This window comes from Streptomyces sp. NPDC048590 (assembly GCF_043199535.1).
Classification (GTDB): Bacteria; Actinomycetota; Actinomycetes; order Streptomycetales; family Streptomycetaceae; genus Streptomyces.
The window spans coordinates 54,722-111,332 of record NZ_JBICWC010000009.1; the positions used below are offsets into that span (position 1 = coordinate 54,722).

Sequence of the window (56,611 nt, forward strand, 5' to 3'; positions counted from 1 at the left end):
GGCGCTGGTGGGTCTCTTCACGCTGGGCATCACCGGCCTCGCCAGGCTGGTCCCGTCGGCGCAGGGCGGCGGTGGCGGCGCCCTGGCGCGCACCGGCGCGTACGCCTGCTTCGCGCTGTGCGCGGGGGCGGTCGCCTACGGGATCTATCTCATCGTGGCCTGACGGCCTCGCTCCACGCACCGGGCCGGGACACTTCGGGTGTCCCGGCCCGGTGTGCGTCTCGGCACACGGAACCCTCGCAGGTCAATGGCAGGTTGACGGGTATTCGCGGCGCGTGGTGGACTGCCGGAGCCATTTACGGCGACAGCAGAGGAAGCCGGTGCGAATCCGGCGCGGTCCCGCCACTGTCACCGGGGAGCAGCCTCCACACGGAAGTCACGGCCCGCACGCGGACTGGAAGGCCGGAGGAACTGCGGATCCGGGAGCCAGGAGACTCTCGTCGCCGGTCACGTCGAACCAGGGCGCGGACCCTGAGTGAGGACATACGCCATGCCTGGCTGCCCTGCGTCGGTCGCCGTACCAGCTGTCCCCCGGCCCCTTCGAGGCACGAGCGCGGGCTGAGCGGTGAGAGCCGACCGCGTCTTCGCGTACGGCGCCGCCGCCGGTCTGATCGGGGACCTGCTGCTGGGTGACCCCCGGCGGGGGCATCCGGTCGCCGGCTTCGGGCGCGCCGCGGCGCGCGCCGAGGGCCTGCTGTGGCGTGACCACCGGGGCTGGGGCGCCCTCCACACGCTCGTCTGCGCCGGGGGCGCCGCGGGCGCGGCCGCGCTGACGGCGCGCGCCGTGCGCGGCCGCCCCGCGCTCGCCGTGGCGCTGACCGCCGCCGTCACCTGGTCCGTCGTCGGGGGGACCTCGCTGGCCCGTGAGGCCCGTGCCGTCGGCGGCGCGCTGGCCGCGGGTGACGTCGAGGCCGCCCGGGAGCGGCTGCCCCATCTGTGCGGCCGTGATCCGCAGGCGCTCGACGGTCCGGGGATCGCCCGCGCCGTGGTGGAGTCGGTCGCCGAGAACACCTCCGACGCCGTGGTGGGGGCGCTGGTGTGGGGCGCGATCGGCGGGGTGCCCGGACTCGTCGGTTTCCGGGCAGTGAACACCCTGGACGCGATGGTGGGGCACAGGTCGCCCCGTTACCTGCGCTACGGCTGGGCGTCGGCCCGGCTGGACGACCTCGCCGGCTGGCCGGGCGCCCGGCTGACCGCCGCCCTGGCGGTGGCGGCCGGCGGGCGCCCGCGCGAGGCGGCGCGGGTCTGGCGCTCGGACGCGGGGCGGCATCCCAGCCCCAACGCGGGCCCGGTGGAGGCCTCGTTCGCGGGGGCGCTCGGTGTACGGCTCGGCGGGACCCTCGCGTACGGCGGACGGGTGGAGCACCGGCCGGTGCTGGGCGGGGAGAACGGCCGCGAGGTGCGGGTCACCGACATCGAACGTGCGGTGCGGCTGTCGCGCCGCGTCAGTGTGCTGGCCCTCGCGGTGTGCGCGGCGGGCCGGATCGCCATGGGACGGAGAGCTGGATGAGCGGCGGGCTGCTGGTCGCCGGGACCACGTCGGACGCGGGCAAGAGCGTCGTCACCGCGGGGATCTGCCGGTGGCTGGTGCGCCGGGGGGTGAAGGTCGCGCCGTTCAAGGCGCAGAACATGTCGCTGAACTCGTTCGTCACCCGGGAGGGGGCGGAGATCGGCCGCGCCCAGGCGATGCAGGCGCAGGCGGCCCGCGTCGAGCCGAGCGCCCTGATGAACCCGGTGCTGCTCAAGCCGGGCGGTGACCGCTCCAGCCAGGTCGTCCTGATGGGGAAGCCGGTCGGTGAGATGAGCGCGCGCGGCTACCACGGAGGCCGGCAGGAGTCGCTGCTGGGCACGGTCGTGGACTGCCTCGAGCAGCTGCGGAGCACGTACGACGCGGTGATCTGCGAGGGCGCCGGCAGTCCGGCGGAGATCAATCTGCGGCGCACGGACATCGTGAACATGGGCATCGCCAGGGCCGCGGGCTTCCCCGCGCTGGTGGTCGGGGACATCGACCGGGGCGGGGTGTTCGCCTCGTTCTTCGGTACGACGGCGCTGCTGGACCCGGAGGACCAGGCGCTGATCGCGGGGTACCTCGTCAACAAGTTCCGCGGTGACGTCTCCCTGCTGGAACCCGGCCTCGACATGCTGCTCGGACTGACCGGACGGCCCACGTACGGGGTCCTGCCGTACGCCCACGGGCTGGGCATCGACGAGGAGGACGGGCTTCGGGTCTCGATGCGCGGCACGGTGCGGGAGTCCGTCGTGGCTCCCCCGCACGGCGAGGACGTGCTGCGGGTCGCCGTGTGCGCCGTCCCCCTGATGTCGAACTTCACCGACGTCGACGCCCTGGCGGCCGAGCCGGGCGTGGTGGTGCGGTTCGTCGACCGGCCGGAGGAACTGGCCGACGCGGACCTGGTGGTCGTGCCCGGTACCCGGGGCACCGTGAAGGCGCTGGCCTGGCTGCGGGAACGCGGCCTGGCCGACGCGCTGCGGCGGCGGGCGGCCGAGGGCCGGCCGGTGCTGGGGATCTGCGGCGGGTTCCAGGTGCTGGGCGAGCGGATCGAGGACGACGTGGAGTCGCGGGCCGGCGTGGTGGAGGGGCTCGGGCTGCTCCCGGTACGGGTCCGCTTCGGCCGGGAGAAGGTCCTGGAGCGCCCGGCCGGTACGGCGCTCGGGGAACCGGTGGAGGGGTACGAGATCCATCACGGGGTCGCCGAGGTGAGCGGCGGCGAACCGTTCCTCGACGGCTGCCGGGTGGGCGAGGTCTGGGGGACCCACTGGCACGGGTCGCTGGAGAGCGACGGGTTCCGGCGGGCGTTCCTGCGGGAGGTCGCCCGGGCCGCGGGACGGCGCTTCGTCCCCGCGCCGGACACCAGCTTCGGGGAGCTGCGGGAGGAACAGCTGGACCGGTTGGGGGATCTGATCGAGGAGCACGCGGACACCGACGCGCTGTGGCGGCTGATCGAGCACGGTGCCCCCGAGGGGCTGCCGTTCATCGCCCCGGGTGCCCCGCCCGCGCCCGGGAGACCCGCCGGGCCGGACCGTACAGCTGTGACCGCCATCGAGGAGGCTTCGTGAGTACGCCCTATCCGTTCACCGCGATCGTCGGGCAGGACGACCTGCGGCTGGGACTCCTGCTGAACGCCGTCAGTCCCGCGGTCGGCGGGGTGCTGGTCCGGGGCGAGAAGGGGACTGCCAAGTCCACCGCCGTCCGGGCGCTCGCCGCGCTGATGCCGGAGGTCACGGTCGTGGCCGGGTGCCGCTTCTCGTGCGATCCCCAGGCACCGGATCCCGCGTGCCCGGACGGCCCGCACGAGGCGGCACCGGGCGTCCCGCGTCCCGCGCGGACCGTGGAGCTCCCGGTCGGCGCGTCGGAGGACCGCCTGGTGGGGGCGCTCGACATCGAACGCGCGCTCTCCGAGGGGGTGAAGGCCTTCGAACCGGGCCTGCTCGCCGACGCGCACCGGGGCGTCCTCTACGTCGACGAGGTCAACCTGCTCCACGACCATCTGGTGGACCTGCTGCTCGACGCGGCGGCCATGGGCGCCTCGTACGTGGAGCGGGAGGGCGTCTCCGTACGGCACGCGGCCCGCTTCCTGCTCGTCGGGACCATGAATCCCGAGGAGGGCGAACTCCGGCCGCAGCTGCTGGACCGCTTCGGGCTGACCGTGGAGGTGACCGCCTCGCGGGAGACGGACGAGCGGGTCGAGGTGGTGCGCCGCAGGCTGGCGTACGACGACGATCCGGCGGCCTTCGCCGCGCTCTGGGCCGACGAGGAGGCGGCGCTGCGGGAGCGCATCACCGCGGCACGGGCCCTGCTGCCACGGGTGGTGCTGGGTGACGGTGTGCTGCGTCAGATCGCCGCGACCTGCGCGGCGTTCGAGGTCGACGGGATGCGCGCGGACATCGTCATGGCCCGTACGGCGACGGCGCTGGCCGCGTGGGCGGGCCGCGACGAGGTCGTCGCGGACGACGTCCGGCAGGCCGCGCTGCTGGCCCTCCCCCACCGGCGCCGGCGGAACCCGTTCGACGCCCCGGGGCTGGACGAGGACAAGCTGGACGACACGCTGAGGGACGCGGCTGACGAGCAGGGCGGGGGCGACGACGACCCCGACCCGGGTCCCGACGGTCCCGGCGGCGGAGTTCCTCCGCAGGGCACCGGCCCCGACGGCGACGACGGCGGCGGCTCGGAGCCTGCGGGTGCCGACGACGGTGTCTCCGGCGGTCAGGGCCCCGGCGAGGGGGACGCTCCCCCGGCGGGCGGCGGAGCGGGTGAGCGGCGGCCCGTGGGGGCCGGCGAGCCGTTCCGTACGAAGATGCTCAGCGTGCCCGGTCTCGGTGAGGGCGCGGCCGGGCGGCGTTCCCGGGCGCGTACCGAGCACGGCCGGACCACCGGGTCCCGGCGGCCCGAGGGGGCGCTGACGAAGCTGCACCTGGCGGCGACCGTGCAGGCGGCGGCGCCGCACCAGCGGGCACGCGGCCGTTCGGGGCGGGGTCTGGTCGTACGGCGTGACGATCTGCGGCAGGCGACGCGGGAAGGCCGCGAGGGCAATCTCGTGCTGTTCGTCGTGGACGCCTCCGGGTCGATGGCGGCCCGGCAGCGGATGAGCGCCGTGAAGGGCGCCGTGCTGTCGCTGCTGCTGGACGCCTACCAACGCCGGGACAAGGTCGGTCTGGTCACCTTCCGGGGCAAGGAGGCCGAGGTGGCGCTGCCGCCGACCTCGTCGGTGGACGCGGCCGCCGCGCGGCTGGAGTCGCTGCCCACCGGCGGGCGCACCCCGCTGGCGGCCGGGCTGCTGAAGGCGCACGACGTACTGCGCGTCGAGCGGCTGCGCGATCCGTCGCGGCGTGCCCTGCTCGTCGTGGTGACGGACGGACGGGCGACCGGGGGCGTCGATCCGGTGGCGCTGGCGGCCCGGGCGGCGCGGCTGCACGCGTCGGAAGGGACGGCTTCGGTCGTCGTGGACTGTGAGTCGGGGTATGTGCGCCTCGGTCTCGCCGCAGAGCTCGCCCGGGATCTGGGAGGCTCCGCCGTCACGCTCGACGAGCTGCGCGCCGACTCGATCGCCGGGCTGGTCAAGGACATCACCGCTACGCGAAGGGCCGCTTGATGCCACAGGGACAGCCGGTATCCGTACCGGACGACGGACTCACGACCCGTCAGCGACGTAACAGGCCACTGCTGTTCGTCCACACGGGCATAGGCAAGGGGAAGTCGACGGCGGCCTTCGGGCTGGCGCTGCGCGCCTGGAACCAGGGTTGGCCGATCGGGGTGTTCCAGTTCGTGAAGTCGGCGAAGTGGAAGGTCGGCGAGGAGAACGCGCTGAAGGTCCTCGGCGCGAGCGGCGAAGGCGGCACCGTCGACTGGCACAAGATGGGCGAGGGCTGGTCGTGGGTCCAGCGGGACAATCAGCTGGACAACGAGGAGAAGGCCCGCGAGGGCTGGGAGCAGGTCAAGCGTGACCTGGCGGCCGAGACGTACAAGCTGTACGTGCTCGACGAGTTCGCGTATCCGATGCACTGGGGCTGGATCGACACCGACGAGGTCGTCGAGGTGATGCGGAACCGCCCCGGCACCCAGCACGTGGTGATCACGGGCCGCAACGCGCCGGCCGGGCTGATCGAGGCCGCGGACCTGGTGACCGACATGTCGAAGGTGAAGCACCCGATGGACGCCGGCCAGAAGGGCCAGAGAGGCATCGAGTGGTGAGCGTTCCCCGACTGGTCGTCGCCGCGCCGTCCTCGGGCAGCGGCAAGACCACGGTCGCCACGGGTCTCATGGCCGCTTTCGCCGCGCGCGGCCTCGCGGTGTCGCCGCACAAGGTGGGCCCCGACTACATCGACCCGGGCTACCACGCGCTCGCGACGGGCCGCCCGGGGCGCAATCTCGACGCGTACATGTGCGGACCGGAGCTGGTCGCCCCGCTCTTCGCCCATGGTGCGCGGGGCTGCGACCTGGCGGTCGTGGAAGGGGTGATGGGGCTGTACGACGGCGCCTCGGGCCAGGGCGAACTCGCCTCCACCGCCCAGGTGTCCAAGCTGCTGCGCGCACCCGTGGTGCTGGTCGTCGACGCGTCGTCGCAGTCCCGCTCGGTGGCCGCCCTCGTCCACGGCTTCGCCTCCTGGGATCCGCGGGTGCGGATCGGCGGGGTGATCCTGAACAAGGTGGCCTCCGACCGCCACGAGGCGCTGCTCAGGGAGGCCCTCGACGAGTCGGGGCTGCCGGTGCTCGGGGTGCTGCGGCGGGCGCCGCAGGTGGCGACGCCCTCGCGCCATCTGGGGCTGGTTCCGGTGGCCGAGCGGCAGGCGGAGGCCGTCGACGCCGTACGGGCGATGGGCGACCGGGTACGGGAGGGCTGCGACCTCGACGCCCTGATGGCGCTGGCGCGTTCGGCTCCGGACCTTCCCGACGAGGCGTGGGAGCCGGAGCTCCACCCGGCGCCGTCCACCCGTCCGGTCATCGCGGTGGCGGGCGGCCCGGCGTTCACCTTCGCCTACGCGGAGCACGCCGAACTGCTGACCGCCGCGGGGGCGGAGGTGGCCGTCTTCGACCCGCTGCACGACGAGAAGCTGCCTGCGGGCACGGCGGGGCTGGTCATAGGCGGCGGGTTCCCCGAGGTGTACGGGCCCGAACTGTCGGCCAACGAGCCGCTGCGCCGTGCTGTGGCCGAGCTGGCCCTGTCGGGCGCGCCGGTGGCGGCGGAGTGCGCGGGGCTGCTCTACCTGGCCCGCGAGCTGGACGGGCGCCCGATGTGCGGGGTTCTGGAGGCGTCCGCGCGGATGTCGGAGCGGCTGACGCTCGGTTACCGGCAGGCGGTCGCGGTCGCGGACAGCTCGCTGGCGGTGGCGGGGACCCGGATGCGGGGGCACGAGTTCCACCGGACCGTGCTGGAGCCCGGCGCCGGCGCCACACCCGCCTGGGGTATGCACCAGCCGGAGCGGCGGGTCGAGGGCTTCGTCCAGCGGGGTGTGCACGCGAGCTATCTGCACACGCACTGGGCGGCGGCGCCGGGGGTCGCCAGGCGTCTCGTGGAGCGGTGCGGGGCGTGAGGTCACTCGGCGACGCCGACGACCAGCCAGATGAAGCCCACTCCGGCGACGGTGCACAGCAGCGTGGAGCGGGCCGGGTGGTCGTGGTGCGCCTCGGGGAGGATCTCGGCGGCGGCGAGGTAGAGGAGCGCCCCGCCGAAGAATCCGAGATAGCAGCCGAGGAGTTCCTCCGGAAGAGTGAACAGCAGTGTGGTGCCGGCGCCCACGATCGGCGCCAGGGCGTCCGCGTACAGCATCAGGAGCGCCTTGCGGCGGGCGTTCCCGTAGAGGCTGGTGATCGTGTAGGTGTTGAAGCCGTCGGCGAAGTCGTGGGTGATGACGGCGAGTGCGACGGCGGCGCCCATGCCGCCGCCGATCTGGAAGGCGGCGCCGAGCGCGATGCCGTCCATCAGGCTGTGTCCCACCATCGCGGCCGCCGCCGTCAGGCCCACCTGCGGTACCCGTTCCTCCCCCGCACCGTGTGCCGCCTGGCGTACGGCGAGGGAGCGTTCCACGAGATGGGCCGTCAGGAAGCCGCCCACGAACAGCAGCAGGGCGGCCGGGACCCCGAAGACGATGCCGCCGGCGGCCTCCATCGCCTCGGGCAGCAGGTCGAGGCCGACGACACCGAGCATCAGTCCGCCGGCGAAGCCGAGGACGAGGTGCCGGCGGTCGGTGACGCGCTGCGCGACCCAGCCGCCCGCCAGTGTCATCAGGAACGCGCCGAGCGCGACGAATACCGCCATGGCCCCTTGCTAGCGGATCGACCCCCCTGTGCGCACCTCAGGTACGCCTTGCCCGCAGCCCTTCGTCCGAGCACCCCGGAAGGATCTCTCCCATGACCCGGGACGCCCTCGTCGTCGGTGTCGGCGCCCGTCGCGGTGTCCCGGCCGACGAGGTACTCGGGCTGATCCGGGCGACTCTGGAGGCGGCCGGACTCGCGGCCGGGGACGTGGCCGAGCTGGCGACCCTCGACACCAGGGCGGACGAGCCGGGGATCGCCGGGGCCGCCGCGGCGCTCGGGGTGCCGGTGCGGGCGTACCCGGCGAGGACCCTCGCGGCCACACCCGTACCGCACTCCTCGGCGGCGACGAGGACGGCCGTGGGCACGGGGTCGGTCGCGGAGGCCGCGGCGCTCGTCTCGGGCGCTGAACTGCTCGTTCCCAAGCGGAAGTCGGCGTCGGCGACCTGCGCGGTGGCCCGGCTGGACCGGTTGGCCGGCGACCGGGCATCGACGAATGGCTCCGAGCCGTCCACCATGGCTGCCATGCTCCCCCCCACGAAGCACACCGACAACGCCGGGCCCGACCTGCGGCACCACGGCGACGCGGAAGTACGCGGCCTGGATCTGACCGATCTCGCCGTGAATGTCCGGACCGGCACTCCTCCTGACTGGCTGCGCGAACGCATATCGGCGTCGCTGGGCTCGCTGGCCGCCTATCCGGACGGCCGGCACGCGCGTGCCGCGGTCGCCGGGCGTCACGGGCTGCCCGAGGAACGGGTCCTGCTCACGGCGGGCGCGGCAGAGGCGTTCGTCCTGATCGCGCGGGCGCTGCCCGCCCGGCGGCCGGTCGTCGTGCACCCGCAGTTCACCGAGCCGGAGGCGGCGCTGCGCGCGGCGGGGCACGAGGTCGGGCGGGTGGTGCTGCGTCCGGAGGACGGTTTCCGGCTGGACCCGGCGGCGGTACCCGAGGAAGCTGATCTGGTGGTCGTCGGCAATCCGACCAACCCGACGTCCGTGCTCCATCCCGCCGGCGTGCTGGAGAAGCTGGCGCGGCCCGGTCGGACGCTGGTGGTGGACGAGGCCTTCATGGACGCCGTTCCGGGCGAACGCGAGGCGCTGAGCGACCGCCAGGACGTCCCCGGGCTCGTGGTCCTGCGGAGCCTGACGAAGACCTGGGGTCTCGCGGGTCTGCGGATCGGTTACGTACTCGCCGATCCGGGGACGGTCGCCCTGCTGCAGGAGGCGCAGCCGTTGTGGCCGGTCTCCTCCCCCGCGCTCGCGGCCGCGCAGGCGTGCATGGAGCCGCGCGCTCTGGTCGAGGCCGCTGACGCGGCGGACCGTGTCGAGGTCGACCGGGCCCACCTGCTCGCCGGACTCGCGGAGTTCAGCGAGGTACGAGTGGTGGAGCCGGCTGCGGCACCGTTCGTGCTGATCCGGCTGGAACGGGCGGACGAGGTGCGTGAACTGCTGCGCTCGCGGGGCTTCGCCGCGCGGCGCGGGGACACCTTCCCGGGGCTGGGCAGCGAGTGGCTGCGGCTCGCCGTGCGCGACCGGGTGACGACCAACCGGTTCCTGCAGGCTCTCGACCTGGCTCTGCAAGGACTGCCCCGAAGAGCGGCCGGCTGACGCGTCCTGCCCGAGGAACGGCGCCCGCACACAAGGGTGCGGGCGCCGTTCACACTCGTCCGGGATCAGCCGCGCGCACGCTTACGGGCGACCACCGTGGCACCGGCGCCGAGCGCCAGCAGGACGGCCGCGCCACCCGCGATGTACGGGGTCGAGGAGCTGGATCCGGTCTCGGCGAGGTCGCCGGCGCCGGAGGCCTGGACGGGGTCGGTCCCGGTCTGCGGCTTCACGTCGACGGGCTTGTCGCCGGAGCCGGTGTCACCGCTTGTGTCTCCGGAGCCGGTGTCGCCGCTCGTGCCTCCGGAGCCCGTGTCGCCGCCGGTCGATCCCGCGGTCCCGGAGGAGCCACCGGTGCCGGAGGAGCCACCGTTCTCGGAGCCGCCGTCCTCGCCGTCGCCGCCGCCGTTCTCGGAGCCACCGTCCTCCGAACCGCCGTTGCCTGAACCGCCGTTGTCCGACCCGCCGTGGCCACCCCCGCGCCTCGGCGTCTCACAGGTCGCCTCGGCGAGGGTGACCTCGCCCTCCACCTCGGCGACGTTCAGGTCCCCGGGGTTCACGGACACGCCGAGCCGCAGCGCCGTCGCGGCAGCCGTCCGCGAGGTCGTCTCCGTCTTGGAGAGGTCCAGGGTCACCTTGCCCACCCCGGGCACCTCGACCTTGGTCGTACCGCCGGAGGTGAGACGGATCCGCTTGCCGAGGACGGACACGTGCCCCAGGACGTTGGACTCCGCGACCGGCTTGCGCCCCACCTCGCACACGGCCTTGGAGGTGACCTCCTGGACCTCGATCAGCGAGAGCAGCGGCAGACCCGGTACGTGCACGCGCGCCTTGGCGAGGTTGGTGTACCCCTCCGCCTTGCGGGAGTCCACCGTGGCGTTCGCGGTCGCCACATCGGCCTTCAGCACCCGGATGGGCCGGCCCTTCTCGACGCCGTCCAATTCCACGCTGAGCGCGGTCCGCTCGGCGCTCGCCGGAGCGTGCACCTCGTTGAGGCTGGCCTTGAGCGGGACCTGGACCTTCTTGTTCAGGAGCGAGACGTCGAGCCCGGCGCGGAGGACGACCGCGCTCGCCTTTCCGTGGCCCCCGGACGGGGTGGCCGGGCTCGTCGCGGTGGCTGCGTGCGCGGGGACGGCGACGAGCAGGGCGACGGGAGCGGCGGCGATCGCCAGGGCTGCCGCACGGAAGGTGTTGCTGTTCAAGATGGTGGAACCCCCACAAGAGACATGGAGCCACCCGGCGCCGTCCAATGGGGGACATCGCGGGCACCGGTGGCCTCGACTCCGTGAATCTTTACGCACGGAGAGTGAACTGGCGGATTCCTTAAACCAGTTCACTCCAAAGAGGGGTTTCCGTGTGCACATTCGAATCCAACGGCACAGACGTTCCTCGGAATCACCCGTTTCACGGTACGCACGCCCCCGCGGCAGTCCTCCTGGCCCAGGAGCGGGGTATCTCAACGAGAGTCAGGAGCTCAGGTCACCTGCGGTCAACACGGCGCCCGTTCCGGGGTCAACCCGCCCTCAGGCCATCACCCTTCCCCTCAGGACCACCCTCCGCGGCGACGCCAGGACGCGCACGTCCTCCCTCGGGTCGGCGTCGTAGACCACCAGGTCGGCCGGCGCCCCCTCCTCGAGCACCGGGCGGCCCAGCCACCGCCGCGCGCCCCAGGCCGTGGCACCGAGCGCGTCCCGGGCCGGGATGCCGGCCTTCACCAGTTCGGCGACCTCGTCGGCGATGAGGCCGTGGGCCAGTGAGCCGCCGGCGTCCGTGCCGGTGAAGACGGGGATGCCCGCGTCGTAGGCGGCGCGCACCGTCGCGTAGCGGCGCTCGTGGAGCCTTCGCATGTGGGCGGACCAGCGGGGGAACTTGGCCTCACCGCCCGCCGCGAGGTCGGGGAAGGTGGCGATGTTGACGAGCGTCGGCACGATGGCGACGCCCCGCTCCGCGAAGAGCGGGATGGTGTCCTCGGTCAGCCCGGTCGCGTGCTCGATGCAGTCGATCCCCGCCTCGACGAGGTCGCGCAGCGCGGCCTCGGCGAAGCAGTGGGCGGTGACCCGGGCGCCGAGCCGGTGCGCCTCGGCGATCGCGGCCTCCACCTCGCCGCGCGGCCAGCAGGCCGTCAGGTCACCGGCGCCCCGGTCGATCCAGTCGCCGACCAGCTTCACCCAGCCGTCGCCCCTGCGGGCTTCCCGGGCCACGTAGGCGACGAGGTCACCGGGCTCGATCTCGTGTGCGTAGTTGCGGATGTAACGACGCGTCCTGGCGATGTGCCGCCCCGCCCTGATGATCTTCGGCAGGTCCTCGCGTTCGTCGACCCACCGGGTGTCGGAGGGGGAACCGGCGTCCCTGATGAGCAGGGTGCCCGCCTCGCGGTCGGCGAGGGCCTGCTTCTCGGCCGTCGCCGCGTCCACCGGTCCCTGGTGGTCGAGGCCGACGTGGCAGTGCGCGTCGACCAGACCGGGCAGCACCCAGCCCTCGAGCGTCACCGCCGCCTCGGCGCCGGGCGGCCGCTCGTAGGTGATCCGCCCGTCGACCGCCCAGAGGCCGTCCCTCACCTCGTCGGGCCCGACGAGCACCCGCCCCCTGATCCGCAGCACCGGTGTCGCCTCGTGATCACTCATGGCAGCACTGTACGAGGCGGGCGGACCGGGCCGCCGGGGGCCGCTGGGTACCCTCGACGCAGGCGCTGACCGCGCACCCGCCGACCCGAAGAGAGCACCACCGTGACGCACCCGTTCCTCGACCTCACCCCGCTCACCGCCGCGCGTTTCGCGGAGATCGAGCGGCGGGTGGCCGCCCTCCTCGACACCGGGCAGGACGTCGTCATCATGCAGGGGGAGGCGCTGCTGCCCCTGGAGGGCTGCATCCGGGGCGGTGCGCGGCCCGGCTCGACCGCCCTGAACGTGGTCACCGGACCGTACGGACAGACCTTCGGCAACTGGCTCCGTGACTGCGGCGCCGAGGTGATCGACCTGGTGGTCCCCTTCCACCGCGCCGTCACCGCCGAGCAGGTCGCGCGGGCGCTCGCCGAGCACCCGGAGATCGACTTCGTGTCCCTGGTGCACGCCGAGGCGGCGACGGGCAACACCAACCCGGTCGGCGAGATCGGTGAGGTGGTCCGGGCGCACGGCGCGCTCTTCATGGTCGACGCGGTCGCGTCGGTCGGCGCGGAACCGCTGCTGCCGGACGCCTGGGGCGTCGACCTGTGCGTGATCGGGGCGCAGAAGGGAATGGGCGGCCCCGCAGGGGTCTCCGCCGTGTCGGTGAGCGAGCGGGCCTGGGAGCGGATGGCCGCCAACCCGAGGGCCCCGCGCCAGTCCTACCTCTCGCTGCTGGACTGGAAGGCGCGCTGGATCGACGGTGGCCGCAAGGCCCTTCCGCACGCCCCCGCCCAGCTGGAGATGCTGGCGCTCGACGCCTGTCTGGAGCGTATCGAGGCGGACGGCCTCGACACCGTCATGGCCCGGCACGCCTCGGCGGCCGCGGCGACCAGGGCCGGGGCCACGGCGCTGGGCGGCGGCCTGGAGCCCTTCGTCCACGAGAGCCGCGACGCGGCCCCGGTGGCGACGACGCTCCGGGTACCCGCGGACGTGGACGCCTCGGAGCTGGTCGCGCGCGCACTGGCGACGGACCCGTCGCTCCCGCTGATCGCGGGCGGCGGGGCCCTGTCCAAGGAGATGGTCCGGGTGAACCACTACGGCGCGGACGCGACGCCTGAAGCGGTGCTGTCCTCACTGGCCGCCCTGGGCGGTGCGCTGGCGGACACGGGCCGCCGGGCCGATCTCGATGCTGCCCGCGCGGCGGTGACGGAAACCTGGAAGACGCAGTGAATTAATTGGGCTCACACGAACGGCCCAATTAATTCGACGCACAAGGGGAGCTGCTTTATCCTGAGCAGCTCCCCGCATTCTTCTTCCCGCTCTCCCCATTCTTAAACACCCTGCTTCCAGGCGGATGGCCCAGAGCAATCCCGACAGGTGTCACGAGAGTTACAGCCCTGTGACCGACCCCACAGCAGCGCCCGTTATGGCCCATAAATTCGGGACAAGTTGGTGGAAATTTTCGTCTTACAGGGGGCGATCCGCGCCCGCGTGATAACACAACGGGCCGCATTACCCAACCCCTTCCGGCGATGCAATTTTGATTTTTGCTGGGTAAATTCAATTCACATGACCGCCGCACCAGCAGATTTTGCAAGTGCCCGAAGCGAATTCATCAGAATCGACGCCCCGCGAGTGGAGGACGGAGCCTCGATCTGGCGCATAGCCCGCGACTCCGAGGTCCTGGACCTGAACTCCTCGTACAGCTACCTGCTGTGGTGCCGTGACTTCGCGGCGACCTCGGTGGTGGCCCGCGACGAGAACGGCGACGCCGTCGCCTTCGTGACGGGCTACATCCGCCCGGACCGCCCCGAGACCCTCGTCGTCTGGCAGGTGGCCGTCGACCGGGCCCACCGCGGCAAGGGTCTCGCGGCCACGCTGCTGGACGCGCTGACCGCCCGCGTCGCCTCCGACCAGGGGCTGGCAGGCGTCGAGACGACCATCACGCCGGACAACACCGCCTCCGACCGGCTGTTCACCTCCTTCGCCCAGCGTCACGACGTACCGCTGGAGCGTGAGGTGCTCTTCGACGGGTCGCTGTTCCCCGAGGGAACGCACCTGCCGGAGGTGCTGTACCGCATCGGCCCGTTCTAGGGCGTTCACCGGCCCGTTCCAGGACCCTCAGGCCCCTCCAGGGGCCCCGGGTCCGTCCAGGGCCTTCCCACCCCCTTCCGCGCCCCGCCCGGGCGCGGTGTCCGGGGGCACGCATGACCCGCCGTCCGTCACACCCCCTCACGTAGGAGATCCGCTGTGACCATCACCCCGCCCGCACTGAGTGTCTTCGAGAGCCTCGAGTCGGAAGTACGCAGCTACTGCCGTGGCTGGCCCGCGGTCTTCGACCGCGCGCAGGGAGCCCGGCTCACGGACGAGGACGGACACTCGTACCTGGACTTCTTCGCCGGCGCCGGATCGCTCAACTACGGCCACAACAACCCGGTGCTGAAACGCGCGCTGATCGACTACATCGAGCGCGACGGCATCACCCACGGCCTGGACATGGCCACCACGGCCAAGCGAGCGTTCCTCGAGACCTTCGAAAACGTGATCCTGCGCCCCCGTGACCTGCCGTACAAGGTGATGTTCCCCGGCCCCACGGGCACCAACGCCGTCGAGTCGGCGCTGAAGCTCGCCCGCAAGGTCAAGGGCCGCGAGTCGGTCGTCTCCTTCACCAACGCCTTCCACGGCATGTCGCTCGGCTCGCTCGCCGTGACCGGCAACGCCTTCAAGCGGGCCGGAGCCGGCATCCCGCTGGTCCACGGCACCCCGATGCCGTTCGACAACTACTTCGACGGCCAGGTCCCGGACTTCCTGTGGTTCGAGCGGCTCCTGGAGGACCAGGGGTCGGGTCTCAACCAGCCGGCCGCCGTGATCGTGGAGACCGTGCAGGGTGAGGGCGGCATCAACGTCGCCCGCGCCGAGTGGCTCCGCGCGCTCCAGGACCTGTGCCACCGCCAGGACATGCTCCTGATCGTCGACGACATCCAGATGGGCTGCGGCCGGACCGGCGGCTTCTTCTCCTTCGAGGAAGCCGGCATCGTCCCGGACATCGTCACCCTGTCGAAGTCCATCAGCGGCTACGGTCTGCCGATGTCGCTCTGCCTCTTCAAGGGCGAGCTGGACATCTGGGAGCCGGGCGAGCACAACGGCACCTTCCGCGGCAACAACCCGGCGTTCGTCACCGCGGCCGCCGCCCTGGACGCCTACTGGGCGGACGGCCAGATGGAGAAGCAGACGCTGGCCCGCGGCGAGCAGATCGAGCAGACCATGCTGGCGATCTCCGCCGAGGAGCCGGAGGCCCACTTCCGCGGCCGCGGCCTGGTCTGGGGCCTGGAGTTCACCGACCCGAAGCGTGCTTCCGCCGTCTGCGCGCGCGCCTTCGAGCTGGGCCTGCTGCTGGAGACCTCCGGTCCGCAGTCCGAGGTCGTGAAGCTGCTGCCGCCGCTGACCATCACCCCCGAAGAGCTGGACGAGGGCCTGCGCACGCTGGCCCGGTCCGTCCGAGAGACAGCCTGAGCGGGGCACCGCACCCCGCGCAGGCACCACTGAGCAGGACCAGAAGAGAAAGGCACCATCCCACCGTGATCGTCCGATCTTTCAGTGACATCGAGAACACCGACCGGCACATCAGGTCCGCTTCAGGCACCTGGGAGAGCAAGCGCATCGTGCTCGCCAAGGAGAAGGTGGGCTTCTCGCTCCACGAGACCGTGCTGTACGCCGGCACGGAGACGTCGATGTGGTACGCGAACCACATCGAGGCCGTTCTGTGCACCGAGGGCGAGGCCGAGCTCACCAACGACGAGACCGGCGAGAAGCACTGGATCTCCCCCGGAACGATGTACCTGCTGAACGGGCACGAGCACCACACCCTGCGGCCGAAGACCGACTTCCGCTGCGTGTGCGTCTTCAACCCCCCCGTCACCGGACGGGAGGACCATGACGAGAACGGTGTGTACCCGCTGCTGACAGAGGAGGGCTGAACCCATGACCACCGATGTACGCGCCGACCTGTACCCCTCGCGCGGCGCCGCCGAGATGACCACTCCCCGCCAGGACCCGGTCGTCTGGTCCGCGCCGGGCGCGCCGGGGCCGGTCACCGCGAAGGATCTCCAGGGCTTCGAGGAGAACGGCTTCCTGACGGTCGACCAGCTCATCACCCCGGACGAGGTCTCGGTCTACCGGGCCGAACTGGACCGCCTGGTCGCCGATCCGCTGGTCCGGGCCGACGAGCGTTCGATCATCGAGCCGCAGTCGCAGAGCGTGCGCTCGGTGTTCGAGGTGCACAAGCTCAGCGAGGTGTTCGCGAACCTCGTCCGTGACGAGCGCGTGGTCGGCCGGGCGCGCCAGATCCTCGGTTCCGACGTCTACGTCCACCAGTCCAGGATCAATGTGAAGCCGGGCTTCGGCGCCTCGGGCTTCTACTGGCACTCGGACTTCGAGACCTGGCACGCCGAGGACGGTCTGCCGAACATGCGGACGGTGTCCGTCTCGATCGCTCTGACCGAGAACTACGACACCAACGGCGGGCTGATGATCATGCCCGGGTCGCACAAGTCGTTCCTCGGCTGCGCGGGCGAGACGCCGAAGGACAACTACAAGAAGTCCCTGCAGATGCAGGACGCCGGCACCCCGTCCGACGAGGCGCTGACGAAGATGGCCGACCGGCACGGCATCAAGCTCTTCACGGGAGCGGCCGGTTCGGCGACCTGGTTCGACTGCAACTGCATGCACGGCTCGGGGGACAACATCACCCCGTACGCACGCAGCAACGTGTTCATCGTGTTCAACAGCGTGGACAACCTCGCGCAGGAGCCGTTCGCGGCTCCGATCCGGCGGCCCGATTTCATCGGGGCGCGGGACTTCACCCCGGTGAAGTAGGCGCGGTACGGCAAGGGGTGGGGCGCTTTCGGCGTCCCACCCCTTCCGCGTGCCGAGGGGCCGGTGCCGAACTCGGTGGACCTGCCGGCCGTTCGCCGGGGAGAGTGGCGGTCATGACCTCACTCGTACAGCACATCACCGTCGACTGCTCCGACGCCTACGAACTGGCCCGTTTCTGGGCACAGGTGCTCGGAGCGTCCGTGTCGGACGACGACGAGCCCGGCGATCCCGAGGCCCTGGTGGAGACCCCGGCCGCTGCCCTCCTCTTCGTCACGGTTCCCGAGCCCAAGCGCGCCAAGAACCGGGTGCATCTGGACGTACGCCCCGACGACCGCACCCGGGACGAGGAGGTCGAACGGCTGCTGGGCCTGGGCGCGACGCTGGTCGCCGATCACCGTAAGCCGAACGGCCGGGGCTGGGCCACCCTCGCCGACCCGGAGGGCAACGAGTTCTGTGTCGAGTGCGGCACGGCGGAACGCGCGGCGCTGACCGGCACGCGGCTGCCGGTCACCGCGGACGACGTGACCCTGGCGGTGCGGCTCGCGGCCGACACCCTCGCGGCCTCCCACGACCAGGACTGGCGGATTCCGGCAGGAGGGCTGACCTGGGACTGCTGGGAGACCGTCGAGCACCTGGTCGACGACCTCTTCGCGTACGCGGTGCAGCTGGGCCCGCGCACCCCGCCGCAGGACCGCGAGGTCCCCTTCCGGTACACGCCCGACCGGGAGGGCGGCCCCGCGAACTCGGTCTTCGCGGACCCGGCGGCGGGAACGGCCGGGCTGCTTCAGACGCTGGAGGCCGCCGGGGCGCTGCTCACGGCGATGGTGCGTACGACACCGTCGGACGTGCGCTCCCACCATGTGTTCGGGCTCTCCGACCCCGAGGGATTCGCCGCGATGGGCGTCGTGGAGACCCTCGTGCACACCCACGACGTCGCCGCCGGGCTGTCGCTCCCCTGGACTCCGCCCCAGGACCTCTGCGACCGGGTGCTGGCCCGGCTCTTCCCTGACGCCCCGGACGACGAGGACCGGTGGACCGTCCTGCTCTGGTCCACCGGCCGGGCCGATCTTCCGGGTCGCGACCGTGTCACCTCGTGGAAGTGGCACGGCGCGCCGTTGTAGCCGCTACCGGTGCGAGAACCAGGCGGCGGCCGGGAGCAGCTTGCCGTCGAAGTCGAACACCGCCTGGTTCTCCCAGGCGTTGCCGGAGGACGGGTCGGCCGGGTCCCAGCCGCTGCCGGCGGCGGCGGTCCAGGCCGGCTCCCAGTAGACGGCGCCGAGGCCCCTGCCGTTCGGCACGGCCTCGACGACGTTCATGACGTCGCGGAGGTTCGCCGCCTGGCCGGCCGGGGTCGCCGGGTAGCCGGCGACCAGCTGACTCGCCGTGGCCACGTTGTTCTCCAGGCCGTCGTCGTTCGCCAGCGTGTGGGCGTAGGCGGTCTCGGCGACCATCACGGGCTTCCCGTAGCGCGCGGCGGCGTCGTCGAGGTTGGTCTGCAGCTCCGACAGCGTGCCGTGCCAGTAGCCGTAGTAGGAGAGGGCGATGACGTCGAAGGGGATCTTCCGGGCGACGGCGTTGTCGAACCACCAGCGGGTGCCGGCGTTGTCGCCGCCCTCGGCCAGGTGCAGGACGACCTTCGTGCCGGAGGAGACGGCCTTCGCGGCGTTCGCCCCGGAGGTGATCAGGCCGGCCAGCTGGGACCAGTTGTCGGTGGATCCCTCGGGCCAGAGCATCCCGCCGTTGATCTCGTTGCCGATCTGCACCATGTCGGCCGTGGTGCCCTGGGCCTTGAGGGCGTTCAGGACGTCGTAGGTGTGGTCGTAGACGTCGGTGCGCAGCTGACCGTAACCGTGGCCCGCCCAGGCGGCGGGCTTGTTCTGCTTGCCCGGGTCGGCCCAGGCGTCGGAGTAGTGGAAGTCGACGAGGATCTTCATGCCGAGCGCCTTGGCGCGCTTGGCCATGGCCAGGACGTGGGCCTTGTCGTTGTAGCCGTCGGCCGGGTTCACCCACACCTTGAGGCGTACGTAGTTCATCCCGGAGTTCTTGAGGATGGTCATGGCGTCGCGTGCGGTACCGCTCGCGTCCCGGTACGTGGCGCCGTGGGCCTCGTTCTTGGGGAGGGTGGAGAGGTCACCGCCCCGGATGCTCAGCCCGGTGCTCCCGGGGGTGAAGGCGATGTCGTCGAAGTTGGCCCACTCCCCCGCGTGGGCGTCGGAGTTGAGGCTGATGGTGCACGCCCCGCCGGTCACCTTGACCGAGGTGACGAGCCGGACCCAGGCCCCGTCGGCGGTCGGCGGCAGGTCGGTCCGCTGTTCGGCGGAGCCGCAGTTGCGCAGGGCGATGTAGGCCGAGTTCTGTCCGCCGCCGGAGCGTACCCAGGCGCTGAGGGTGTAGGTGCCGTCGGTGAGACCGCTGAGGTACTGGTACGTCTCGACCTTGTACGCCGAGGCGGACCAGTGGCTCAGCCGGGTGCTGCCGCCGTGGCCGCCGGCCTCGGTGAAGGAGGCGGCGTTCTGCCCTCCGGCGGAGTAGGTGGACCAGCCGGTGGCCCCGGACTCGAATCCGGTGTTGACCGGGGCGGTGGCCGCGTGGGCGGCCTGGGCGGGGAGCGCGGCGAACGCGAGGCCGGCAAGGGCGGTCACCGCCCCTGCCGCCTTCGCGCGGACGTGCGTCGTTCCGTACATCGTCGATGTCCCTTCGACAGTTGTGCGGGGTGGAGTGTGCGGGATGTGTCCCTCAGCCGTCGAGCCGTACGACGCGGACCGCGCCCGCCGGGACGGCGAGCTTGTCCACGGCGTGCTCACCGGTGAGGAGTTCGGTGCCGGGAGCGTCGAGCGCGACGGCGGCCTCGGTGTCGGTGTGGTTGATCAGGAAGAGGTAGCTGCCTGAGTCACCGGTACGGCGTACGGCTTCCACGTCGCGGGGCAGGCCGGTGCGGGGTTCGATACCGGCGTCGGCGGCGGCCCGGTCCAGGACGGCGTCCAGGTCGGGTCCGGAGAGCCGGGTGGAGACGTAGTAGGCGGCGCCCTCGCCGAGCCGGTTGCGGGTGACGGCGGGCCGGCCGGCCGGGATGCCGTCGGCGTACGCCCAGAGGGTCTCGGCGCCGCGCGGGATCACCACGTCCGACCAGAGGTCGCCGGTCAGCTCGGGTCCGTCGGGGGCTCCCTCGGGGGTGATCAGGCGTACGGTGCCGCCCTCGCCGAGCGGGGAGAACTCCTCGACCGTCAGGCCGAGCACGTCGCGGAGCGCGCCGGGGCAGGCCCCGGGGTGCACCGCGTCGTCGGTGTCGACGATGCCGGAGAAGTACGAGACGACGAGGGTGCCGCCCTGCTCGACGTACCGGCGCAGGTTGCGGCCGCTCTCCTCGGTGGCGAGGTAGAGGGCGGGGACGACGACCAGCGGGTAACCGGAGAGGTCCGCGTCAGGGTGGGCGAAGTCGACGGTGAGGTGGCGGTCGTAGAGCGAGGCGTAGAAGGTGTCGGCGCGCTCGCGGGCGTCGTGCTCCTCGCTGGGCCGCCACTCCAGACGCTGGGCCCACCAGGACTCCCAGTCCCAGACCATCGCCACGTCGCCGACGGTCCGGGTGGACCGGATGTCCCGCAGCAGGCCGAGTCCGGCACCGAGGGCGCTCACCTCCCGCCAGATCCGTGAGTCGGTACCGGCGTGCGGGAGCATCGCGGAGTGGAACTTCTCGGCGCCCCGGCGGGACTGGCGCCACTGGAAGAACATCGCGCCCTCGGAGCCTCGGGCGACATGGGCGAGGCTGTTGCGGGCCATCTCCCCGGGGCGCTTGGCGGGGTTGCGGGGCTGCCAGTTGACGCCGCTGGTGGAGTGCTCGAGCAGCAGCCAGGGGGCGCCGCCCGCGACGGATCGGGTGAGGTCTGCGGCCATGGCGAGGTTGACGTGGGTGCGGCGGCCGTCGGTGATCAGGTAGTGGTCGTTGGTGACGATGTCGACCTCCCGCCCCCAGGCCCAGTAGTCCACGGACTCGCACTGGCTGAGGGCGGTCATGAAGTTGGTGGTCACGGGGATGCCCGGGGCGAGCCGGTGGAGGATGTCGCGTTCGGCGGTGAAGTTCTCGCGCATGGTGGCGTCGGCGAAGCGCGCGTAGTCCAGCTGCTGGGCGGGGTTGCCGACGGTCGGGGTGGTGCGGGGCGGGTCGATGTCGTCCAGATCCCGGTAGCGCTGGCCCCAGAAGGCGGTGCCCCAGGCCTCGTTGACCGCCTCGGCGGAGCCGTGCCGGGCTGCCAGCCAGCGGCGGAAGTGGGCTGCGCAGCTGTCGCAGTAGCAGGCGCTGACCGGGACCCCGTACTCGTTGTGGACGTGCCACATCGCGAGGGCGGGGTGGTTGGCGTAGCGGCGGGCGAGCTGCTCGGTGATGTTCGCCGCCGCCGCGCGGTAGGGGGCGGAGCTGTGGCAGATGGCGCCCCGTGAGCCGAAGGCGAGGCGGACCCCGTCGCGGGTGACGGGCAGGGAGTCGGGGTGCGCCCGGTAGAACCACGCGGGGGGTGCGACGGTGGGGGTGCCGAGGTCGGCCCGGATGCCGTTGACGTGCAGCAGGTCCATCAGACGGTCGAGCCAGCCGAAGTCGTATTCGCCCGGCTCGGGTTCCAGCAGCGCCCAGGAGAAGATCCCGACGCTGACCATCGTCACCCCGGCCTCCCGCATCAGGCGTACGTCCTCGTGCCAGACCTCCTCGGGCCACTGCTCGGGGTTGTAGTCGCCGCCGAAGGCGAGTCCGCGCAGGCCGACCGGACAGGGAGCGGATTCTGAGTGCGGCATGGACAGCTCCTGGCTCTTCTGGGCGATTTCTGGGAACGTGCACACACACTCTCGGCGGCGCAGGGCCCACATAACCGCACAGCAACAACCATTGACAAGTGTCGGTTTCGTTTCTCTACTGTGAACGCTCACAGCGCCTGCTTCCGGCCAGTCCGCCGATGCGCCTGTTCGTCTCGTCAGGGGAGAAACCATGAAATACCGCACCGTCGCGGTGACCACCGCCGCCGCCCTCGCCGCCACCGCCCTGCTCTCGGGATGCGGATCGGACGACGGCGGCGACGAGCAGGCCGCTTCCGGGCCCGCCTCGCTCACCTACTGGGCCTGGGCCCCCGGCCTGGACAAGGTCGCGGACATCTGGAACAAGGGGCCGGGCAAGGAGGCCGGCATCACCGTCACGGTGAAGAAGCAGGCCTCGGGCGACGACCTCGTCACCAAGATCATCACCGCGGCCAAGGCGCACAAGGCGCCCGACCTCGTCCAGGCCGAGTACCAGGCTCTCCCCACCCTGGTCTCCAACGACGTCCTCGCCGACATATCCGAGGAGGCGGGTGACGCGAAGGGCGACTTCGCCGAAGGCGTCTGGCAGCAGACGACGCTGGGTTCGGACGCCCTGTACGCGCTGCCGCAGGACTCCGGCCCGCTGATGTTCTACTACCGCCAGGACCTCTTCGAGCGGTACGGCCTGTCCGTGCCGGCCACCTGGGACGAGTTCGCCGAGACGGCGCGTGCGCTGAAGAAGAAGGCGCCGGACAAGGACCTCACCACCTTCTCCTCCAACGACTCGGGCCTCTTCGCCGGTCTCGCCCAGCAGGCGGGCGCCAAGTGGTGGACCACGGGCGGCGACAAGTGGAAGGTCGCCATCGACGACCCCGCCACACAGAAGGTCGCCGACTTCTGGGGCGGCCTCGTCAAGGAGGGCGCCATCGACAACCAGCCGATGTACACCCCCGCCTGGAACAAGGCGCTGAACACCGGCAAGCAGATCGCCTGGGTCAGCGCGGTCTGGGCTCCGGGCACCCTGACGACCGCCGCGCCGGGCACGAAGGGCAAGTGGGCGATGGCCCCGCTCCCCCAGTGGACCGCCGGTGAGAACATCACCGGCAGCTGGGGCGGCTCCTCCACCGCCGTCACCACCGACTCCAAGCACAGGAAGGCCGCCGCCACCTTCGCGAAGTGGCTGAACACGGACCCGGCAGCACTCGCCGCGCTGGTGAAGGAGAGCGGCATCTACCCCGCCGCGACGGCCGCCCAGACCGGTGGCGCCCTGTCGAAGGCACCCGACTACTTCTCCAACCAGCCCGGCTTCTACACCGAGGCCGCGAAGATCGCGCAGGGCACCGCCCCCGCCGCCTGGGGACCCAACGTCAACGTCGCGTACAGCGCCTTCAAGGACAACTTCGCCGCGGCCGCCAAGGACAGGTCGGACTTCGGCGCCGCGCTGACCGCCATGCAGGACGCCACCGTCGCGGACCTGAAGAAGCAGGGCTTCGGGGTCTCGGAGTGACACGCGCACCCCGCGGGAAGGCGTACGGGGTCAGGAGCGCCCCGTACGTCTTCCTGGTCCCCGCCGCCCTCCTGTTCCTGCTCTTCTTCGCCCTGCCCATCGGCTACGCCGTCCATCTGAGCCTGCGCAGGACCGAGGTGAAGGGGCTCGGCCTCGGCAAGGGCGCGCGCGAGGAGACCTGGGCCGGCCTGTCCAACTACGCCGACGCGCTCTCCGACTCGGAGCTGCTGCACGGAGCACTGCGCATCCTCGGCTACGGGGCGATCGTCGTACCGGTGATGCTGGGACTCGCCCTGCTCTTCGCCCTGCTGCTGGACACCGACCGGCTGCGGCTGCGCGGCTTCAGCAGGCTGGCGATCTTCCTGCCGTACGCGATCCCCGGCGTCGTGGCGGCCCTGATGTGGGGCTTCCTCTACCTGCCGGACGTCAGCCCCTTCCTGTACGCGCTCGACGCGGCGGGCCTGCCGCGGCCCGATCTGCTGGACGGCGGGCCGCTGTACCTCTCGCTGGCGAACATCGCGGTGTGGGGCGGCACCGGCTTCAACATGATCGTGATCTACACGTCGCTGCGGGCGATCCCCGCCGAGATCTTCGAGGCGGCCCGGATCGATGGCTGCTCCCAGCTCCAGATCGCGCTGCGGATCAAGATCCCGATGGTGGCGCCGTCCCTGATCCTGACCTTCTTCTTCTCGATCATCGCGACGCTCCAGGTGTTCAGCGAGCCCACCACGCTGAAGCCGCTGACCAACTCGCTCTCCACCACCTGGAGTCCGCTGATGAAGGTGTACCAGGACGCCTTCGTCAACAACGACATCCACGCGGCCGCCGCCCAGGCGGTCGTCATCGCCCTGGTCACCCTCACCCTGTCCTTCGGCTTCCTCAAGGCGGCCAACTCCCGTACGAAGCAGGGAGACCCACGATGACCACCCAGCTGTCCGCGGCCGGCCGCCGGCGCTTCCCGCTGATCCCGACCGCAGCCCTGCTGCTGGGCGCGGTGTACTGCCTGCTGCCCGTCGTCTGGGTCCTGGTCGCCTCGACGAAATCCGGCGGCGAGCTGTTCTCCACCTTCACCTTCCTGCCGGGCTCGGGGTTCGCGGACAACGTCGCCGACCTGACGGAGTACCGCGAGGGGGTCTACTGGAAGTGGATGGCCAACTCGGCCTTCTACGCCGGGGTGGGCGCCCTGCTCTCCACCGCGGTCTCCGCGGTCTCCGGATACGCGCTCGCCGTGTACCGCTTCCGCGGCCGGGAGACCATCTTCAACATCCTGCTCGCAGGGGTGCTGATGCCTCCGGTGATCCTGGCCGTTCCGCAGTACCTGCTGCTGGCCGAGGCGGACATGACCGACTCCTACCTCTCGGTGCTGCTGCCGCAGATCCTCTCCCCGTACGGGGTGTACCTCGCACGGATCTACGCGGCGGCCGCGGTGCCGTCCGATGTGATCGAGGCCGGACGGATGGACGGCGGCGGCGAGTGGCGGATCTTCCGGACGATCGCGCTGCCGATGATGCTTCCGGGGCTGGTGACGGTCTTCCTGTTCCAGTTCGTGGCGGTGTGGAACAACTTCCTGCTGCCCTACATCATGCTCGGCGACGACGAGAAGTTCCCGGTGACCCTGGGCCTCTACACCCTGCTCCAGCAGGGTTCGAACACTCCGGCGCTCTACACCCTGGTCATCACCGGCGCACTCCTCGCGATCATCCCCCTGATCGCCCTGTTCCTCGTCGTCCAGCGGTTCTGGAGCCTCGACCTGCTCTCCGGCGCCGTAAAGTCCTGACAGCTCCTCAACAGGGCACACCTTCATGAAAGATCAAGCACCATGAGCCGCACAGAACCCAACGGCGGGGGCCGCCGCAGGCCGCCGACGATCCACGACGTCGCCCGGGAGGCCGGAGTCTCCCGGGGCACCGTCTCACGGGTGCTCAACGGGGGTCACAACGTCAGCCCGGCCGCTCTGGACGCGGTTCAGTCCGCCATCCGGCGGACCGGGTACACCGTCAACCGGCATGCCCGGTCCCTGATCACCGGTCGTTCCGACTCGGTGGCCTTCCTCCTGACGGAACCCCAGGAGCGGTTCTTCGAGGACCCGAACTTCAACGTGCTGCTGCGGGGCTGCACCAGCGCGCTCGCCGCGCACGACATCCCGCTGCTGCTGATGATCGCGGGCACGGAGGCGGAGCGCCGGCGCAACATGCGGTACATCGCCGGTCACGTCGACGGGGTGCTGCTGGTCTCCAGCCACTCCGGGGACCCGGTCGCCGCCCAGCTGCACGATGCCGGAGTACCGCTGGTGGCCTGCGGCAAGCCGCTCGGTCAGGGGTCGCGGGTCAGTTACGTGGCGGCGGACGACCGCAACGGAGCCCGGGACATGGTGCGCTTCCTCCACGAGTCGGGACGCCGCAGGATCGCCACGGTGACGGGGCCGCTGGACACCCCGGGCGGGGTGGACCGGCTGGCGGGGTACCGCGAGACCCTGACCGAGTGCGGGCTGCCCGTCGACGAGTCCCTGATCGTGCCGGGCGACTACAGCCGGGCGGGAGGCGAGGCCGCCGCCACGCTGCTGCTGGAGCGGGCGCCCGACGTGGACGCGGTGTTCGTGGCCTCCGACCTCATGGCGCAGGGGGTGCTGACCACTCTTGAGCGGGCGGGCCGCCGGGTACCGCAGGACATCGCGGTCGGCGGGTTCGACGACTCCCCCGCGGCGCTCGCGGCGCGCCCCGAACTGACCACGGTCCGCCAGCCGTGGGACCGGATCAGCGCCGAGATGGTACGTGTGCTGCTGGCGCAGATCGGCGGCGAGGACCCGTCCGCGGTGATCCTGCCGACGGAGCTGGTACGCCGGGACTCGGCCTGACGGCCGGTCCGACCGGGCCGCGTCCGGCCGCCGGATCGTCCGAGGCGGGTCCGACCGGTCTCAGACGATCCGGCGGGCGAGCACCTGCCCGGGCCAGACGCCGGCCACGAACCGGTCCGTGGCGGTGAACCCGTTGCGCTCGTAGTAGGCGACCAGTTCACCGCCGCCGCCGGCCCAGCAGTCGACCCGCAGCAGCTCCACACCGGCGCTCCGGGTCTCCTCCGCCGCGTGTCGCAGGAGCGCCGCCCCGATGCCCAGCCCGGCGTGACGCCGGTCGGACACCAGCAGCCGGACGTACCGCTCGGGTTCACCGGCGGCCGGGACGGGCATCGTGGGGCTCGGCCCGGTGTCCAGCACCAGCACTCCGGCCGGGACGCCGTCCAGCTCGGCGATGTACGGAGACATCCGGGTGGTGTACTCCTTGACCCGTTCGACGCGGCTGGGAATCCGGGAGTGGGGGACCGTGCCCCACTGCTCCGTGTTGCCCCGGGCGTTCATCCAGGCCACAGCGGCGTCGAGCATCTCCATGACGGCAGGCGCGTCGTCCGGTCCGCCGGGCCTGATCCGTATGCCGTGCGTCACGCCGCGGTTGTCGTCGTCCATCCCGGCAGTCTGCCACGGTGGCGGGGGGGCCGGTCAGTTCCAGCGGTCCTGGTTGAGGAAGCGGGCGAAGCCGCGCCAGGAGTTGGGGCCCATCTCGCCGTCGATCGGGCCGGTGTAACCGTGCGCGGCGGCCAGGCGTTGCACGGCGGCCCAGGTGTTGGGGCCGGGATCACCGTCCACGGGGCCGGTGTACCCCCACGCGCGCATGTTCCGCTGGAGCGCGGCATAGGTGTTCGGGCCCGGGACACCGTCGATCGGACCGGTGTAACCCGACTCGATCCGCAGCCAGTTCTGCGCCCGCTTCCACATCACCGGACCCGGCACACCGTCCTGCTCCGTCGACGACTTCGGCAGACCGCCCGGATCCGTCGGAGGGTCGGTCGCTTCGGTGAGCTCGAACGCCGAGGGCTTCGCGAGGTTGAGGTCGACCGGGGAGACACCGCCGACGGACCCCACGGAGGCGTACTGGTGGGCCGCCCAGTCGGGGTAGCTGCCCCCGAGGTCGGGTGCGCCCGGCCAGGTGCCGTCATTCCTCCCCCACGAGGCCGCCCACAGATGGGCTCCGGCGGCGATCGTCCGCTCCCAGGTGCCGGCGCGCAGCGCGCCCGTACTGATGTAGAACCACGGGACGTAGGAGCCGACATGCTCCCTGACCCGGCTGAACCAGGCGGCCACATCGGTGTCGTCCCACAGCCGGGTGGAGTCGTCGAGCACCTCCACGTCCAGCGCCAGCACGTCACCGGTGCGGTAGTCGTGCAGATGGTCCACGAAGTAGTCCGCGGCCGCCGACGGGGTGAGGAAGTCCCCGGTCAGCCAGTAGTGGCCCACCCTCAGCCCGGCGGCCCGGGCTCCGTCGACATGCCCCGCGTACGACGACGTGGTGTAGGGCCCGTCCGCGAGCTGACACCCGCCCGCCTTGGCGATGACGAACCGGTACCCCTGCGCCGCGGCCAGAGCGTGGTCGATACCGGCCTGGTAGTTGGACACGTCGATGCCCTGCAGTTCCTCCGCCCGGACGCCGGACGGCCCGGTGGCCGCCCACGCGCCGGTCGTGGTGGCCGCGCCGAGAGGCGCCAGTGCCATCGCGGCGGCACCGCGAATCACGCTCCGTCTGCGCACAGCTCTCCCCGTCGACCAAGCGAATTGACATGCACCAAACACTGTCTACGCGTGTAGGCTACCGTCGCTCGACACCGCTCCGCCACCGCAACTGACCTTTATATAAAGGGAGTTACCATGTGCGAACACCATGCGGACGACAACGGCCGCACGGGTGAACGGTCGGGATCGCTGAGCCGCAGGACCCTGCTGCGGGGCTCCGCCGCCACGCTCGGGCTGGCCGCCGGGGGCAGCCTCTTCACAGCGCCCTCCGCACACGCCATCGACCTGTACAACCCCTTCGCCGGCTACCCCGTCACCTCGGGATGGCAGGACCATCTCAACCGCGGCTCGCTGGGCGGCATCGACTTCGCGATGGGGGTCGGCACCGCGCTGCCGGCCGCCGACGCGGGGACCGTCACCAACATCCCGAACAACGGCACCGGTGGCCACACGGTGACCATCACGCACAGCGACGGCTACCGGACGCAGTACATGCACCTCTCCCAGTTCGGCCTGGCCAACGGCACATGGGTCGCCAAGGGGGGCATCGTCGGGCTTTCCGGTGGTGCGGCGGGCGCCCCGGGCTCCGGGAGCTCCACCGGTCCGCACGTGCACTGGCATCTGATCACCCCCGGTGGCGTCCGGGTCAATCCGCTGGAACACCTGGGAGGCGGCGGCGGGGGCGGTCTGCCGAAGTCGTCGACGGAGCAGGACGGTGTGCCGGGTCCGGTGATGTGGAAGCGGGCGCAGAACTGGCTGCGGATCGAGTCGGGTTACACCGGTCCGATCGACGGTGTCCCGGGCCCGAACACCTATGCCGCGCTCCAGCGGAACATGCGCGCGTGGGGGTACACCGGCCCCGTGGACGGTGATCCCGGCCCCAACACCTGGGCCGCCGTGCAACGCCTGGCCGCCGCGCACGGTTACACCGGCCCGATCGACGGCGAGATGGGCCCCAACTCCTGGCGCGGCTTCGCCCGCTTCCTCAACCAGGACCGCTGGAACTGACCGGCCCCCCGCCCCGGGACCCGCAGGGGCGGGCCCGGATCCCCGCCACCCGACGGCGCGCGGCCTCACGGCTCCACCGGGGTGGCGGGGCGCGGGTCAGCCCGACAGCACATCCAGGGCGCGGTCGACGTCGGCCTCCGTGTTGTACAGGTGGAAGGAGGCCCTCAGGTTGCCCGCCCTGGCCGAGACCATCACACCCGCGGCCGCCAGGTCCGGGTCCCGGTCCCCGAGACCGGGCACGGCGACGACCGCCGAGTCGCCGGGGACGGCTTCGTGGCCGATCGAGGCCAGCCCCTTCCTGAACCGGGCGGCGAGTCCGGTCGCGTGGGCGTGGACGGCGTCGACCCCGACCGAGGCGAGCAGTTCGATCGCCTGCTCGGCCCCGTGGTAGGCGAGGAACGACACCGGCTCGTCGAAGCGCCTGGCGTCATCGGCGAGACGGTCCACGGGGCCGTAGACGCTGCCCCAGGGATCCCCTGAAGCCGCCATACCCGGGTGGAGGAGGGGGAGGGTGTCCTGCGCCTCCTCCGTCACGGTCAGGAAGGACGTGCCACGGGGGCACATCAGGAACTTGAACGCACCGGTGACCGTGTAGTCGTACGCCCCCGCGGCCAGCGGAAGCCATCCCGCCGACTGGCTGGCGTCGAGCAGGGTGCGGGCGCCGTGGGCCGCGGCGGCCGCCCGGACCGCGTCCAGGTCGGCGACACGCCCGTCGGAGGACTGCACTGCCGAGAACGCGACGAGTGCGGTGCCGGGGCGTACGGCCGCGGCGAGTTCCTCCAGCGGCACATACCGCGTCCGCAGATCGCCCCGGACCTCGAACGGCGTGACCACGGAGCTGAACTCGCGCTCAGGTGCCAGCACTTCGGAGCCCGGAGGGAGAGAGGCTGCGACCATCCCCACATGGGCGGCGACGGATCCGCCGACGGCGACCCGGCCGGGCTCGACCCCCACGAGCCCGGCGAATCCCTCCCGGGCCGCCTGCACCGCCTCCCAGCTGCCCGCGCCCTGCCTGCGCCCGTTCGCGTTGTCGTCGGCCAGCGCCTTGACTGCGTCCACGGCCCTGCGGGGCAGCAGTCCGCAGGTCGAGGTGTTGAGGTAGATGGTCTCGGAGGCGAATTCGGTGGCCCGGGCCCGGTCGATCGCGGAGTTCTCCATGGGGGCAAGCCTGACGGCCGCTCAACTGCCCGTCAATCAGTGCTCGTCGAGCGGCTCGCCCAAGACATCCTTATACGCGCTGGTCGGACGCAGCTTCCTGGGGCACTTCGCAGGCTCCGTCGGCGTCGCAGGCGGCTCCGTCCTCCCCGACCTGGGTGAGCCCGGTGACCTGACGGTCCTTCCAGGACTGTTCCAGGGCCTGGACGAAGACCTCCGCCGGCTGGCCGCCGGAGATGCCGTAGCGCCGGTCGAACACGAAGAACGGCACCGCGTTGGCTCCCAGTTCGGCGGCCTCACGCTCGTCCGCCCGGACGTCGTCGGCGTACGCGGCCGGGTCGGCCAGCACAGCGCGTGCCTCGTCGGCGTCCAGCCCCGCCTCGACCGCGAGGTCGGCGAGCACCGCCTCGTCGAAGACGGAGCGCTCCTCCGCGAAGTTCGCCCGGTAGACGAGGGTCAGCAGCTGGTCCTGGCGGCCGCGCGCCTTGGCGAGGTGCAGCAGGCGGTGGATGTCGAAGGTGTTGCCGTGGTCACGCCCCTCGGTCCGGTAGCCGAGCCCTTCGGCATGGGCGTTCGCCGCGACGTTGGCCTCCATGCCCCGGGCCTCCTCCGGGGTGCGCCCGTACTTCTGCGCCAGCATGTCGATCACCAGCTCGGTGTCGCCCTTGGCCCGGCCGGGGTCGAGCTCGAAGGAACGGTGGACCACCTCGACCTCGTCGCGGTGGCCGAAGGCGGCCAGCCCTTTCTCGAAGCGTGCCTTTCCGACGTAGCACCACGGGCAGGCGATGTCGCTCCATATCTCGACGCGCATGACTCTTCTGCTCTCCACCTCTGCTGTGACCTGCGGCGAAGAGGGTCTTCGCCGCCGGTTCAACGCGGGAGCCGACCGGGTGATTCCCGCGGGGCCGCGGGGCCCGTCGCCGGGCCCCGTCACCCGGCCTCCTCGCCCGCGTGCTCGTCGACCGTGCGGGAGTCGGTGAGGCTCAGCGCCCCGCCCGTGGCGATCAGCCCGACGACGACGGCGAGGAGCGCGTAGGCGATCCGCTCGCCGTGGAAGAACGACTCGACGAGTCCGCTGCTCCAGGTCCCGGCGGGGAGCTGGGTGGTGACCAGGGCGGCGATCAGGGTGCCGACCACCGCGGTACCGGCGCTGGTGCCGACCTCCTGGGCGGTGTCGTTGAGGGCGGCACCCATGGAGGTGCGGTTCTCCGGCATCGCGTCGACGAGTGCGACAGCGCAGATCGTCATGACGGTCCGCAGCCCCACGGTCATCAGGACCATGCAGCCGGCGATGGCGGCGTACCCCTGGCCGACGGCCCAGGAGAGTCCCGCGAGCGACCCGGCCAGGCAGGCGGCGCCCACCAGGCAGGCGACGCGATGGCCGAAGCGGCGCCCGAGCCACTCGGACAGGGGCGTGGCGGCCAGCATCGTGACGATGATCGGCAGATTGGCCAGCCCGGCCCGGACGGGGCTCCACCCGTAGGCGTACTGGAAGTGCAGGATCAGCCCGAACATCACACCGGCCATCGCGATGGACGTACCGATCTGTGCGACGGCCGCGCCTCGGACCGTGCCGTCGGAGAAGAGACGCAGGTCGAGCATGGGGGCCTTGCTGCGACGTTCGTGCCGGACGAAGGCGACCGCTGCCGCGACGGCCCCGGCGACCGACACCAGGGTGACGGTGGAGAGCCATCCGTGCTCGACACCGCTGGTCAGCGCGTAGCAGGCGAGCCCGATGGCGGCGACGCTGAAGGCCGCGCCGGGAAGATCGAGGGCGTCCCCGGTGAGGTCTTCGCGCCGGTCCGCCGGCACGCCGAGCCGGACACCGAGGCACGCGATCACGGCTATGGGGGCGTTCACGACGAGCAGCCACTCCCAGCGGACGTGCGCCAGGGCCGTGCCGCCGAGCAGCGGTCCGAGGACGAAGCCGGACATGCCGACGACGATCATCACCGTCATGGCGCGCATGCGCAGGGCCTTGTCGTCGAACAGGCGGAAGACCAGCGAGTTCGTGATCGGGGCCATCGCCGCGGCGGCGATACCGAGGGCGGCTCTCAGGGCGATGAGCTGGCCGGCCGTGGTGACGAGCACGACGCACAGGCTGAGCGAGCCGAACACGGCGAGCCCGATGAGCAGGACACGTCGCCGGCCGAACCGGTCGGCCATGGATCCGGCAGTGAGCAGCAGTCCGCCGAAGGTCAGCGAGTAGGCCCCGGTCACCCACTGCAGGGCGGTCGTCCCGCTGCCGAGGTCGCGGCCGATCGTGGGCAGGGCGATCGACAGGAGCGTGTTGTCGACCATCTCGACGAAGAAGGCGAGACAGAGGGCGGCGAGGGGGATCCAGGCCGCCCGTAGGGACGGATAGGTGCGCGCGAGGGCGTGTGGCGGTGCGGTGGTCATGACGGGCCTCCGATCGAACATCGTACGAGTATCAAACGATGTACGAACATCGAACACCGTTCGATGAGCTACGATAGAACAACGTTCGATACGGTGCAAGGAGCGAAGGGATGAGGCCGTGACACGCCAGGTGAACCGCGCCGCCGGGGGGCGCCGACGGGCTTCGCACTCGATGGAGTCGGTGCTCGAGGAGGCGGTGGCGCTGCTCGACGAGGCAGGAGCCCCGGCCCTGACCTTCAGGGCGCTCGCCCAGCGTCTGGGGGGCGGCGTCGCCAGCATCTACTGGTACGTCGCCAACAAGGACGAGCTGCTCGACCGGGCGGCCGACCACGCCATCGGCCCCGTCCTGGCCGACTTCGAGAAGCTCTCCCCGAGCGACGACCCGATCGACGACCTCCGCGCCATGGCCGTCACGCTCTTCACCGCGATCGTGCGACGCCCCTGGCTGGGCGCGTACTTCATGCGCAACCCTGGCATCCAGGACAACACCCTCGGCGTGTACGAGCGGCTCGGCCGGCCGACCCTCCGCCTGGACCTCACCGCACTCCAGCGGTTCCACGCCGTCTCCGCGGTCATGGGTGTCGTCGTGGGCTCGGCCGCCGACCTCGGCCTGGAGTTGACCGAGGGGATGATCGACGGCTCCGTGGACCGCGACAAGTATCTCGGCGACGTGGCTCAGGAATGGCGGGAGCTCGACCCCGGGGAGTTTCCGTTCGTGCGGGAGATCGTGGAGGAGTTCGCCGGCCACGACGACGTGGAGCAGTTCCGCTCCGCCCTGGAGCTGACCCTGGCGGGCCTCCGCCAGCAGGCCGGGACGTGACACGGGCATCCGAGGGCGCCGCCGCCGGGATACGCGCCTGACCCCTGCCACGGCACCGGGGGTTCCGGGCGGTACGGCGCCGGGGTGCGCGGGTGTGCCGGGACCCGGCGTTCAGCCGGTGCGGTCCGGGAGGAGCAGGCGGAAGACACATCCTTCGCCGGGGCCGGTGTCGAGTTCGAGCCGCCCCTGATGGGTCTCGGCGATCGTCGAGGCGATGGCAAGGCCGAGTCCCGAGCCGCCGGCGGAGGCACCGTCGCACGGGGTGCCGTCGGTGGGCCGCGCGCGGTAGAAGCGCTCGAAGACGTGCTGCGCGTCGGTGGGACGGAGGCCGGGGCCGTCGTCGGCCACCTCGACGGCATGGGCCGGGACGCCCGTGGGGAGGGACGCCCCGGCACTGGTGCGGCCGGGGCGGTCGGCGCCCCCGGTGTCCGGCCCCACGCGCAGGCTCCCGACGCGTACCTCGATGCGGGTACCCGGCGGGGTGTGCGCGCAGGCGTTGTCCAGGAGGTTGGACAGCACCTGGGCGAGCTGATCGGGATCGCCGCGCCCCTCCACGACGTCGAGCTCACCCGGGTCGCCGGTGCCGCCCGCCCCGAGGGCGGCGAGGGTGACGCGCCGCTCCGGGTGACGCACGGCCGCGGCGGCGATGCCGTCGGCGGCCAGCGAGAGCAGGTCGACGGGGCCGTGCCGGGCGGTCGGGGCGTCGCCGAGCTTGGCCAGCAGGAAGAGACTGTCGACCAGCCGGCTCATCCGTTCGGCGTTCCGGGCGATGAGCTCATGGGCCTCGCGCCGCCGGGAGACGGACATGCCGGGGTCGTCGAGCAGGAGTTCCGCGAAACCCTGGACGGAGGTCAGCGGTGTACGCAGTTCGTGGCCCGCGTCCGCCATGAACCGCCTCAGCCGGCGTTCGGTCCTGTCCTTCCGGTGCAGTGCCGCGCGCAGTTGGTCGAGCATCGTGTTGAAGGCGATGCCGAGGCGGCCGACCTCCGTGTCCGGGCTGGTGTCCGTGACGTTCTGTTCGAGTTCGCCGCCGGTGATACGGCGGGCGGTGTGCTCGACGCGGGTCAGCGGACGAAGACCGAGGCGCACGGCCACCCCGCCCAGCAGCATGACCCCCGCGGCCGCGACCACCCCGATGCCGAGACTGAACCAGAGCAGCCGGGAGGTGGCGTCCTCCACCGAGTCCAGTGGCAGGGCCACGACGGCGCGCATGCCGTCGGGTCCCGAGTCGGCGACCACGCGCCAGCTGCCGTCGCCTTCGCGGGCGGGCACGGTGGCCGGACGTCCGTCCACCGGGTCGTGAGCGGTGACGGTGCGTTCCAGGCGCGGTTCGCTGCTGCCGGTGCCGAGCGACCGGTTCAGCAGACGGCCTTCGGCGTCGTAGAAGTAGACCCGGAAGTCGGAGGGAAGGACCTCGTGGGCGGGCGGCCGGGGGGCCGGCGGGGTACCGCCCGCGATGTCGCGGTAGGCGGGCGGGGGCGGACGGAAGTGGGTGAGCCGGTCGTCGACCTGGCCGATGAGCCAGGAACGCATGAGGGTGAGCCCGGTGGCCTGGCAGACCAGCACCGCCGAGGTGGCGAGGACGGTGGCGATCAGCACCAGCCTGCCGCGCAGCGAACGGGGACGGACCCTCACGAGGATTCGTCGCGGGGCAGGCGGAGGCAGTACCCGACGCCCCGCACGGTGTGGACGAGCAGTGGCCCGGCACGGTCGATCTTCTTGCGCAGGTTCTTGATGTAGGTGTCGACGATACGGGTGTCGCCCGCGAAGTCGTGGTGCCAGACGGTCTGCAGGATCTGCTGCTTCTCGAGCACCTTGCCCGGCTGGGCCATGAGGCAGGCCAGCAGCCGGAACTCCGTCGGGGACAGCGGCACCGGCTGCCCGGCGCGCCGCACCTCGTGTGCGTCCTGGTCGAGGATGAGGTCGGCGTAGCGCAGCGGCGGCCGCTCGGCGGGCGGTGCTGTGGCCGGTCCGGCGCTGCGGCGGAGGATGGCGCGGATCCGGAGCAGGACCTCCTGGACGTGGAACGGCTTCGTGACGTAGTCGTCGCCGCCGGAGCTGAGGCCGATGATGCGGTCCTCGACCTCGGTTCGTGCGGTGAGGAAGAGGACGGGGGTGTAGACGCCTCCGGCCCGCAGCTTCCGCGTCACGGTGAAGCCGTCGGTGTCGGGGAGCATCACGTCCAGCACGATGAGGTCGGGCGTACGGCCTTCCGCCTCGGACAGGGCCTCCCTCCCGGTCCCCGCCGCGACGACGCCGTAACCGGCGGCGCGCAGGGCGGAGGTGAGCAGGGTGCGGATGCTCGGGTCGTCCTCGACGACCAGGACGGTGTGCCGGGATGTCGCTGCCGTCACTGCTGGGATCCACCTCGGAGGGGACGGTTCGGGCCCGTGCCGGACGGGGTCCCGCGGACGGCACGGTGGCGGTCCCACCGTACGGACGCGCCGGGCCCCGCGGACGCGCGGGGGTACCGGCGCCCCGGACCGGACCGGGGGAGGTCCGTGTCCGGGGCGCCGGCGGTCATCCGGTCACCGCCTTGTCCTTCGCCAGCGCCTCGGTGCGCGTGGTGACGGTCGTGCGGAGTGCGGTGACGGCCTTCGTCAGTCCGGCCTCGTCGACACCGGCCTTCCTTGCCTGTCCGGCGATGTCGTCCAGGAGACCGGCCGCCTTGCCTGAGCCGAAGTACGTCTCGTACAGCTCGCTGTACGCCTTCTTGTAAACGGCGTCGAACGCGTCGAGTTCCAGGAAGCGCTCCTTGAGCGCGTGACCGCTCATGGCGCCTCCCCCGCCTCCGCCGCCCGGTACCCCGCCGCCCTCCGGCATCTCCATGCCCTCGGGCGGTTCGACGCCGTCCGGGAGTTCCGGCATTCCGCCCTGCGGCGGTCCGCCCTCCTGGCCGCCGGCTGCCTGGCCGTCCGCGGCCTGTCCGCCGGCGCCCTGGGCCGTCCGGTCTCCGCCCGCGCCCCGGCCGCCGCCCATGCTCATCCGGTCGTCCGGCCCCGCCTCGGCGTCTCCGCTGAAGGTGAGGTTGTAGTCCCAGCCGAGTACGGAGAACTTCTTCGTGTCCAGGTCGTACCAGAGCAGGTAGTTCTTGCCCGGTCCGGCCATGTCGTCGAAGTTCATCAGCAGGTTCTGCGTGGCGACGTACCGGGAGAACGAGTCGAGGTCGACGTGGGTGCCGAGGTCGGCGGCGAACTCCTCGTCCGACGCCTCGTCGACCCACTTGACGAACTTCATGACGGGTTCGAGGTCCTGGCTTCCGACCTTGTTGAGCTGCCGGAAGGATGTCTCGTAGTCGGAGGGGTCGTCGCCCTTGTAGGCGAAGCTGCCGCCCGCCCGCGCCTTGTAGAGCACTCCGTTGCCGTCGACGGCCTCGGCGTACTCCGTGTCGGGGTTCTCGACCATGAGCCGGGTGACGGCCGGCCTGTTGTTGACGGACACGGTGGTGAAGCCGTACCGCTCGGCGGTCTCACCGCTCTCGTCCGTCAGCGACAGGGCGAGGGCCTCGTTCAGCGGGACCTGCTCGTCCGCGCCGGGGCGCAGCGAGATCTCCCGCTCCCCCTGGTAGGCGCGGCCCTCCACGTACTCGTCGATCGTGATGAGCAGGGGGAGTTCCTCCGGCTTGTCGGCGGAGAGGTCGTACTGGGTCATCCCGCCGCCCATGCCGCCCTGTGCTCCGGCCGCACCGCCGGGACCGCCGGCGGTGTTCCCGCCGGTTCCAGCTGCTCCGGCGCCGTCCGTGGCTCCGGTGCCGCCCGGTGTCCCGGTCTCCCCCGCCGTTCCCGTACCGCCTTCCGTACCGGTGCCGCCCGCGGCGCCAGGACCGCCGCCGTTCGCGTCCCGGCCGCGGTCCTGGCCCCCGCCGCCCTGCTGCTGCCGCGGGGTTTCCTGCCCGGCTCCGCCCGGCATCCGGCCGCCACCGGGGCCGGACTGTTCGCCGCGCAGGGATCTCAGGGTGGAGTTCCCCTTCAGACGGATGCCGACGTCCGGCAGGTACACCCCGTCGATGGTGAGGTCGGCCGAGATGGGTTCCTTGGTCCCGTCGTCCTCGAACTCCTTCATCATCTTGTCGAAGTCGGTCTGTTCGTACGTCAGCTGGATCGAGTGCTTCACCGTGGTGTCGTAGAGGCCGACCGTGCCCTTGACGTCGTCGGTGATGGTGTCGGCCTCCACCTGCGAGGACGACGTGACGTACGGCGATATGCGGGCGTCACCGAAGGCGTACACCAGGACGGCCAGTCCCAGGCAGAGCGCTCCGGCCGGCTTCCAGTGGTGCCGCAGCCGCACCGGGAGCCGGTCCCTGAGGTGCCGCCGGCGGACCGGCGTCGTACCGCCGCTCATCACAGGTCGGTCGTGTCGTAACCGGTCAGCACCGTCACCCGCTGCCCGGAGGTGCGCTCCTGCAGGGCGGTGACGAGGTCCCCGGGTTCGGTGCCCTTCTTCATCCGCACGGTGTAGAACACCTCGTTGAGGGCTCCCCCGCGGATGGTCTCCGTGCTGACCAGTTCGAACTCGCTGGTGTACTTGATCAGCACGTCACGGATGGCGGGCGTGTAGTCGTCACCCGCGGGCACCTGCACCTTGACCACCTGGCGCTGGACGTTCAGGGCGAACCAGTTGAACTTGAACATGATGAGGACGACGACGCAGATCACGACGGCGCCGACGGCGGCCAGGGTGTAGAAGCGGGCGCCGCAGGCCATGCCTATGGCCATCGCCAGGAAGATGAACCCGACGTCCCTGGTCTCCTTCACCGCGTTCCTGAAGCGGACGACGGACAACGCGCCGACCAGTGAGAACGCCCTCGCCAGGTTCGATCCGACCACGAGCATGATCAGTGCGACGATCATGCCGACGATGACCAGCGTCTGGACGTAGGACTGGCTGTACGAGACGTTGCGGTGCGTGTACCGGTAGGTGTAGCCGATCATCGTGCTCAGGATGAAGGACAGCGCCATCGCGGCGACCACGTCGGCGACGCTGAACGTCCCGCTGAGTTCCTGCAGTTCGAAGTTCACTGTGCTCCTGCTCTCACCGGCGCGTGCCGCGCCGCCGACTGCCCCTGCGGCAGCCGGGTGTGGGGGGTGGGCGGCGGGCAGTCCGCCTCGTGGACGTGGAAGACCGACCTGGGTGCCAGGCCGAAGGCCTCGACGGACTGCACGTACTTGCTGATCCGCACGAGGTTCAGGTTCCGGCGCGCGGCCAGATCGGTGATCCAGTGCGGTGTGCGCTCGTTGACCTTGATCTCCATCACCGTCATGTGCGGCGGGATGGTGAACCGGTTCTCCGGCGTGGCGGTCCCGAAGTGGAAGTCGCGGTCCCGGCCACGGATCCGCCGGTCGAAGGTGACCCGCAGACCGGTGTCGGAAGCCCGCCCCACCAGCGCCTCACGGTGGTAGCCGGTGATCGCCGTCGGCCGCAGGTTCAGCCGGATGACGAGATCCAGGACCTCCTGGACGAAGGCGCTCTCCTTCGGCGAGTGCTCGACCGTCTCACGGGCGTCGCACAGCCTCCTGGCGGTGGCGTACGGCAGGGTGATGCGCCGCTTCTGCGTCACGCGGTTCACCCGCTGCTTGATCTCCACGCACACGGGGGACCCGTCGGTGACGCCGTCGAGGTCGCCGTAGTGCCGGATCCGCAACTTTCGCCGGAACTTGAGGCCCTCGATCTTCTCCCAGTAGAACCGCAGCTCCGGGCTGTCGTAGTAGAGGCTCCAGACCCCGTACCCGCCCACCGGGCTGTGGAGGTCCCGGTCCATCCGTTCGGAGAGCTCGTCCCGGATCTCGGCGGCCTCTTCGACGGGTACGAGGTACTTCAGCTCGAACCGGTTGAACGCGTGCAGCCTGCTCGCCACGTGCAGTGGCTCGTCACCCCCTGCCGGGGTGTCGCCGTCTCCGGGTGCTGCCGTCTCGGGTCGCGGCACCGTACGCCTCCTCGTGTCTGTCCGCCGGACCGGCCGGCGCAGAACACGGAATCAAGGGCGCATGAGGAAGCCGTGAGAATTGCGGGTTGATTGCCTGAGTATTCACAGTGACTTCCAGGTGAACACCAGATGTACGGACGCGAGTGGAGACCGCACGCCGAGGGCCCCGATCCCTGGAGACGATCGGAGCCCTCGGTGTGCGCGTGTACGGTCCGTCAGCCCCCGGCGCGTAGGTCGCCCGGGCCGGCCGGCCGGTACTCGATGTGGTCGAAGGCCGCGGTGCAGCCGTCGCCCGTGGGTGACTGGACGAGGAAGCCGACGCGGGCCGACGCCCGCTCGGCGGCGGTGCCGAGGGTGAACACCCGGACGAAGGTCCAGCGCTCGCCGTCCGCCGAGGCGTGGAAGGCGAAGGACTCGCCCACCCGGCTGATGCGCATCCAGTGGCTGTCCCCGTCGATGACGGCGGAGTTGACGTCGTCGGAGTGGCCCCGGGTGACCACCGTGCAGACCGTGGGCCGGTCCGGGGAGAGTTCGAGGCAGAGCTTCGCCCAGTCCCGTTCACCGACGTGGAGGTAGAGGACCCCCGCGTCGAAGGCGGCGGCGAACCCGACCTTCACCCGGGCGATCAGCTGGAAGTCGCCCTCGGGCGCCGTACCCAGCAGGCGCGGCGCGTCGGATGCGGGCTCCAGGGAGTCGCCGCCCGGCGGGACGAAACGGTCCTGCTTCGCCCCGGCCGAGCCGGTGAGCACCCCGTCCGCGTACGTCCACTCCCCCGAGGGCCCGGCCGGGTCCAGGGCGAAGGGCAGCTCGGGGACGCGTACCGCCGTCATGCCCGGCGCCCGTCGACGCGGCGGGGCAGATTCTGCGGGTTGTCCTCCCGCAGCTCGGGCGGGAGGAGCGCCTCGGGGGTCGACTGGTAGCTGACCGGGCGCAGCCAGCGCTCGATGGCGGTGGCGCCGACCGAGGTGGAGGTGGAGGTGGTGGCCGGGTAGGGCCCGCCGTGGTGCTGGGCGGGCGCGACCGCGACACCGGTCGGCCATCCGTTGACCAGGACGCGGCCGGCCACCGGGGTGAGCTCGGCCAGGATTCCGGCGGCGCTGCCGTCGGCCTCGTCCGTGGCGATCTGGAGGGTGGCCGTGAGGTTGCCGGGCAGCCGGGAGAGCACGGCGGTGATCTCGTCCGGCGAGTCGTAGCGGGCGACGACGGTGACCGGGCCGAAGCACTCCTCCAGGAGCGCGTCGTGCGGACCCTCCTGGGCGAGGCGCTGGGCCGGGACGGTGAAGAAGCCCGGGGAGACGGTGTGTTCGCCGCCCGCACCCGGGGTGACGGGCGTCTCGACGTCCGGGAGGGCCGCCCGCTCGCTCACGCCGTGGATGAAGGCGTCCCGCATCCGGTGGTCGAGCATGACGCCCCCGCCGGTACCGCTGACGGTCTCGGTCAGCGACTTGAGCAGCTGGTCGCCGGCCTCCCCCGACGGGGCGAACACGAAGCCGGGCTTGGTGCAGAACTGTCCGGTGCCCATGGTCATCGAACCGCCGAGTCCGGCGCCGATCTGCTCACCGCGTTCGGCGGCGGCGGACTCGGTGACGACCACGGGGTTGAGCGAACCGAGCTCGCCGTGGAAGGGGATCGGCGCGGGGCGGGCGGCCGCCGCGTCGAAGAGGGCGCGGCCGCCTCGGATCGAACCGGTGAAGCCGGCGGCGGACACCAGCGGGTGCTTCACCAGCTCGACACCCGCGTCGAAGCCGTGGACCACGGTCAGCACGTCCTCGGGCAGGCCGTTGCTCGCCGCCGCCCTGCGCAGGATCGAGGCGCAGATCTCCGAGGTCGCGGGGTGGTCGGGGTGCGCCTTGACGACGACCGGGCAGCCGGCGGCCAGGGCGCTCGCGGTGTCGCCGCCGGGCACGGAGAAGGCGAGCGGGAAGTTGCTCGCGGCATAGACGGCGACGACGCCGAGGGGGATCTTGTAGCGGCGCAGGTCCGGCCAGGGCGGGGTCCTGCTGCCGTCCTCGTGGTCGATGTGGATGTCGAGGTAGGCGCCCTCGTCGACGACCTCGGCGAAGGCGCGGAACTGCGCTGCGGTGCGGGCGAGTTCACCGTTCAGCCGTGCGGGGCCGAGCGCGGTCTCGGCGTCGGCCGCCTCGACTACCTGTTCCTTGGCCTCGGTGAGGAGGTCGGCGGCGGTACGCAGGAAGGCGGCGCGCACGGTGCGGTCGGCCAGGGCTCCGCGCACGGCGTGCGCCGCCCGGACCGCACGGTCGACCTCCTCCGCTGTAGCCTCCACCGCAACCTGCTCACGCGGGTTCCCCGTACGGGGGTCGACGCTCCAGACTGGTGCTGCTGCCACCGTGTTTCCTTCCGGTTCCGCTGCCACACAGGAGTACTTGTTCGGTATTCTGAACAGCGTTCCTGAACGTGAATACACAGGGACTCTATTTCCGGGCGCTCCGTGTTGGCAAGAAGTCACAGGGTCGTGCGGCAAGGCTGGAAGGGGCATGAGGGATGTCGGTTGGCGAGCCCGGTGGGGCGCAGGTCAAGTCCGCGGTACGGACGGTGGAGCTCCTCGAATACTTCGCGGGGCGCCCCGGCATGCACTCGCTGGCCGCCGTGCAGGAGGCCGTCGGTTACCCGAAGTCCAGCCTCTACATGCTGCTGCGCACCCTGGTCGAGCTCGGCTGGGTCGAGACGGACGCCACGGGCACCCGGTACGGGATCGGCGTACGGGCCCTGCTCGTGGGGACCTCGTACATCGACGGTGACGAGGTCGTCGCCGCCGCCCGCCCGACCCTGGACCGCCTGTCGGACGACACCACCGAGACCATCCACCTGGCCAGGCTGGACGGGACGAACGTGGTGTACCTGGCCACCCGGCAGTCCCAGCACTATCTGCGCCCCTTCACCCGCGTCGGCAGGCGGCTGCCCGCCCACTCCACCTCGCTCGGCAAGGCGCTGCTGGCCACCCACAGCGACGAGCAGGTCCGCAAGATGCTTCCCGAGACGCTGCCCGCGCTGACCGAGCACACCCTCACCGACCGCGAGAAGCTGATCGAGGAACTGCACGTGATCCGCGAGCAGGGATACGCGGTGGACCGCGAGGAGAACACCCTCGGCCTGCGCTGCTTCGGCGTGGCCGTCCCCTACCGCACCCCGGCGCGCGACGCGATCAGCTGCTCGGTCCCGGTGGCCCGGCTGACGCCGGCGCACGAGCAGATGGTCAAGGACGCGCTCTTCGACGCCCGGGACCGGCTCACCCTCGCGACCCGCAGGCTCTGATGCCTCCGGGGCCGGTACGCCCGGCCGCGTTCGGGCGTACCGGCTGAGAATCCGGTGAGAAGGAACACGGACGGGAACGCCCCGGGTGTCCCTGTTCGTCCCTCCAGCGGGATGAACAAGACGATCAGGCGCGCCTCGGTCTTCTGCCTGCTGATGGTCCTCGCCCTGCTGGTGCGGGTGACCTGGGTGCAGGCGTACGACGGCCGGGCGCTCGCAGAAGACGAACACAACCGGCGGAACACGATCGCGCGCTACGCGCAGCCGCTCGGTGACATCATCGTGGCCGGGTCTCCGGTCACCGGTTCGAAGGAGACCGGAGGGGACGACCTCCGTCACAAGCGCACCTACACCCAGGGCGACCTGTACGCCTCGGTCACCGGGTACAGCTCCCAGGCGTACGGCGCCACTCAGCTCGAGGGCATCTACGGCGACGTCCTCGACGGCACCGACGACCGGCTGAAGAACCCGGCCGACCTGATCACCGGCAAGCAGACGGCTCCGGGGGACGTACTCACGACCATCGACCCCGACGTCCAGAAGGCCGCCTACGAGGCGCTCGGGGACGACAAGGGCGCGGCGGTCGCGATGGACCCGGAGAGCGGGCGGATCCTGGGCATGGTGTCCACGCCCTCCTACGACCCCTCCACCATCAGCGGGACCGGGGACGGGGACGCCTGGCAGAAGCTGCTGGACGACCCGGACAAGCCGCTGGTCAACCGGGCGCTGCGGCAGCCGCTCCCGCCCGGTTCGACGTTCAAGCTGGTGGTGGCGTCGGCCGCCCTGGAGAACGGGCTCTACGACTCGGTCGACGAGCCCACGAAGAGCCCGGATCCGTACACCCTGCCGCACACCAGCACGGTGCTGAAGAACGAGAACACCTCGGCTCCCTGCGAGAACGCCACGCTGCGCACCGCGCTCCAGTACTCCTGCAACAACGTCTTCGCGAAGGTGGCGGCCGACCTCGGCCAGGACAAGCTCAAGGCGATGGCGGACGCCTTCGGCTTCGACACGGAGAAGCTGGACGTACCGGTCAGGGCGTCGCAGAGCGTCTACCCGCGGGACATGGACGACGCCCAGACCGCGCTGACGGGCATCGGGCAGTTCGAGGTGACGGCCACCCCGATGCAGATGGCCATGGTCTCCGCGGCTCTGAGCAACGGCGGGGAGCTGGCCTCGCCGCACATGGTCTCGAAGGTGACGGACTCCGACGGCTCCACGCTCCAGGAGTATCCGGACGGCGACACCGAGCGGGTCGTGAAGGAGTCGACGGCACAGCAGCTGCGCAGCGCCATGGTCACCGTCGTGGACAAGGGGACCGGCGGGAACGCGAAGATCGACGGCGCGGAGGTCGGCGGCAAGACGGGGACCGCGCAGAACGGCGTGGACAACGGCAACACCCCGTACGCCTGGTTCACCTCGTACGCCAAGGACGACTCCAGCGGCAAGCAGGTCGCGGTCGCCGTGGTCGTCGAGGACTCAGGGGCGGCCCGGTCCGAGGTCAGCGGCAACGGCCTTGCCGCGCCGATCGCGCAGAAGATGATGAAGGCGGCACTGAAGGGCTGAGCGGGCCCCGCCGCCGTCGGAGACCTGACGGCGGCGGGGCGGCGCGGCTACCGCACTCCGAGGAGCTGCTCGACCGGGTCGATCGCGAAGTACACCGCGAAGAGGGCCGCGGTGCCCCACAGCAGCCAGTGGACCTCCTTGGCCTTGCCGAGCACGGCCTTGATCACGACGTAGGCGACGAAGCCGGCGCCGATGCCGTTGGTGATCGAGTAGGTGAACGGCATGACGGCGATCGTGAGGAACGCCGGGATGGCGACCTCGTACCTCTCCCAGTCGATGTGCCGTACCTGGGCCATCAGCATGAAGCCGACCGCGACCAGGGCGGGGGCGGCCGCCTGGGCGGGGACGATCGTGGCGAGCGGGGTGAGGAAGAGGGCCACGGCGAAGAGAGCGCCCGTGACGAGGGAGGCGAAGCCGGTACGGGCGCCCTCGCCGACGCCGGCGGCGGACTCGACGTAGGAGGTGGCCGAGGAGGCGGAGGCGGCGCCGCCCGCCACGGCCGCCGCCCCGTCGATGAGCAGCACCCGGCCCAGGTTCGGGACCTTGCCGTCCTCGTCGAGCAGCCCGGCCTCGTGGGAGACGCCGACCACGGTGCCCATGGTGTCGAAGAAGTCGCTGAGCAGCAGGGTGAAGACCAGCAGCACGATGGTGATCACACCGACGTGCTGGAACGCGCCGAAGAGGCTGAAGGAGCCGATCAGGCCGAAGTCCGGCGCGGCCACCAGGTCGTCGGGGACCGCGGGCACGGTCAGGCCCCACGCGGTGGGCGCGATGTCGGCGATCTCGTCGATGATCACCGCGACGACGGTCATGACGACGATGCTGATGAGGATCGCGCCCTTGGCCTTGCGCGCGAGCAGGGCGACCGTGAGCAGGACCCCGAGGCAGAAGACCAGCACGGGCCAGCCCGACAACTGCCCGGTGGCTCCCAGCTGTACGGGGACGGAGCCCGTCTCGCCGGGGATGCGGGATACGAAGCCGGCGTCCACGAAGCCGATGAAGGCGATGAAGAGCCCGATGCCGACGCTGATGGCCTGCTTGAGGGAGGCCGGGATGGCGTGCATGATCGCCTCCCGGAGCCCGGTGACCACCAGGACGCAGATCAGCAGGCCCTCGATGACGATGAGCCCCATGGCGTCCGGCCAGCTCATCAGCGGGGCGAGCTGGAAGGCCGCGACGGCGTTGAGGCCCAGCCCCGCGGCGAGGGCGAGCGGAAGATTGCCGCCGATCCCCATCACGATGGTCATCACCGCGGCCACCAGGGCTGTGGCGGTGACGAGTTGGGGCCCCGAGAGCTGGTTGCCGAACTTGTCCTCGGCCGAGCCGAGGATGATCGGGTTGAGCACCAGGATGTAGGCCATGGTGAAGAAGGTGGCGAAGCCGCCTCGTATCTCACGGCCGAGGTCCGAGCCCCGGGCCGTGATGGAGAAGAACCGGTCGACCGCGCCCCACCGGGCGGCGCCCGCCGGAACCGCGGCGTTCTCCGGGGACGCCGAGGGTCCGGGGACGGTGGCGGCCGGGGACTTCACGGGCGTCGGCCCCGCCTCTCCGTCCGCCTCGGGTACGGGTGGGGTGGTGTCTGGTCTGTCCGGCATGGCACTCCTCCTTGTGTACGGTTCACGCGTCGGTCAGCCGGATTGTTCACCGGTCGCGGCGATTTCAGGTTTTCGCCGTGTTACGTCTTGCGTGGGCGCACACCCGTGGCGGGGTCCCCGGCGCTGGTCCCGCGTGGTCCCACTTCGTCTCATCCGGCGCAGGGGGGTTCAGGTTTTCGCCGGGTTACGCCTTACTGGAGGCACACATGCGTCGAAGCGCTTCCGGGACACGCGTTGGTACGCTCTCGCCCCGCAAGCGGAATTGGGAACGTACACAACGCGTCCGAGCGCGCAGGATCCGTGCAGAGGAGAGGTACCCGTGGGCACAGTCGTGGACGATGCCGCTGCCGTCGAGTTCCGGGCGTTCTTCGAGGCGCACTACGCCGAACTCGCCCGGCTGGCACACCTGCTGACGGGTGAGGCCGACGCGGCGGACGACCTCGCCGCCGACGCGCTCATGGCGCTCTGGCACCGCTGGGACCGGGTCCGGGGCGCCGACCACCCCGCGGCCTACGCGAGGGGCGTCGTCGCCAACCTGGCCCGTACGCGTATCCGCAGCGCGGTCCGTGAGCGCCGCAGAATCGCGCTCTTCTGGACGCCGCGCGGGGCCGGCGAGGGCTACGAGGCGGACGGACCCGACGTGTCGGCCGTGGTGGACGTCCAAGGAGCCCTGCGGCGCCTGCCGTTCCGCAAGCGGGCCTGTGTGGTGCTGCGGCACGCGTTCGACCTCTCCGAACGCGACACCGCTCTCGTTCTCGGGGTGTCGGTCGGTACGGTGAAGAGCCAGACCTCGCGCGGTGTGGCGGAACTCCAGCGGTTGCTCGGGCCCGAGACACCGGCGGCACAGGTACAGGTGGCGGCAGCCGCGCAGCGCACCGGAGGAAGGGCTTGATGAACGAGGATCTGCGGGAGCGGCTTCGTACGGCCGCCGCTTCGCACAGCCCGGACCGGGCGCGGATGCTGGCCCGGATCGAGCGGGGCATGGCGCGGGAGGCGCCGGCCCGCCCCGTTCGGCCGCCGCGGTCTCCGATGCCGTGGCTGCGGGTCGCGGGCGCGACGGTCGCGGTGTGCGGGGTGCTGACGGCGGGCGCCTTCGCGGTCACCTCGGCCGGAGGCCAGGGAGAGCGGACCGCGGGGCGGGGCATCTCCCCGGCACCCGCCGCACCCGGCCCGGCGACCTCGTCACCCGATGGGAGTGGGGCGGCATCCGCCGAGGACGGCCCGCTGTCGTCGGCGAGTTCGGTGAACCCGAACAGCAACGCCTACTGGGCGCAGAGCGAGGTGGTGGTGAGGACCCGGCAGCCGCTGTCCTCGCTCACCGTCGAACTGCGGATCGCCCAGACCGGCGGGGTGAACACCACCGGTTCCTGGCGTTCCCTGCCGGAGGCGGACTTCACCGTCTCGGTGCGGGAGCTGGACGGCTTCCTGGTCTACCGCTGGACGCTGAGGCCCGGGCGGAGCGTCCCGGCCGGTACGCACACCTTCGCCGGCCAGTACAACCACGCCGAGGGTCCCCGCGACCCGGGCCGGGACACGTACACGGCACGGGCGAGGGCGGCGGACGGACCCGCCTCGGTCGGGGGTGGGTTCAGCGGCGCCCGCTGAACCCACCCGGACCGGCCCACGAGCCCTGGAAGAAACAATTCCGAAACCCGGCAACCCTTTCGGCGACGGTGGCGACCCAGGAGTGCAAGAGACTCCCCCCACCTTCCAGAAACGGGATCAGCCAACATGAGTGAACGCGCGCACACGCACCGCCGCCGCACCGGCAAGCGCCGCATGGCCGCCGCGATTACGGCGGCCCTGAGCCTCACCGGTGCCGCTCTGGCCACGAATGTGATGCTCCAGCCCGCCGGCGCGGCGACCGCCGACGCGACGGTGGCCGCGGCTGCCGAATGGCCCTCCCCCACGGGCCGGCAGGCGGTCTCGGAGTCCATCGAGGTCTCCGGTACCTACGACGGCGACCTCAAGGAGTTCTACGGCGAGGGCGACCTCGGCGGCGACGGCCAGGAGGAGGGCCAGGACGCCCTCTTCGAGCTGGCCGACGGGGCGACCCTGAAGAACGTCGTCCTGGGCTCTCCCGCCGCCGACGGCGTGCACTGCGCCGGAAGCTGCACGCTGGAGAACGTGTGGTGGACGGACGTCGGCGAGGACGCCGCCTCCTTCAAGGGCAAGTCGTCGAGCTCCGTCTACACGGTGAACGGCGGTGGCGCCAAGGGGGCCGAGGACAAGGTCTTCCAGTTCAACGGCGCGGGCAAGCTGACGATCTCGGGCTTCCAGGTCGAGGACTTCGGCAAGCTCGTCCGCTCCTGCGGCAACTGCTCGACGATGTACAAGCGCGACATCGTCGTGAAGGACGTCGACGTCACGGCCCCGGGCAAGTCCCTGGTCGGCATCAACAGCAACTACGGCGACACCGCCACCCTCAGCTCGATCCGCATCCACGGCGACGACAGCAAGAAGATCGAGCCCTGCGTCCGCTACGAGGGCAACGACGACGGTGACGAGCCGGAGGAGATCGGCAGCGGCCCGGACGGGAAGTACTGCCTCTACTCGGAGTCGGACATCAGCTACGAGTAGGAAGCGCTCCGGAAGGGGCCTCACCCGCTCGAAGGGCTGAGACCGCTTTCGATACACGCCCCGTCTTCCCGGGGCGACCACTGGACCAGGGGCCCGGACCCGCGCGGCGGCGCGGGCCCGGGCTCCTGCCCGTTCCCCTACGGCAGCGGGCTCACTCGACCGCTTCGATGGTGGCGGCGACGTCCTCGATGTCCTCCGGGGCGGTGAAGTCGAGGTCGACGTGGACCAGCGCGCCCCGTGGCTGCGGGAATTCGCCGGTGTAGGCCGCCGACACCTGGCTCAGGGTGTCCCGGCCGATGTCGAGGCCGTAACCGGAGAGCCGTCCGGCGGTCATGGGAATGCCGGCGTGTGCGAGCGGCACCGTGCCGGCCTCGATGGTGACGCGCGCCGAACGGTCGTCATGGCAGTGCAGGCGGAAGCCGGCCGTATCCGTCCCGGCGGGCAGCGGTCCCGGTGAGGCGCAGACGACGTGGTCGCCGAGCAGGTTGTGCTCGAAGACCAGCCGGCCGTCCTTGATGTAGAGGACGTATCCGCCCGCGGCGGTGCCGCTGGCCAGCAGGACGCCGTCGGCGGTGCGGCTCAGTGTCGCCGTCGCCCGCATCGACCTGTTGCTCCCGGTGATCCGGGTCGGCGCGGGCACGTGGCAGGCCCCTGCCTCCAGCCGTACGTGGGTCGCGCCGTGCAGCCCCTGCCCGGTGTTCAGCGCGAGCAGTGCCTTGAGCGGCCGGTCGTCCAGCGGGAAGACCCCGTGCCGCTCGGCCTCGCTCTCCCAGACCTCACGGAGCGCGGCCAGCCGTTCCGGCTGCTCCGCCGCGAGGTCGTGGCATTCGGAGAAGTCCCGCCGGGTGTCGTACAGCCGCCAGACGTCGTCCTCGTACGGGGTGCCGGGGACGTGCGTGGTGACGGCCTTCCAGCCCTGGTGCCACAGTGCGCGGTGGCCGAGCATCTCGAAGTACTGGGTGTCCCTCGGCGCCGGGGCGTCGGCGTCGGCGAGTACGGCGAGCATGCTGCGGCCGTCGAACCGCGCCCCGTCGACGGGAGCGCCGACGGCCTCCAGGACGGTCGGTGCCAGATCGACGGCGTGGACGAACTGGTGGCGGATCCCGCCGGGTTCGGCGATCCCGAGCGGCCAGTGCACGACCAGCGGCACACGCACCCCGCCGAGGTCGGTGTACTGCTTGTACAGCCGGAACGGGGTGTTGCTCGCGGTCGCCCACCCCTCGGGGTAGTGCGCCGGCCCTTCGGGGCCGCCGAGCTTGTCCAGCCGGGAGAGCTCCTGTTCCACGGTCTGGGGGATGCCGTTGTACGGGGCGTTGACGTCGACGGCGCCCTGCGGCCCGCCTTCCCTGCTGGCGCCGTTGTCCGAGAGCACCATGACGATGGTGTTGTCGAGCTCGCCCCACTCGCGGAGCGCGTCGACGACCCGGCCGATCTGCGCGTCGGCGTGCTCCAGGAAACCGGCGTACACCGCCTGGAGGTGGGTGTGGAGGGTGCGCTGGTCCTGGGTCAGTTCGTCCCACGGGGCGACCCCGGGGTTGCGTTCGGTGAGGCCGGTGCCCTCGGGCACCAGGCCTTCCTCGGTCTGGCGGCGCAGCCGGTCGACACGGGTCTGGTCCCAGCCCTTGGTGAACGTCTCCAGGTACCGCTCGATGTACGCGCGGGGGGCCTGGAGCGGTGCGTGGGTGGCCCCGAGGGCCAGGTTCAGGTAGAAGGGGCTGCCCGCCCGGTAGGTGCGGTGCTCGCGCAGATAGGAGATGGCGCGGTCGGCGAGGTCCTCCGAGAGGAGGTAGTCGGGGCCTGCGGCCGGGCGGACCGGGTGGTGGTCCTCGAAGAGTTCCGGGGCCCGCTGGTCGGTGGCGCCGCCCATGAAGCCGTAGAAGCGGTCGAAGCCGCGGCGCAGCGGCCAGTTGTCGTACGGTCCGGCGGGCGTGATCTCGTGTCCGGGCGCCAGGTGCCACTTGCCCACCTGGTAGGAGCCGTAGCCGTGCGGCCGCAGGTGGTCGGGGAGCAGCGGGACCGCCGGGTCGATCCTGCCGCGGGAGTTGTCGAAGCCGGTGTCGGTGTCCGCGATGAAGCGCATGCCGAGGGCGTGGTTGTTCCGGCCGGTGAAGAGGCTGGCGCGGGTCGGGGAGCACATCGGGTTGACGTGGAAGTTGGTGAAGCGCAGTCCGCCGGCGGCGAGCGCGTCGATGGCGGGGGTTCGGATCTCGGAGCCGTAGCAGCCGAAGTCCGACCAGCCGGTGTCGTCCAGGACCACGGTCAGGATGCTGGGCCGGCCACCGCGTGGCGGGTCGGGCCACGAGGGTGTGGACTCGGCGGCGGTGCGGCCTGCCGGGGCCGGTGCGGCCTCAGTGCTGCTCATGGCTGTCTCCGTCGGTCGTCACGGTGGCGCTCGGGGCGGTGGCCCGGGACGCGTGCGCCTGCCTGCGCTTCTGCTGGATGCTCTCCTCCAGGTTCTCCAGCCACTGGCTGGACTCGACGAGGACGGGCGGCCGGTTGTCGCGCCAGGCCTCGTCGCCGTTGTGGCGCGGCTGGTCGAGCACATGCGTGCCGGCCCTGCCGGGCTCCTCGTGGGCGGCGAAGTAGGTGTCGAGCGCCTCGTCCAGCTCGGTGAGCCGGTCACGGAGCGCGGGGTCGTCGATGACGTCGGTGGTCTCGCGCGGGTCGTGGTGCAGGTCGAACATCTCGTGCGGCCCGTCCGGGAAGCGGCGGACGAGCTTGTAGCGGTCCGAGCGCACCATGCGGAGGTTGCCGTACTCCGCGAAGACCAGGCCGGACGCCTCCGGCAGTGGTCCGCCGAGCAGGGCGTCGCGGTAGCTGCGGCCCGGGTACGGGGTCGACGGCTCGGCCGGTGTGCCGGCGCCGGCGGAGTCCAGGAGCGTGCGGAAGGTGTCGGTGTGGGTGACGTTCTCCCTGCGCCGCTGTCCGCCCAGGATCGATCCGGGGTGGTTGACGATGAGGGGTACGCGGATCGACTCGTCGACCACGTTGTAGGGCAGGGTGCTGTTGCCCTTGCCCCAGATTCCGTGGTGGCCCGTGTTGAGACCGTGGTCGCTGGTGTAGATCACCAGGGTGTCGTCGCGGAGGCCGAGGGTGTCCAGGGCGTCGAGGACCCGGCCGACCTGCTCGTCGATGTCGGTGACCGCCGCGTAGTACTGGGCGAGGGCCTCGCGCGGGTCGTTGCGGCTGGGGTAGAGCGACTCCGACCGCAGGCGGCCGAAGGGGTGGGTGACGTCCTGGGGTATGTCACGGAAGGTGGCCCGGCGGTAGCGGCCGACCAGCCGCTCGGGGGCTCCGGCCCACGGGCTGTGGGTGGCGAGGTGGCCGACGAACAGGAAGAACGGCTTCTCGTCGGCTTCGAGGGTCCGGTTGCGCAGGAACTCGATGGCCCGGTCGGTGATGGCCTGGCGGTCGTAGCGCTTCTCGACGGGCTCGGTGCGCCGCCAGGGGGTGTGGTAGCCCTCCGCCTCGGAGACGGGCGCGCTCCGCGAGTACCAGAAGTCGAACCCGGGCGCCGGGCGCTCGCCGTGCCCGAGGTGCCACTTTCCGCTCAGCCCGGTGACATAGCCGTGCTCCTGCAGGACCTCGCTGATCAGGCGCTCCCCCGAGAGCCAGTCGGTGGCGCGCACCTCGGGGTCGGCCTCGGCGAGGTAGTCGTGCACGCCGTGCTGCGAGGGCAGCCGGCCGGTGAAGAAGGACGCGCGGGCGGGCGAGCAGACCGGGGAGGGCGTCCAGGCGTTGTCGAAGACCACGCCTGTCTCGGCGAGGTGGTCCAGATTGGGGGTCTGCACCTCCGAGTTCCCGTAGCAGCCGGCGGCCCACTGCGCATGGTCGTCGGTCAGGAAGACGAGGATGTTCGTGCTCATGTGCGGGCTCCAGCTCTCTTGACCTCTCAAACTTAAAGATTGGACCTCTGGATGTCCATCCCTTGACAGCTCGGTCGTCGCGCCATTTCATGGACCAAACCTTGGACCCCCAGAGGTCCAATCTTCTCCGTGAGGGAGCCCCATGACCCCCGTCGACCACCCATCGGGACGCCGAGTGCCGGGCAGGAGCACTCCGGCCACGGCCTGGCTGGTGACGGCCCTCCTGCTGGCCGTCGGGAGCTACCAGCTCAACAACACGATGATCGCGCCCGCGAACCCGCAGATCATCGAGAGTCTTCACACCGACACCGCGACGGTCGGGCTCGCGCAGACCCTCTTCGCGATGATCGGGGCGGTGTCCGCGATCGTCGTGACCCGGATCAGCGACTGGACGGGGCGCCGCAAGGCCCTCCTGTTCAGCCTCTGTGTGCTGGTGGCCGGCAATGTGATCGTGGCGCTGGCGCCGGGTGTCGGCGTGTATCTCGCCGGCCGTGCACTGTCCGGCATGTGCGGCGCGGTCTTCGCCTTCGCCTTTCTGATCCTCCACGACCTGCTCGACCTCAGGACGTTCAGCAAGGCGCTGGCGGTCATCGCCGCCGTCAAGGCGGGTCTCGGCGGCGCGGAGGCCGTCGTCAGCGGAACCATCGTGGACGCCTTCGGCTACCGGGCCGTGTTCTGGTGCATGGTCGCCTTCACCACGGCAGCGGTGATCTGCGTCTACTTCGTCGTCCCGGAGATCGCCACGACCGAGAAGCGACGCCTCGACTGGCAGGGGTGCCTGACCATCGCGCTCGGACTGACCGGGCTCTCGCTGACGCTCTCCCAGGGCGGCAAATGGGGCTGGACGGATCCGGTCACCCTGGTCTGCCTGACGGTCGCGGTGGTGTTCCTGGCCGCGTTCCCGTTCGTCGAGAAGCGGGTCCGGGAACCGCTGATCAGGACGAGCGAACTCGGCTCCCGCCGTGCCTGGCCACTGCTGCTCACCAACATCCTCACGCTCTCCGGGGCGGGCGCGGCAACGCTCTTCGTACTGCCCCTGCTCGCACAGAACGCGGGTGGAGGTTTCGGGATGAGCGCCACCACCGCGGCGCTGCTGTACACCATGCCGGTCTCCGTGGTCGGCTTCGCCTTCGCTCCCTTCGCCGGCTCCCTCGCCCCGCGGATCGGCTGGCGGGTCATCCTCATCACCGGGCTCGTCGTCACGGTCGCCGGCCTGGCCACTCTCGCCGCGTTCAGCGACAGCCCCCAGGTCGCCTTCGCCATGACCCTGGTGCTGGGCGCCTGCTACACGGGACTGGTACTCACCGCCCTGGACGGCCTCGGCGTCCTGCTGTCCTCGCACGAGGCACCCGGCGCCCTGACCGGGTTCAACACCGCCGCCTTCGGTATCGGCGCCTCGCTGGGTATCGCCGTCAGCAGCGGCATCATCACCCAGCTCCAGGTCGGCGGAGCACCCACCCACCACGGCTACGCCACCGCGCTGTGGACCTGCACCGGCCTCGCCGCCCTCGGCCTGCTGGTCTCCCTCCTCATCCCGAGGACCGACGTCGGAGAGGTGGAGCGGGAAGGAACCGAGGCCGCGACAGCAGGCGTTGCGTCGTCCCCGTCGGGCGCCCGTTAGGTTTCACCCAGACGCCCGAACCGATGGCTGCGGGCGGCTGACGAGGATGGAGATCTCTTGACACGGCTACGTACGCTCCGAGCCCAGGCGGCGGAAGAGCTCCGCACGCTGATCGCCACGGACTACCGGCCGGGTGACCGGCTGCCCCCGGAAGCGGAGCTGGCCCGCCGGATCGGCCTGAGCCGCAACACGGTCCGCGAGGCCGTGGCCATCCTCGTCACGGACGGGCTCGTCGAGCGGCGCTGGGGTGTGGGCACCACCGTGCTCGCCCCGGCGCCCCCGGCGTCGTTCAGCGTGACCGACCTCGTCCCCGTCAAGGAGATCATCAGGAGCGCCGGACGCGAACCCGGTCTCTCCCACTGGCACCACGCCTCCGTCAGGCCCGACCCGGAGGTCGCGGCCCGCCTGGACCTGTCCGGGGAGGACCCGGAGACCTGGTACGTCGAGCGCGTCTTCACCGTCGACGGACAGCCCGCGGTCCACCTGCGGGACTGGTGCCTGAAGACCATCGGCGGGCGGCCGGTGGACCTGACCCCGCTGCGGGACGTGGACGTCGACTTCATCGGGCTCGTCCGGGAGCAGTCCGGGGAGACGCTGCACCGGATGGAGGGGAAGATCCAGGCCGCGCTCGCCGGAGAGGCGTTCGCCACCGGCGGGGAGACCGCGCCCGTCCCACTGGTCCAGATCACCCAGACCTGTTTCACGAGCTCGGGCTCGGCGATCGGGTACTCCGTCGTCCAGTTCGACACCGAGGTCGTCGATCTGACGATCCGCCGGGCGTTCAACAACTCGGCAGGATGAGGCGGGCGTTCACAGGGTGACCGGGCGAAGTGCGCCTGGAGGGAACAGGGTTGCCGCCTCCGGCACAGCGGACTCCGGAGCTCCGGTAACGCACCGGTAACGGGCCCTGCCTAGCGTCCGGCTCGTCGATCACCGCACAACTCGGCGGAGATTCGGCGAAGTTCGGACCGCACGGCCACCCCGTGCCCAACCACAGGAGACATCACTCATGTTGCGACACAACGCCTGGCGTGGAGTTCTGGTCGGCGCCACCATGGCCGCCCTGACCGTGGTCGGCTCGGGCGCGGCGAGCGCCGCCGGGGCTCAGGCGGCTGCGGCGTGCCACGTCGACGGGTACGTCTGCATGACCGTGAACGACATCTACGAGCCGACCGTCTACGTCGCCGACGGCGACTCGTACACCTTCCTGCGCGCCTCCGAGGTCACCAGCATCTCGAACGACACGACGATGACGTACTGCTTCGGCGGGGACTACAACTTCTCCGTGGCCCCGGGAGAGTCCGTCGAGGTGCCGCACACCGTGACCGACCTGGAGCCGACGACCGGCCGTTGCCTGTCATGACCTGCCTGACCGCCCCCCGTCACAACGGCCGTGGGGGCGGTCGGCTCTGCCCTCACCCGGCCACCCACCGGTCCAGCCACCCGTACACCGCCTCCTGCATGCCCCTCCCGAACGAATGCCCCACGCCCGGCCAGATCTCGGTGGTGAGGCGGTCGCCGGCTCCCTGGGACTCCCAGACCGCGCGCAGCTTCCGGTAGGCGGCCGTGACCCCGGCGGGCGGGAAGAGGCGGTCCGCGCCGCCGGCCTGGAAGAGGGCCGGCTTCGGAGCGGCGATCGACGCCACGTCCGGGATGTCCAGGTGCCGGTTGAGGCCGGGGTGGAGCATGAAGAAGGCGGACTGGCCGCGCAGGGTGTTGTCGCCCGGGACGAGCATGTGGCGCAGGCAGGTCATCCAGCAGACGGCGACCGCCGCGCGGATGTCGTCGGAGAGGGCGGAGAGCTGCCAGGCCCGGTAGCCGCCCATGGAGAAGCCGAGGGCGGCCACCCGGTGGCTGTCGACCTCGGGCAGTGAGGTGAGGAAGGCCGCCGCGCGGATGTCCTCGTGGGCGGTGAGGCCGGCGAGCGAGGTGCCCAGCTGGAGGAGGTTGGCGGCGAGGGCTTGCTGGTCCTCGTAGGCGAGCGGGCCCCGGTCGCCCCAGCCGAGGGTGTCCACGGCGAGTACGACGTAGCCCCTGGCAGCCAGTTCGTCCCCGGCGAAGCGGCCTCCGTAGTGGCGGTCGGCCCATGCCCGCGCGCGGCGCCCCCGCTCCGGGTGCCCGGAGCGGGGGCGTACGGCCTTCTCCCTGCCGATGGTGAACTCGCCCCCGTGGTCGTGCAGGACGAGCACCGCGGGGAAGGGGCCCGTGCCGTGCGGGACCAGCAGGGAGCCGCGTGCCCGGCCGTACCGGCTCAGGGCGAACTCCACGGTGCGCGCGGTGTACGGGCCCTCGGGGTGCTCGTCGACGGTCACCGGGGCGAACGGTTCGGGGCCGGGACCGGCGGGCTGGAGCAGCGACTCCCCGGCGACGGCGCGTGCCTCGGCGCGCCAGGCCGGGAAGTCTCCCGTGTACCGCTCCCAGGCGAGCGGGAAGGTGAGTTCCTCCCTCAGCCGCTCGTGGAAGGAGGGCAGCACCCGCTCGGTGATCCCGCAGTTCACGCGCAGGGGCGCCAGTCGCCGAGGTAGTCGACCGGGGTGTGGGTGCGGGCCTCGGCCCGGCTGAGCTGCGGCCGGTCGGCGGGGTCGGTGATACGGGCGCCGGGGCCGGTGTTGCGGTACTCGGCGAAGCGCTGGTCCTGCCAGGGGAAGCCCGCGGACATCGTGCCGTAGGGCTCGGCGGCGTCGATCCCGGAGCCGAGGTGGCTCTCGCGGACGGTGAGCATCGGGTGCGCGGTGAGGTCCGACGAGGGCACCCAGGGGCGGGCCAGCTTGTAGTAGCCGTCGGGGGCCGTGCTGGTGACGAATGAGCGCTGGACCAGGTAGCCGTGGGGGTTCGCCCCGGCGGTGCTGGGCGCAAAGACGAAGCCGTAGGGGGCGGCGGCCAGGTCGGTGCGGGCCAGGGTGCGGAAGTGGCAGCGGTCGAAGACCGCGGTGGCGCGGCCGAAGACGAAGTCGACGTCGCCTTCCATGTAGCAGTCGCGGTAGTACTGGCGGGCGAAGGCGGTGAGGGCGAGGGTGTCGGCGTACAGGGTGTCCTGGTGGCCGAGGAAGCGGCAGCCGTAGAAGGCCGAACGGTCGCCCTGCACCTTGATCGCGACGGCCTGGGTGCCGGT

At 71.5% G+C, this 56,611-nt stretch carries 49 protein-coding genes and 1 riboswitch (2 of these 50 cut by a window edge); of the genes, 27 read left to right on the forward strand and 22 right to left on the reverse strand.

All coding sequences use genetic code 11. The features are described from left to right. The 6 genes from ACGFNN_RS25260 to ACGFNN_RS25285 form a co-directional block, all read left to right on the forward strand. Positions 1-163: the 3' portion of a hypothetical protein gene (locus ACGFNN_RS25260; RefSeq protein ID WP_362542601.1), read on the forward strand. Its footprint begins 59 nt before the window's first position; 163 of the gene's 222 nt are visible here — the last part of the coding sequence; its start codon lies beyond the left edge, outside the window; its stop codon occupies positions 161-163. 146 nt (positions 164-309) lie between these two features. Continuing rightward, positions 310-437, forward strand: a riboswitch (cobalamin riboswitch). 128 nt (positions 438-565) lie between these two features. Beyond that, positions 566-1,510: a cobalamin biosynthesis protein gene (locus ACGFNN_RS25265; RefSeq protein WP_393559190.1), complete on the forward strand. Its 945-nt coding sequence runs from the start codon at positions 566-568 to the stop codon at positions 1,508-1,510. Then, a complete protein-coding gene (locus ACGFNN_RS25270) occupies positions 1,507-3,075 on the forward strand; it encodes a cobyric acid synthase (RefSeq protein ID WP_393559192.1) in 1,569 nt (522 codons plus the stop codon). The genes ACGFNN_RS25265 and ACGFNN_RS25270 overlap by 4 nt, the downstream gene beginning before the upstream one ends. After that, the gene (locus ACGFNN_RS25275; RefSeq protein ID WP_393559194.1) at positions 3,072-5,108 is read left to right on the forward strand and encodes a putative cobaltochelatase; all 2,037 of its coding nucleotides are present in this window, start codon (positions 3,072-3,074) and stop codon (positions 5,106-5,108) included. The genes ACGFNN_RS25270 and ACGFNN_RS25275 overlap by 4 nt, the downstream gene beginning before the upstream one ends. Further along, complete coding sequence (gene cobO / locus ACGFNN_RS25280; RefSeq protein WP_393559196.1) at positions 5,108-5,707, forward strand: cob(I)yrinic acid a,c-diamide adenosyltransferase; 600 nt, start codon at positions 5,108-5,110, stop codon at positions 5,705-5,707. The genes ACGFNN_RS25275 and cobO overlap by 1 nt, the downstream gene beginning before the upstream one ends. After that, positions 5,701-7,047 carry a cobyrinate a,c-diamide synthase gene (locus ACGFNN_RS25285; protein WP_393559198.1) on the forward strand — a complete coding sequence of 449 codons (1,347 nt, stop codon included), beginning with the start codon at positions 5,701-5,703 and terminating at the stop codon, positions 7,045-7,047. Before cobO ends, ACGFNN_RS25285 begins: the two co-directional genes overlap by 7 nt. Before the next feature lie 2 nt (positions 7,048-7,049). Here ACGFNN_RS25285 and ACGFNN_RS25290 read toward each other — a convergent pair whose 3' ends face one another. Then, positions 7,050-7,772 carry a ZIP family metal transporter gene (locus tag ACGFNN_RS25290; protein WP_362542620.1) on the reverse strand — a complete coding sequence of 241 codons (723 nt, stop codon included), beginning with the start codon at positions 7,770-7,772 and terminating at the stop codon, positions 7,050-7,052. A 92-nt stretch (positions 7,773-7,864) separates the two neighbouring features. Here ACGFNN_RS25290 and cobC point away from each other — a divergent pair, with 92 nt between their 5' ends. After that, complete coding sequence (gene cobC, locus ACGFNN_RS25295) at positions 7,865-9,376, forward strand: Rv2231c family pyridoxal phosphate-dependent protein CobC (RefSeq protein ID WP_393559200.1); 1,512 nt, start codon at positions 7,865-7,867, stop codon at positions 9,374-9,376. Positions 9,377-9,441: 65 nt separating this feature from the next. Here the strand turns inward: cobC and ACGFNN_RS25300 are convergent, their stop codons facing one another. Continuing rightward, a complete protein-coding gene (locus tag ACGFNN_RS25300; protein WP_393559202.1) occupies positions 9,442-10,575 on the reverse strand; it encodes an SCO1860 family LAETG-anchored protein in 1,134 nt (377 codons plus the stop codon). 321 nt (positions 10,576-10,896) lie between these two features. Next, positions 10,897-11,997: an amidohydrolase family protein gene (locus tag ACGFNN_RS25305; RefSeq protein ID WP_393559204.1), complete on the reverse strand. Its 1,101-nt coding sequence runs from the start codon at positions 11,995-11,997 to the stop codon at positions 10,897-10,899. 102 nt (positions 11,998-12,099) lie between these two features. Between ACGFNN_RS25305 and ACGFNN_RS25310 the strand changes: the two genes are divergently transcribed. From ACGFNN_RS25310 to ACGFNN_RS25335, 6 genes are all read left to right on the forward strand, one after another. Continuing rightward, positions 12,100-13,206, forward strand: coding sequence for an aminotransferase class V-fold PLP-dependent enzyme (locus ACGFNN_RS25310; protein WP_365090007.1), 1,107 nt, complete (start codon positions 12,100-12,102; stop codon positions 13,204-13,206). A gap of 339 nt (positions 13,207-13,545) precedes the next feature. Then, positions 13,546-14,070: a diaminobutyrate acetyltransferase gene (gene ectA / locus ACGFNN_RS25315; RefSeq protein ID WP_362669748.1), complete on the forward strand. Its 525-nt coding sequence runs from the start codon at positions 13,546-13,548 to the stop codon at positions 14,068-14,070. 156 nt (positions 14,071-14,226) lie between these two features. Beyond that, positions 14,227-15,489, forward strand: a complete 1,263-nt coding sequence (gene ectB / locus ACGFNN_RS25320) for a diaminobutyrate--2-oxoglutarate transaminase (RefSeq protein WP_362542638.1) — start codon at positions 14,227-14,229, stop codon at positions 15,487-15,489. Between the two features lie 65 nt (positions 15,490-15,554). Beyond that, positions 15,555-15,953 carry an ectoine synthase gene (locus ACGFNN_RS25325; protein WP_073747901.1) on the forward strand — a complete coding sequence of 133 codons (399 nt, stop codon included), beginning with the start codon at positions 15,555-15,557 and terminating at the stop codon, positions 15,951-15,953. 4 nt (positions 15,954-15,957) lie between these two features. Continuing rightward, positions 15,958-16,851 carry an ectoine hydroxylase gene (gene thpD, locus ACGFNN_RS25330; protein WP_393559206.1) on the forward strand — a complete coding sequence of 298 codons (894 nt, stop codon included), beginning with the start codon at positions 15,958-15,960 and terminating at the stop codon, positions 16,849-16,851. 113 nt (positions 16,852-16,964) lie between these two features. Further along, on the forward strand, positions 16,965-17,972 hold the full coding sequence (locus tag ACGFNN_RS25335) for a VOC family protein (RefSeq protein WP_393559208.1): 1,008 nt from the start codon (positions 16,965-16,967) through the stop codon (positions 17,970-17,972). A gap of 3 nt (positions 17,973-17,975) precedes the next feature. Here ACGFNN_RS25335 and ACGFNN_RS25340 read toward each other — a convergent pair whose 3' ends face one another. Both ACGFNN_RS25340 and ACGFNN_RS25345 read right to left on the reverse strand, forming a co-directional pair. After that, positions 17,976-19,535: an arabinogalactan endo-beta-1,4-galactanase gene (locus ACGFNN_RS25340; RefSeq protein ID WP_393559210.1), complete on the reverse strand. Its 1,560-nt coding sequence runs from the start codon at positions 19,533-19,535 to the stop codon at positions 17,976-17,978. A gap of 52 nt (positions 19,536-19,587) precedes the next feature. Beyond that, complete coding sequence (locus ACGFNN_RS25345) at positions 19,588-21,633, reverse strand: beta-galactosidase (RefSeq protein ID WP_393559212.1); 2,046 nt, start codon at positions 21,631-21,633, stop codon at positions 19,588-19,590. A gap of 190 nt (positions 21,634-21,823) precedes the next feature. Here ACGFNN_RS25345 and ACGFNN_RS25350 point away from each other — a divergent pair, with 190 nt between their 5' ends. From ACGFNN_RS25350 to ACGFNN_RS25365, 4 genes are read left to right on the forward strand one after another with little or no spacing between them, the layout of a single operon-like run. Next, positions 21,824-23,137 (forward strand): ABC transporter substrate-binding protein, encoded by a 1,314-nt coding sequence (locus ACGFNN_RS25350; RefSeq protein WP_393559214.1) that lies wholly within the window; start codon positions 21,824-21,826, stop codon positions 23,135-23,137. Then, positions 23,134-24,060 carry a carbohydrate ABC transporter permease gene (locus ACGFNN_RS25355; protein ID WP_393559216.1) on the forward strand — a complete coding sequence of 309 codons (927 nt, stop codon included), beginning with the start codon at positions 23,134-23,136 and terminating at the stop codon, positions 24,058-24,060. Before ACGFNN_RS25350 ends, ACGFNN_RS25355 begins: the two co-directional genes overlap by 4 nt. After that, the gene (locus tag ACGFNN_RS25360) at positions 24,057-24,914 is read left to right on the forward strand and encodes a carbohydrate ABC transporter permease (protein WP_393559218.1); all 858 of its coding nucleotides are present in this window, start codon (positions 24,057-24,059) and stop codon (positions 24,912-24,914) included. The genes ACGFNN_RS25355 and ACGFNN_RS25360 overlap by 4 nt, the downstream gene beginning before the upstream one ends. 42 nt (positions 24,915-24,956) lie before the next feature. Further along, positions 24,957-25,991 carry a LacI family DNA-binding transcriptional regulator gene (locus tag ACGFNN_RS25365; RefSeq protein ID WP_393559220.1) on the forward strand — a complete coding sequence of 345 codons (1,035 nt, stop codon included), beginning with the start codon at positions 24,957-24,959 and terminating at the stop codon, positions 25,989-25,991. Positions 25,992-26,051: 60 nt separating this feature from the next. Here the strand turns inward: ACGFNN_RS25365 and ACGFNN_RS25370 are convergent, their stop codons facing one another. Next, complete coding sequence (locus ACGFNN_RS25370) at positions 26,052-26,594, reverse strand: GNAT family N-acetyltransferase (protein WP_393559222.1); 543 nt, start codon at positions 26,592-26,594, stop codon at positions 26,052-26,054. Positions 26,595-26,627: 33 nt separating this feature from the next. After that, on the reverse strand, positions 26,628-27,677 hold the full coding sequence (locus tag ACGFNN_RS25375) for a GH25 family lysozyme (protein ID WP_393559224.1): 1,050 nt from the start codon (positions 27,675-27,677) through the stop codon (positions 26,628-26,630). Between the two features lie 153 nt (positions 27,678-27,830). Here ACGFNN_RS25375 and ACGFNN_RS25380 point away from each other — a divergent pair, with 153 nt between their 5' ends. Continuing rightward, positions 27,831-28,703, forward strand: coding sequence for a peptidoglycan DD-metalloendopeptidase family protein (locus ACGFNN_RS25380; RefSeq protein ID WP_393559226.1), 873 nt, complete (start codon positions 27,831-27,833; stop codon positions 28,701-28,703). A 96-nt stretch (positions 28,704-28,799) separates the two neighbouring features. Here ACGFNN_RS25380 and ACGFNN_RS25385 read toward each other — a convergent pair whose 3' ends face one another. From ACGFNN_RS25385 to ACGFNN_RS25395, 3 genes are all read right to left on the reverse strand, one after another. Beyond that, positions 28,800-29,861, reverse strand: coding sequence for an aminotransferase class V-fold PLP-dependent enzyme (locus ACGFNN_RS25385; RefSeq protein ID WP_393559228.1), 1,062 nt, complete (start codon positions 29,859-29,861; stop codon positions 28,800-28,802). Positions 29,862-29,931: 70 nt separating this feature from the next. Next, a complete protein-coding gene (locus ACGFNN_RS25390) occupies positions 29,932-30,669 on the reverse strand; it encodes a DsbA family oxidoreductase (RefSeq protein WP_393559230.1) in 738 nt (245 codons plus the stop codon). Between the two features lie 119 nt (positions 30,670-30,788). Next, complete coding sequence (locus ACGFNN_RS25395; protein ID WP_393559232.1) at positions 30,789-32,258, reverse strand: MFS transporter; 1,470 nt, start codon at positions 32,256-32,258, stop codon at positions 30,789-30,791. Positions 32,259-32,430: 172 nt separating this feature from the next. On the opposite strand from ACGFNN_RS25395, the gene ACGFNN_RS25400 reads away from it, so the two are divergent. After that, positions 32,431-33,078 carry a TetR/AcrR family transcriptional regulator gene (locus ACGFNN_RS25400; RefSeq protein WP_393559606.1) on the forward strand — a complete coding sequence of 216 codons (648 nt, stop codon included), beginning with the start codon at positions 32,431-32,433 and terminating at the stop codon, positions 33,076-33,078. Positions 33,079-33,189: 111 nt separating this feature from the next. Here the strand turns inward: ACGFNN_RS25400 and ACGFNN_RS25405 are convergent, their stop codons facing one another. From ACGFNN_RS25405 to ACGFNN_RS25435, 7 genes are all read right to left on the reverse strand, one after another. Beyond that, positions 33,190-34,713 (reverse strand): sensor histidine kinase, encoded by a 1,524-nt coding sequence (locus tag ACGFNN_RS25405; protein ID WP_393559234.1) that lies wholly within the window; start codon positions 34,711-34,713, stop codon positions 33,190-33,192. After that, on the reverse strand, positions 34,710-35,441 hold the full coding sequence (locus ACGFNN_RS25410) for a response regulator transcription factor (RefSeq protein ID WP_393559608.1): 732 nt from the start codon (positions 35,439-35,441) through the stop codon (positions 34,710-34,712). Before ACGFNN_RS25410 ends, ACGFNN_RS25405 begins: the two co-directional genes overlap by 4 nt. A 157-nt stretch (positions 35,442-35,598) precedes the next feature. Next, on the reverse strand, positions 35,599-37,419 hold the full coding sequence (locus tag ACGFNN_RS25415) for a CotH kinase family protein (protein WP_393559236.1): 1,821 nt from the start codon (positions 37,417-37,419) through the stop codon (positions 35,599-35,601). Further along, the gene (locus ACGFNN_RS25420) at positions 37,419-38,096 is read right to left on the reverse strand and encodes a DUF4956 domain-containing protein (RefSeq protein ID WP_393559238.1); all 678 of its coding nucleotides are present in this window, start codon (positions 38,094-38,096) and stop codon (positions 37,419-37,421) included. The genes ACGFNN_RS25415 and ACGFNN_RS25420 overlap by 1 nt, the downstream gene beginning before the upstream one ends. Then, a complete protein-coding gene (locus ACGFNN_RS25425; protein WP_393559239.1) occupies positions 38,093-39,001 on the reverse strand; it encodes a polyphosphate polymerase domain-containing protein in 909 nt (302 codons plus the stop codon). Before ACGFNN_RS25425 ends, ACGFNN_RS25420 begins: the two co-directional genes overlap by 4 nt. Before the next feature lie 215 nt (positions 39,002-39,216). Beyond that, the gene (locus ACGFNN_RS25430) at positions 39,217-39,831 is read right to left on the reverse strand and encodes a DUF1349 domain-containing protein (protein ID WP_393559241.1); all 615 of its coding nucleotides are present in this window, start codon (positions 39,829-39,831) and stop codon (positions 39,217-39,219) included. Then, positions 39,828-41,348 (reverse strand): aldehyde dehydrogenase (NADP(+)), encoded by a 1,521-nt coding sequence (locus ACGFNN_RS25435; protein ID WP_393559242.1) that lies wholly within the window; start codon positions 41,346-41,348, stop codon positions 39,828-39,830. The genes ACGFNN_RS25430 and ACGFNN_RS25435 overlap by 4 nt, the downstream gene beginning before the upstream one ends. Before the next feature lie 155 nt (positions 41,349-41,503). Between ACGFNN_RS25435 and ACGFNN_RS25440 the strand changes: the two genes are divergently transcribed. Beyond that, positions 41,504-42,274: an IclR family transcriptional regulator gene (locus ACGFNN_RS25440; protein WP_365522816.1), complete on the forward strand. Its 771-nt coding sequence runs from the start codon at positions 41,504-41,506 to the stop codon at positions 42,272-42,274. Between the two features lie 111 nt (positions 42,275-42,385). Continuing rightward, positions 42,386-43,837 carry a peptidoglycan D,D-transpeptidase FtsI family protein gene (locus ACGFNN_RS25445; protein ID WP_393559244.1) on the forward strand — a complete coding sequence of 484 codons (1,452 nt, stop codon included), beginning with the start codon at positions 42,386-42,388 and terminating at the stop codon, positions 43,835-43,837. A gap of 47 nt (positions 43,838-43,884) precedes the next feature. Here the strand turns inward: ACGFNN_RS25445 and ACGFNN_RS25450 are convergent, their stop codons facing one another. Next, positions 43,885-45,432 carry an NCS2 family permease gene (locus tag ACGFNN_RS25450; RefSeq protein ID WP_393559246.1) on the reverse strand — a complete coding sequence of 516 codons (1,548 nt, stop codon included), beginning with the start codon at positions 45,430-45,432 and terminating at the stop codon, positions 43,885-43,887. A 319-nt stretch (positions 45,433-45,751) separates the two neighbouring features. Between ACGFNN_RS25450 and ACGFNN_RS25455 the strand changes: the two genes are divergently transcribed. From ACGFNN_RS25455 to ACGFNN_RS25465, 3 genes are all read left to right on the forward strand, one after another. After that, positions 45,752-46,324 carry a SigE family RNA polymerase sigma factor gene (locus tag ACGFNN_RS25455; RefSeq protein WP_362542692.1) on the forward strand — a complete coding sequence of 191 codons (573 nt, stop codon included), beginning with the start codon at positions 45,752-45,754 and terminating at the stop codon, positions 46,322-46,324. Next, positions 46,324-47,037, forward strand: a complete 714-nt coding sequence (locus tag ACGFNN_RS25460; protein WP_393559248.1) for a hypothetical protein — start codon at positions 46,324-46,326, stop codon at positions 47,035-47,037. Before ACGFNN_RS25455 ends, ACGFNN_RS25460 begins: the two co-directional genes overlap by 1 nt. A 126-nt stretch (positions 47,038-47,163) precedes the next feature. Next, complete coding sequence (locus tag ACGFNN_RS25465) at positions 47,164-48,012, forward strand: pectate lyase (protein WP_393559249.1); 849 nt, start codon at positions 47,164-47,166, stop codon at positions 48,010-48,012. 151 nt (positions 48,013-48,163) lie between these two features. Here the strand turns inward: ACGFNN_RS25465 and ACGFNN_RS25470 are convergent, their stop codons facing one another. Then, complete coding sequence (locus ACGFNN_RS25470) at positions 48,164-50,374, reverse strand: arylsulfatase (RefSeq protein WP_393559251.1); 2,211 nt, start codon at positions 50,372-50,374, stop codon at positions 48,164-48,166. Beyond that, a complete protein-coding gene (locus ACGFNN_RS25475) occupies positions 50,361-51,878 on the reverse strand; it encodes a sulfatase-like hydrolase/transferase (protein ID WP_393559253.1) in 1,518 nt (505 codons plus the stop codon). The genes ACGFNN_RS25470 and ACGFNN_RS25475 overlap by 14 nt, the downstream gene beginning before the upstream one ends. Before the next feature lie 142 nt (positions 51,879-52,020). Between ACGFNN_RS25475 and ACGFNN_RS25480 the strand changes: the two genes are divergently transcribed. From ACGFNN_RS25480 to ACGFNN_RS25490, 3 genes are all read left to right on the forward strand, one after another. Continuing rightward, positions 52,021-53,499, forward strand: coding sequence for an MFS transporter (locus ACGFNN_RS25480; RefSeq protein WP_393559255.1), 1,479 nt, complete (start codon positions 52,021-52,023; stop codon positions 53,497-53,499). A 57-nt stretch (positions 53,500-53,556) separates the two neighbouring features. After that, positions 53,557-54,300, forward strand: a complete 744-nt coding sequence (locus ACGFNN_RS25485; RefSeq protein WP_393559257.1) for a GntR family transcriptional regulator — start codon at positions 53,557-53,559, stop codon at positions 54,298-54,300. A 208-nt stretch (positions 54,301-54,508) separates the two neighbouring features. After that, positions 54,509-54,862, forward strand: a complete 354-nt coding sequence (locus tag ACGFNN_RS25490) for a hypothetical protein (protein ID WP_393559259.1) — start codon at positions 54,509-54,511, stop codon at positions 54,860-54,862. A gap of 52 nt (positions 54,863-54,914) precedes the next feature. On the opposite strand, the gene ACGFNN_RS25495 is transcribed toward ACGFNN_RS25490, so the two are convergent. Together ACGFNN_RS25495 and ACGFNN_RS25500 are read right to left on the reverse strand one after the other, a co-directional pair. Then, complete coding sequence (locus ACGFNN_RS25495; protein ID WP_393559260.1) at positions 54,915-55,997, reverse strand: dienelactone hydrolase family protein; 1,083 nt, start codon at positions 55,995-55,997, stop codon at positions 54,915-54,917. After that, positions 55,994-56,611 carry the 3' portion of a pectinesterase family protein gene (locus tag ACGFNN_RS25500; RefSeq protein WP_393559262.1) on the reverse strand. 498 nt of this gene lie beyond the right edge of the window, so only the last 618 of its 1,116 coding nucleotides appear in the window; its start codon lies beyond the right edge, outside the window — the gene reads right to left on this strand; its stop codon occupies positions 55,994-55,996. The genes ACGFNN_RS25495 and ACGFNN_RS25500 overlap by 4 nt, the downstream gene beginning before the upstream one ends.

Bases quoted from the DNA above. Each gene is read 5' to 3' on its own strand.
- ACGFNN_RS25385 (WP_393559228.1), bottom strand. From the start codon at position 29,861: ATGGAGAACTCCGCGATCGACCGGGCCCGGGCCACCGAATTCGCCTCC.
- ACGFNN_RS25335 (WP_393559208.1), top strand. From the start codon at position 16,965: ATGACCTCACTCGTACAGCACATCACCGTCGACTGCTCCGACGCCTAC.
- ACGFNN_RS25340 (WP_393559210.1), bottom strand. From the start codon at position 19,535: ATGTACGGAACGACGCACGTCCGCGCGAAGGCGGCAGGGGCGGTGACC.
- ACGFNN_RS25375 (WP_393559224.1), bottom strand. From the start codon at position 27,677: ATGGCACTGGCGCCTCTCGGCGCGGCCACCACGACCGGCGCGTGGGCG.
- cobC (WP_393559200.1), top strand. From the start codon at position 7,865: ATGACCCGGGACGCCCTCGTCGTCGGTGTCGGCGCCCGTCGCGGTGTC.
- ACGFNN_RS25395 (WP_393559232.1), bottom strand. From the start codon at position 32,258: ATGACCACCGCACCGCCACACGCCCTCGCGCGCACCTATCCGTCCCTA.
- ectA (WP_362669748.1), top strand. From the start codon at position 13,546: ATGACCGCCGCACCAGCAGATTTTGCAAGTGCCCGAAGCGAATTCATC.
- ACGFNN_RS25440 (WP_365522816.1), top strand. From the start codon at position 41,504: ATGTCGGTTGGCGAGCCCGGTGGGGCGCAGGTCAAGTCCGCGGTACGG.
- ACGFNN_RS25370 (WP_393559222.1), bottom strand. From the start codon at position 26,594: ATGGACGACGACAACCGCGGCGTGACGCACGGCATACGGATCAGGCCC.
- ACGFNN_RS25480 (WP_393559255.1), top strand. From the start codon at position 52,021: ATGACCCCCGTCGACCACCCATCGGGACGCCGAGTGCCGGGCAGGAGC.
- thpD (WP_393559206.1), top strand. From the start codon at position 15,958: ATGACCACCGATGTACGCGCCGACCTGTACCCCTCGCGCGGCGCCGCC.
- ACGFNN_RS25305 (WP_393559204.1), bottom strand. From the start codon at position 11,997: ATGAGTGATCACGAGGCGACACCGGTGCTGCGGATCAGGGGGCGGGTG.
- ACGFNN_RS25345 (WP_393559212.1), bottom strand. From the start codon at position 21,633: ATGCCGCACTCAGAATCCGCTCCCTGTCCGGTCGGCCTGCGCGGACTC.
- ACGFNN_RS25390 (WP_393559230.1), bottom strand. From the start codon at position 30,669: ATGCGCGTCGAGATATGGAGCGACATCGCCTGCCCGTGGTGCTACGTC.
- ACGFNN_RS25460 (WP_393559248.1), top strand. From the start codon at position 46,324: ATGAACGAGGATCTGCGGGAGCGGCTTCGTACGGCCGCCGCTTCGCAC.
- ACGFNN_RS25430 (WP_393559241.1), bottom strand. From the start codon at position 39,831: ATGACGGCGGTACGCGTCCCCGAGCTGCCCTTCGCCCTGGACCCGGCC.
- ACGFNN_RS25350 (WP_393559214.1), top strand. From the start codon at position 21,824: ATGAAATACCGCACCGTCGCGGTGACCACCGCCGCCGCCCTCGCCGCC.
- ACGFNN_RS25365 (WP_393559220.1), top strand. From the start codon at position 24,957: ATGAGCCGCACAGAACCCAACGGCGGGGGCCGCCGCAGGCCGCCGACG.
- cobO (WP_393559196.1), top strand. From the start codon at position 5,108: ATGCCACAGGGACAGCCGGTATCCGTACCGGACGACGGACTCACGACC.
- ACGFNN_RS25445 (WP_393559244.1), top strand. From the start codon at position 42,386: ATGAACAAGACGATCAGGCGCGCCTCGGTCTTCTGCCTGCTGATGGTC.
- ACGFNN_RS25490 (WP_393559259.1), top strand. From the start codon at position 54,509: ATGTTGCGACACAACGCCTGGCGTGGAGTTCTGGTCGGCGCCACCATG.
- ACGFNN_RS25465 (WP_393559249.1), top strand. From the start codon at position 47,164: ATGAGTGAACGCGCGCACACGCACCGCCGCCGCACCGGCAAGCGCCGC.
- ACGFNN_RS25380 (WP_393559226.1), top strand. From the start codon at position 27,831: ATGTGCGAACACCATGCGGACGACAACGGCCGCACGGGTGAACGGTCG.
- ACGFNN_RS25400 (WP_393559606.1), top strand. From the start codon at position 32,431: ATGGAGTCGGTGCTCGAGGAGGCGGTGGCGCTGCTCGACGAGGCAGGA.
- ACGFNN_RS25360 (WP_393559218.1), top strand. From the start codon at position 24,057: ATGACCACCCAGCTGTCCGCGGCCGGCCGCCGGCGCTTCCCGCTGATC.
- ACGFNN_RS25450 (WP_393559246.1), bottom strand. From the start codon at position 45,432: ATGCCGGACAGACCAGACACCACCCCACCCGTACCCGAGGCGGACGGA.
- ACGFNN_RS25470 (WP_393559251.1), bottom strand. From the start codon at position 50,374: ATGAGCAGCACTGAGGCCGCACCGGCCCCGGCAGGCCGCACCGCCGCC.
- ACGFNN_RS25475 (WP_393559253.1), bottom strand. From the start codon at position 51,878: ATGAGCACGAACATCCTCGTCTTCCTGACCGACGACCATGCGCAGTGG.
- ACGFNN_RS25290 (WP_362542620.1), bottom strand. From the start codon at position 7,772: ATGGCGGTATTCGTCGCGCTCGGCGCGTTCCTGATGACACTGGCGGGC.
- ACGFNN_RS25270 (WP_393559192.1), top strand. From the start codon at position 1,507: ATGAGCGGCGGGCTGCTGGTCGCCGGGACCACGTCGGACGCGGGCAAG.
- ACGFNN_RS25415 (WP_393559236.1), bottom strand. From the start codon at position 37,419: ATGAGCGGCGGTACGACGCCGGTCCGCCGGCGGCACCTCAGGGACCGG.